This is a genomic window from Cupriavidus sp. 21MJTG02-4 (genome assembly GCF_057798975.1).
On record NZ_JBYOJP010000025.1, the window covers coordinates 1 to 57,671 of the forward strand.

Genomic DNA, 57,671 nt, shown 5'->3' on the forward strand with positions numbered 1-57,671 from the left:
CAAAAACTTGAGCAGGTTTAGTGAGGCGCGCTGCTCGCGATAGTTTCCGGACAAGAGGTGATGAACTTCATCGACCACCAGCATGCGCGCCGAAACTTTCCGCAGCAACTCGCGACTCAGATGCTCGAGTACGTTTAGCCTCGCTGATGCGTTGAACGGCGCTCCGAGCTCAAACAGCAGCGAAGTGTAGAAACGGATCTGGTCAGGCGTGGGTGGCATCTGCATAGACACCACCTTCCGGCGCTCCACGCCCGCCATTTCGTCGTATTCCAGAGGATGGCGCCGTTCAAATTTCGCGATGACCTGGGTCTTCCCAATGTTCGATTCGCCGTACAAGAGAACGCACGGCATACGCTGCCGTGGAGGAAGCTTCACCAACCGGTCCAAAAGCTCGAATGCCTGGGTTGCGCGGGGATAGTCGATCCATCGATCGCGAGCCAAGGCGAGAATGCGAACTTTGTCGTCGCTCTTGGCTAAAGAACGAACCTCCGGCAGAAGGTGTGTCAAGGAAGCACCCATTGCCTGTTCACAGTTGCTCTACGTGATAAATTGGCGCCGGCTTGCTGTAGTCGACGTCCGGCGTGGGCGATGACGCATCGGGGGATTTCGTCTGCTGACTGGACCGCCCGCTCGCCGGGAAAGGTGAAGTCTCCCCTGCCCTTCCGCGTCTGTCTGCAGATCTCCGCTTCGTTGTCGCCCCCTCTATGATGCTGCGTTGCGCGGCTATCGCGTTGAATATCGCAGATTCCGTGACGTGGGATTCCCCCTGCGACCGGAGATACTTCAGTGCTGCCTTTTGCTCCCACAGGGAGATGCGGCTACGCCGCAAGTCGGCAAAGTTTGCCTCAACGTATTCCTTGCCGTCGGCACTGACGAAGATTCTCGACAGGTCCTCTGGATGGTATCGCACCACGACGCGACGTTTAGCTGCCCGCCAGGCGGTGAAGATTGGATGCCAATAGTGCAGATAGAACAGCGTCAAGCCGTCAGCCTGGATGGTGCGACCGCTCATCGGCAGGAACTGAATGAGGAAGCGAAGTTCTTCGGCAGCCGAGTCAGGGAGAAGCCGGGGCTTGGATGCTTCAGACAACGCCAACCATGCGGAGTATGGTGTCGCGCCACCGAGGCCTCGATGGGCGCTGTGGTGGTAGGTCTGTCCGATTTCATACATCAACCATCGCTCGAACTCTGGGAGGGTTAATGCGGCCTCCGCTTCTGGCTTGCGAGCTTTTCGTCCTTTCGTCGACGATCCAGTCGAGCCTGGCAGACTGTGCACCTTCTCCATCATGGTACGGTTCAGTCTTTCTATATGTCCCCCGAAGTAGGGTCGGCCTGGTGGGCGATACATTAGCTCGATTCCGTACTGAACGCAGCCCGCTCGCAGTGCCTTACTTTTGAACTCGGCAGCGTTGTCCAGATGCAAGACCTTCGGCACGCCATGCATCGGCCAATCTACCGTGACGTCCCGGCTCGCCAGCCACGGCGCCTTGGGCAGGACCATCCGCGTGAGAAGCAGAGCCACAGTTGCCGCGTTGGGGCGGTCGAAGCCGACATAGATTGCCACGACCGACCGTGTGGCGACGTCGATTGCCAAAGTCAGCCATGGTCTGCCGATCGTGCGGCGAAAGACCTCATCGACCAGCATGACGTCGGCAAGTGTGTGGTCGATCTGCACAATATCCAAAGGGTGCCGTGCCACAAAGTGGCCCGGCGCTGGGCCCGAAAGCTTCATGCTTTCTTTGTCACGGTATTCCACCCACCGACGGGATATCGTTGCGCGCGATGGTGGCGTGGCCCTTGCCGCGTTGCACCGCATGCGGATCTCTCGGCAAATGGCATGGAGGGGATGCGCTAGATGCTTCTGCCGCGGAAGCCAATCGGATAGGACGTCCTGGACGATTGCCTCTAGTTGATCCGATAACAGGTGTCGACCTCGGGGTGGTCCGGGTCGGCACCGGACCAGTGACGCAGTCACCGGATCTTCCAGATAGCGTCGGCGCAGCCGGTAAACTGAAGAACGGTGTACGCCTAATAGCTGCGCTGCACGCAGTGCCTGCTTGCGCGTGAGCGGCGCCTCGCCAAGCGGGCGGAAGATTTTCGCCGCTTTCTGTTCGCGTGTGTCGGGCTCCTCTTTCATCGAAGGCCCCGGAGGATTTTTCCTCGTCTTACATTAGGCGATTTTGGCCGCTTCGACGTAGTCTTATAACCCTGAGACAGGACGTCGCTTTGAAGCAACTGTCGAAAAGTGCACTTGCGCGCGGAATAGCTATACGAATCAGAGGATAGCGCCCGTGTAGCCTGTCGCGCATACGTGAGCACTGGTCCCACTATCCTCGATCCTCAACACCGGCGGAGGTCACCAAAATGTCGATGCCGCCGAGTCCTGCCACCGGTTCATCCACCGCGCGTGCAGCCTCGGCGACCTTGGTCAGATCGGCTGGTACCGCGACCACGTCCTTGGCAAATTCGCCCTGTGGCCTTCGGCCTGCTTGGCGCAGGCCTTCGTCAAGGTTTCGGCGCTGCGCGAAACGATGGCCACGCGCGCGCCCTCGCTGATGCCGCAACTGCCGCCGGTGATGAATACCCGTTGATTGCGGAGTTCGATATCCGAACTGCTCTTGAAGGGTGCCTCCTTTCAAAGACAGGGCTGATCCGGCGCAAGACAATCCGCCCCGATCAGCAGAAACTCCCGCCCTCGTCTCAGCCACATTGAATTCGTTGTGACGGGAAGGATTGGTTATGCACGACATCCCTCGCCAGGAAACGCATCGCACGCTTATGATTTTGGGAATACATACGGATCCTTGGCTTACAATATGCCTGATTCATTGTGGAGACCATGGATGCCGACCCAACCTTCTCAAACGCGACGCAAGCCAGGCCCATCCCGCGTAGCAACTGAGCGACGACGCGATCTCATCGAAGCGGCAATCCGAGACATCGCACGTAATGGCTACGCAGCTGTGACAGTCGAGTCGATTTGCGCTGAGGCCGGTTTTTCGCGGGGTCTTATTGGCCACTATTTTTCGAGTAAGGAGGACCTCCTACTTGAAGCCGTAAAGGAAGTCGCTGTGGAGTTGGGGAGTGCGATCCGCAATGCAGCAAATGCCGCAAAGCCTGATCCCGCGCAAATGCTGCACGCGCTGATTCACGCTAGCTTCACACCACCCGGCCTCACAGATGAAAAGATTGCCGTTTGGGTAGCACTCGCAACGTCGGCGCGCTGGTCTGAGCGACTGGCGGCCATTTACCGCCAGATTTGGATCGACTATCGCAGCGGCGTAAGTCGATTATTCTCCCGCGCGGCCCAAGCGCGGGGAATTGCGATCAATGCACCGGATGTCGCCTTAGCCTTCTCTCAACTAGTAGAAGGCCTGTGGGTCGGCATAGCAGCAGATTGCACCAGCATTAACTCGCGCCAAGCAGAGTTATGCTGTCACAACTACGTCGATCTAATTTTGCACGAAAGCAAAAAGAGGAGCAGCGTCGCAGCTCAAGCTCATCCCAGAGCCACAGTGTAGGCCACTACAAAACATCCTTCTCATTTTCCTTTCCGAAGATGGCGTCAAGATAAGTCGCACAGGCTGCTTCTGCGCGCTGCCGGCTGATCTCCGCGGAATCGGCGGCCCATCCGACCCATAGTCCCTCCAGTAGATTTGTGAAAGTTATTGCCGCAAGTGTTGAATCGAGGTCGATGGCGCGCTCTTTCGCCGCTCGCTCAAAAAGTCGCGCTAGCGCTTGACGGTAGCCTCCCCATAACTCTCGATAGAGGGTAGAGAGTTCTGGCGACCACCGTGCGTTGCCAGCGAGTGCGACCCACACGCATGCGTTTCTTTCAGTCAGTGCCGGGGTACTAAAACTCGCGTGAACCGTTGCATACAAACGCTTCACAGCATCGTCGCCAGCAGCTGAAGATGCCGCGCGAGTGGCCGCAGCAATTTCAGCGGCGACGTACTTGACCGCCTCAAGCAATAGTGCGTCCTTACCCTTGAAGTAGTGCCGGATCATGCCACGTGACATACCAGCTACCTCGCAGATCGTGCCGACAGTTACTTCGTTATAGCCGATTTCAGAGATCGACTGAATGGCAGCGTTGATCAGTTCGCGCTTGCGCAATTCCGAATTTCTCTGCCGTATGTTTTCGCCGGATTTGACTGCCATGACTAAAGATCCGCGACCTCGCGGCCTATTCATCGAATAATCAATACTATCACATGGGTCGACGGCTTCACGACCACTCGAGTCAGCGCCGCTCGCATTTCCGCTCGTAACGCGCGGTTCGCTGCCCGCCGCCGAGAATCCCGACGGCACCCAGTCGCGCTACCCCAAAAAATGGACTCAACGAGGAATTCCGGGGCCGCCCGCCCGGATTTTGAGGAAGAAGTATTCCTCATCGCGTAGCCGTAAAGCATGGCGCTTGATGACCTTGATTGCCTTGTTGATTCCCTCGACCACGCTCGTATTCAACGGGTGCCGGCAGCGGGCAACGATGCCGTGCCAGTAGGCGTTCAGGCGCTGGGCGATCAGTTCGGCTGGAATGCGGCTTTGCCGTGCCTGTGTGCACCGCTGCTTCCAGGCTTTCTGCGCCCATCCCGGTCGGCGGTAGATCCACAACCGCTTGGGTTCGTCTCGCAGGATGTAGACGGTCATCAACGGCTGATTGGTGTGCAGCACCTCATCCTGTTGCACCGCCTGAGGCGTGCTCAAATTCAGCCGGTTCCGCAGCAGTAGCCAGCGCTTGGACTTGAGCACCCGGCTGGCTGTGAGGTCGTGCCACAGGCAGTTGGCTTGATCGACGCGAACCCGGTCGATGACCTCGCGCCCGCGCCTAGCCACGTCGTGGAACAGCTAGTAGACCACCTCGGCTTGCGGGCAATGTTCCCGAATCCCCAGCTCGTATGCGGTCGTCATGTCGATGGTGACTGCCTGGATGCGTTTGGCCGCGTCTGGTTTTGCCAGGCAACGGATTGCGGACCAGTCCGGCTCGAGCACCGTCTCGCCCTTGTCGATGGGGAGAAAACCCATCGACGTAAAATTCGAATGCGAATCTGTCCGATGAAACGGGGTAACCCCAATCTGACAAAACGCGGCGCGTTCATATAAGAACCAAAAAACGCCCTAGTACTACAGCCGTAGATTGCAAAGGGACTGGAGACACCCGCGCCTTCTATAGTGGCAGAGCTGAGCACGAAGCTGATGCCTACGCCGCCATGCTGACCAGTCCAAGATATGCTGAATCGAATGGACACCATGCCATAGCAGTCTTGACAGCAGACGGCGCAACTCGGGCACGCTCAGCGGGATCATGTCCTCAGGAGTTTTTTTTGACCTTGGTCCGAAGCACCACAAGAACCGCGTGAGCCAGCAGCGATAGGGTGATGTGTCTATACCATCCGTGCCATTTACGCACTTCATAGTGGTCCAGGCCGCATTCCCCCTTGGCGGCCTCGAATCCGATTTCTATTTCCCATCGTCGGCCCGCAACCTGAACCAAAGTCTGCCGCGTTGCCTTTCGGCGCGGGGCATACACGACGTAATAGGCGTGCTCAGGCGTTTCGTCAAGCGAACGCCGAACCAATAGGTAATGGCCCCAGCGCTTTTCCTCGGCGGTCATCTGCAAGCGCCACAAGGGTACAAGTGCCCAGTCATACAAGCGCTCACCTTTGGCCCCTTGACCTGCAGACAATCGCTTCCAGGCTCGGGGCGGCTGCGCCTGAGCAATGGCGTCGGCACGTACGTACGTGGGCCCTTGCCACCAAAGCGGTTCATCTTTTGCCACCGCAAGTACAAACGCCTGATCACGGGATTCCAGCCATACCCGCAGGCGACGATCTCCCCCGTAGACAGCGTCCCCGGTCACCCAACTACACGGCAGGCCAGCATCCAAGGCACGTTCGATCATGCGCCGTGCAATTTGCGGCTTGGTTGCAAACTCAACCGATGCCGGAATTCCTGCGGCCCGCCTGCGTGCTGAATCCTCTGCCCATTCCTGAGGAAGATACAACTCCCGGTCGATAAACGCCGAGCCTCCATGACCCGCGTAATTCAGGAATACCCCAATCTGACTGTTCTCAATTCGGCCGGCAGTGCCGCTGTACTGTCGCTTCACCCCGGCCGAATGCTGCCCCTTCTTGATAAAGCCGGTTTCATCAACGATCAACACGGCGTCTCGATCGCCAATATGCTCAATTACATATTCACGTAGAACCTCTCTGGCTTCATCGGCATCCCATTGAGCCCGCTCAAGCAGATGCTGCACGCCATCTGGCGTCGCTTCTCCAATGAACTCCGCCAACTGCCACCCATTCTTTCGTTCCACGCTGCTCAGCAACCCCTTCAGATACGCCAACGATCGCGCTCTTGGTTCTGGCCGCTTGAATAGGGTTTCGAGTCGACTGTGGGCACTCTCCAATTCTCGCTGCCACTGCCTTGCCTTCGAAGCCATCTCGTCTATGAATTATTTTTGGTGACGAAATTCTACCTTAAGGAACTACGGCTGTAGTACTAGGGCTTGTTTACATTTGAGCAGATGTGTTTACATCTTGCCTTTTGTGCGAGCGAGGCAAGATGGTCCGGACGCTGTTGAGCGACGATGTATGGAACAAGATCAAGGACATCCTGCCTGGCAAGGAAGGCGATCGCGGAAGAACGGCTGCCGACAATCGCTGGTTTTTCGAAGCGGTGCTATGGATCGGCCGCACGGGCAGTCCATGGCGCGATCTTCCCGCGGAGTTCGGCCGCTGGCACACCGTGTACATGCGCTTCGCGCGATGGCGGCGCAATGGCGTCTGGCAGCGAGTCGCACACGCGGTGGCCGGCGAGGGGGAGATCGAACACATCTTGATCGATTCGACCATCGTGAGAGCGCACCAACATTCGGCGGGCGCGTTAAAAAAAGTGGCCCGCAAGCGATCGGACGTTCGCGCGGCGGACTGAGTACCAAGCTGCATCTGGCGATCGACGCCATTGGCCGGCCGCTGCGGCTGATTCTCACCGAAGGTCAGGCTGCTGACATCACGTGTGCAACTGAGTTGATCGAGGGCCTGCGCGCACAAGTAGTCATCGCGGACAAGGGCTACGACGCCAACGCCTTCGTGCAGGCGATTCGAGCCGCAGGGGCCAAGGCAGTCATTCCGCCACGCTCGAACCGGATCAGCAAGCGACGCTACAGCCGGGCCCTGTATCGCACTCGCAATCTGGTCGAACGCTTTTTCAACCGCATCAAGCATTTTCGCCGTGTCTCCACTCGGTATGACAAGCGAGCTGACAGCTATCTCGTCTTCGCATCGCTTGCCTGTGCCTTCGGACCATTAGTTCAATTGTGAACAGACCCTAGGCAAAACCGCCGCACGACCCTTCAGTCGTGCGGCCAGCATCCGAAACCCTCCCAAAACTCAATGCTTGGTAGTAGCTCCTGCTGATCCAATGCCGGTCATCGACCGGATGAATTGCCCTGTGAAGAGTAGCTGCTCGCGCTTCGCCTGCGCTGAAGAATCCAGAACTGAGCACAACCAGGCGCTCGCGAAAGCTAGTGTCATGGAGAACAGAGCTGGATTCGAGTAGGGAAAGATAGGGCTTCCATGCTTAAGAATCCCCACCCAGACCGTAGGTCCGAGTACTAGAAGGACAACCGCCGACATTAAGCCGCAGAGGGATCCCGCAACGGCACCACGTGTCGTGAGCCCCTTCCAAAACATAGAAAGGAACAATACCGGGAAGTTAGCCGAGGCCGCGATTGCTAGGACGAGACCGGACAGGAACGCGATATTTTGGTTCTCGAAGATTAGGCCAAGCAGAATGGCTAGCACACCAATCACGAGAGTGGCGATACGCGACACGCGAATTTCCTGTGTTCCTGTTGCCTTACCTTGGCGCAGTACGACCGCATAGAGGTCATGTGAGACTGCCGACGCACCGGACAGAGCAAGTCCCGCCACGACAGCGAGGACGGTCGCAAACGCCACTGCCGAGATGAAGCCGAGGAACAGGTTTCCACCCACCGCGCCTGCCAAGTGGACCATCACCATGTTGCTGCCACCAATGATCTTGCTACCATCGTGGAAATCTGCATTGGTGCCCACGATGACAATTGCTCCGAAGCCCAGTATTAGGATCAGCAGGTAAAAGTAGCCAATAAAGCCCGTCGCGTAGACGACGGATTTCCGTGCCTCTTTCGCGTCAGCAACGGTGAAGAAGCGCATGAGAATGTGCGGCAGTCCGGCCGTTCCGAACATCATGCCGACACCAAGCGACACAGCATCGACGGGATTTGACACTAGCCCGCCGGGTGACATGATGGACTTACCTTTCGCATGCACGTTGACGGCGCTGGCGAATAGGACTTCCAGATCGAAGCCAAAATGCGCAAGCACCATGACCGCCATGAACGTTGCGCCAGCAAGGAGTAGGACGGCCTTGATGATTTGCACCCAAGTGGTGGCGAGCATTCCACCAAACGTCACATAGAGCACCATAAGGCACCCCACCACCATAACCGCAGAGAAATAGCTCGTGCCGAAAAGGAGTTGGATCAGTTTGCCAGCACCCACCATCTGTGCGACGAGATACATGATCGCGACCGTCAGTGTGCCGCATGCCGCAACAATACGGACCGGCCTTTGCGAGAGGCGGTAGGAGACGACATCTGCAAACGTGTACTTACCTAGGTTGCGCAAGCGTTCAGCGATCAGAAAAAGTATGACCGGCCAGCCCGCAACAATCCCGAGCGCGTACATCATTCCATCGTAGCCCAGGTCAAAAATGACAGCGGAAATACCGAGGAAGGAAGCTGCGGAAACCATGTCCCCCGCAATCGCGAGACCATTCTGGAATCCGGTCAAGCCTCCCCCTGCCGCGTAGAAGTCCGACGCCGAACGAGTTCGCTTTGCCGCCCAAGCCGTGATACACAGCGTGAGCAGCACGAACGCGACGAACATTGTGATCGCTACTACATTGAGCGGGCGGGCCGTCACCGGGCCTTGAAGAGTGCCAGCCGCGAACGCAGGATGCGTCGTTGTCGCAACAAACGCGCCTAGAAAGATTGGAGCTATTTTCATGCGTGACACACCTTCAGCTTTTCGATGATCGCCTCAATATCACCATTTGCCTTGCACACGTAGACAGCTGTCAGTACGAAGGAAAGCACGATGAAGCCAACTGCCACAGGAATGCCGACCGTGATCGTGCTTGCTCCGATGGGAAGCGCGAGAGTCCCGGGGGAAAAAGCAAGGAACAGGATGAAGGCGAAGTATGCTGTGAGCACTACCGCGGTCAGAGACCATGCGAGGCGGGTCTTCTTCTGGACCAACCTTCTAAAGTCCGGGTGGAGCCATACTGCCTCCAGTTTCTGCTCGTCCATGGATTGTCTCCTAGAGAGGACGGAAGTTACAATAAAGTAACAATTTTAGATCGAAGTGGTTCTGCGGATTACCGGTAATAATCGATCACTGCACGCTTCTGTATTTTTCCAGTAGATCCTTTTGGAATTTCGTTCCAGATCTCCACGGTTTTCGGAATCTTAAAATTCGCAATTTTTCCCGCGCAAAAATCTCGAATTTCTTCAGGCGTAAGATGGTGACCGGGACGCAGAGCAACGACCGCGTGAATCCTCTCTCCCCACTTCTCATCGGGCAAGCCGACAACGCAAACTTCGCTAATAGCATCGTGTTCGGCGATCACATTCTCGATCTCCGTAGGAAAGACGTTGTACCCGCCAGTCTTGATCCGAAACTTGGCGCGGTCGCTCAGATAGAGGAAGCCATCGTCGTCCTGACGAGCCATATCGCCGGTGCACAACCAACCGTCCTTGACTGCTTCGGCGTACTTGTCCGGAGCCTTCCAGTATCCGGGGGTTACGAATTCTGTGCGCAGTAGTAGCTCGCCAACATCGCCCAGCGCGACGTCCTGCATGTTTTCATCAACAACACGCACATCAACATATGGCAGAGCCCTCCCTGCCGACGACAGCCATTCAGGATGTTCGCTCATCCCGCGACGATGCTCGGACGGATAAAGCATCATCGACATGCCCATCAGCTCGGTGGTACCGTACATTTGTAGAAGATCTCCGCCAAGCACTTTGGCAGCTTCGCGTACCATTGCCGGTGGGAGTGGCGATGCGCCATAGCCCCACTGCCGCATCGAGGTAAGGTTATAGCGTGGCGCAAGCCCCGACGTGACTAGCGACGCCAGCATGGTCGGTACGAGCACCGTGATTGTCGTCTTTTCGCGTTCAATTAGCGACAAGGCTGCCTCCGGATCCCAATCGCCAAGTATGACCGTCTTGGAGCCATGCACAAGGTTACGTACCATATGCATAATCGGCACCCCGCTAGCGGGCATTGCGTGCAACCAAACGTCATCGTGATTTGCGCCCTCGGCAAGCGCTACAGCTTGGATCGAGCGCAGCATCGCCTCATGCCGGTAGATAGCGCCCTTTGGCAAGCCGGTCGATCCCGTTGTGTAGCAGATCATGAGATCATCGCTCGGCGTTTGAAGCAAGGGCTCAGTCCTATCGAATCTTGCAATCTGCTCAAAGTAGTCGAGCTCGAAGCCGTGACCGTCTTGCATTCCGATCACAGCCGGCCGACGCTCCGTTTCTCGGAAAGCGTCGTTGATCAATGCCGCATAACGCGAATGAACGAAGAGAATTGACGGTTCCGAGTCTTCAATGAGTTGAGCGATCTCCCGCGGCGCAAGCCTTCCATTTAATCCAACGCGCACAGCGCCGATCTTTGCGCATGCGATGAAAACCTCGGCAACTTCGACGCAATCGGGCGAGACGATGCCGACCCTATCGCCAGGCGATACCCCAAGTTCACGCATGCAAGAACCGAGTGCGTCAGTGCTGTAATCAAATTGGCGCCACGTGACGCTACGTCGGCTATCTGCGTAAGCTGGTGCGGTTCCTCGCGAGCGAGCATGGCGATTTACAACCTGTCCAAACGTATTCATGGACGTCTTCCTTCTGTAATTGTCTTACCCGATTTCTAGTATGCTGCGCCGTCTTCTGCTTCAGAACCTTGATGTTCAAGAACGGCGCAGGTAACGCTTTAGCGGTCGCCGACCTTGGAGATAACCGCATCAGCGAATGCCTGTAGCGCACCACGCTCCAGGTCGTCGCCGAAGTAGTTAATGTGATGCCAGACAAAGAACTCGTCTACTCCATACTTCTCGTGCAAGCCCATGACTTCGTCGAGCACCTTCTGCGGCGAACCAGCCCACAACCGGCCCATCGGCACATGATACGGCGGCGCATCGTACGCATAATTGAACAGTTCGTCGAAGCCCTCGCGCAGCATGCGCTCCTCTGCCTCATTGCGCCCCATTAGCAGGTGCCCGCCGATAGCCAGCACGTCGCTCGGCTTACTGTCCCGCCCTGCTTCGTGCGCTGCCTTCAGGCATGCGTCGAGCACAATCGGCATGAACTCTTCCTTGTCCGGATGCACGAAAGAGACCATCTTCGCGCCTTCCGCTCCCCAAAAGCGTGCGGTCTCAACGGAGTAGCTGAACGGGGCATATACCGGAGGATGTGGGGTCTGTAGCGGACGGGGGGTAATGCCGACCTTACGCAGAATGCCGTTTTCGTCGACCGCGTCACCGCCCCAATCCTTGGTCGGATTGAACTCCCAGGGTACCGGCTTCGGCACCTTCCAGAACTCTCCGTCAAACGAAGTAAGATCGTCCGTCCATAGCGACTTCACGAGTTTCCAGTTTTCATACAGCGCACGACGGTTGCGCTGGTCGGCTTCCGAGCGATCCGATTCGGCCGACAGGATATTCAGATGCTGGCCCATCGTCGCCGTCCAACGTGCGGTGTTGCCGCGGGAAAATCCGGCAAATGCGCGGCCCCCTGTCATTTGATCAAGCATTGCAATGTCTTCGGCGACCTTGATGGGATTCATAGCCGTGAGGTTCATCCCAAGCTGACCGACTCGCATCTTCTTTGTGTGCTGAGCCACGTACAGATTCCACATGAGGGGATTGGTTGTCGCCTCCACACCCTCAACCTGCATGTGATGTTCCGTCATGCAGAAGCCGTCGTATCCGAGCGACTCGGCAAATACCATTTGATCCCGAACCTTATCCATCATCTGCTGGAAGCGAGCCGGATCGCGGCCCGCCAGAGCAACAGTTTCGCCCCGCTGGCGCATGAAAGGAATGACGAGCAAAGTGAATTTCATTGTGATCTCCGTTTAAACATTTGTGTAGTGGATCGCCCCATTACCTTTTCAATCGATTGACTTCGATATTCTTTCTCATAGCGTCGCTTCTGAGCCGAGAATTGTCGTGCACTGATGCGACAATGTGCCACCATTGCCGTGCGCGACAGCCAGATTTGTATTACTAATCTGGCGCCCATCCGCGTCACCGCGGATTTGTCTCGCAGCCTCCACCAGACAGAAGAGCCCATACATGCCGGGGTGAACACAAGACAATCCTCCACCGTTCGTGTTGACCGGCAGTTCGCCGCCTGGCCCGATACGTCCGTTTGCGACAAACGCGCCCCCTTCGCCCTTTTTGCAGAAGCCAAGGTCTTCGAGGAATAGCAGCGTGTTGATCGTGAATGCGTCGTATAGCTCTACTACGTCAATGTCACTCGCTGTGACGCCAGCCATAGCGTAGGCTCGCGCACCGCTTTCTGCTGCGGCGGTCACAGTCAAGTCTGGCATCTGCGAAATCTCGCGATGCCAGTGAGCACCGGCAATCCCAAGCACGTATGCCGGTTTCTGCCGAAGACCACGAGCTCGCGCGGCCGACGTTAGAATCAGGGCGGCCCCGCCGTCAGACACCAGACAGCAATCATATCGGCTCAGAGGATCGCACAGTGTTGGAGCACTGACCACGGTTTCAATCGATAACTCGGCGCGCATCGTCGCTTCGGGATTGCGCTGTGCCCAGCGTCGTGCCGCCACGGCGACTTCTGCGAGCTGCTCACGCGTCGTCCCGTACTGATACATGTGCCTGGCGGCCGCCATCGCGTAACCGGCCATGGGTACCGGCAGGTCATACAGTGCTTCGAAACGCGGTGTCTCGATCAAGCCATTGAGATCGCCGCTCGACCGAGCGTTGCTGCCATACGCGATTAGCACAGTTTCGCAAAGCCCCGCTTCGATTGCTAATGCAGCTTGCAGAACGTGCGACATGAAGGACGAGCCTCCCACCGAATCTGCGCTAGACCACTTTGGCCGAATGCCCAAATACTCGGCAACGGAAAGTGACGGCAGGAAGTGATACAGTGTGCTCGCACATACGCCGTCGATATCGCTAAGGGTGAGTCCAGCATCTTTCAACGCAGCGGAAGTTGCCTCAGCCATCAATTCCATCGGGTTCCAGCCGGGAACTTTGCCGAGCCGCGAAGTACCAACGCCCGCGATCGCTGTTTTTCCTCGCAATGATTTAGTCATGCCACGTTCTCCTTCTCAGCGAGAACATGAAAAACCACGGCGGGCGTTCCCGCGTCCACTGAAGACCAGTTATTCGGCATGATGCTCGCTTTGACTCGCATACCGATCTTCGCGCATTGCGCGTCGTCATCCACGATGCGAGACAGCATGCGCGGCCCTTCAGCGAGATCGATCAGCGCCATCATGTAGTTGCCTCCACGCTCGGGCGGACGAAATACACGAGTGCAGGAATAGATCACGCCGTCTCCCGACGCCTCAATCCAATCGAAGTCATCGATGTGACCTTCGACGTGAAGCACACGCGGGTAGAACAAGCACTTTCCCGTCTGCCTATGGCGTTGCAGCATGAATCTGCCCTGCTGGAGGTACGCCACAAAGCGCCCCTCGGGTCCGAGATTAGTATCCATAGTCTCTTGTAATAACATTGCCTTTGAATCTACGACGCCTTTTCATCGTGCGATGGATTTTCCAATCTCCTTGCTCAACGGCGTTCCCTTTAAATGAAATTCGCGGAAGCCGTAGAGCAATGGATTCCCGTCGGACAGGAGCCGGAGATCGCTTACTTCTCCGATGAAGACGGTATGCGACGCCACGTCGATTTCCTGGATCACGCGGCACGATACGTTTGCCAGTGCGTCGGCTAGCCATGGCAGGTCATCACACTCGCGCCAATGGCCACCATCAAGAAATTTCTGTTCCGCTTCCTCCACACTTTTCGCCGAACGTGAGAACACTTTAGCGACATCAAGCTGTTCGTCGGAAAGCATATTTACCGAGAACGCCTTACTCGCCCTGATGAGTTCACATGCGCGTGCGTTACGGTTGATAGAGATCAGCATAGATGGTGGCGAGTCGCTAAGCGAACAAACTGCTGTAGCTGCGAGCCCAGCCCTGACGCCGTTGTGCTGCGATGTCACAATCGTGACAGTAGTCATGTGTCGCTGAAAGCATGCACGGAACTCGTCTTGCATGCTGCTTTTCCCTTGGTACTCGTTACTCATCTTAAGTCTCCTTCACACCTGCTGCTACTTCCTAAGGCCCCATCTCAGAGTGCCGGCCATGTCCTGGTACGCCCTGTAATTCGTTCGTGTAACCACGCGAGTTGCAAAACACCAAGATCGTCATATCGACGTCCAACAATTTGCATACCGACTGGCAAGCCATCCGCTGTTCTTCCGCACGGCACAGAAATCGCGGGCTGCTCCGTAAGATTGAACAAGAATGTGTTGCACCACGGATCAAAAATCCTTGTTTCGTCCGGTGCCGCAAGCTCGGCCGAAAATGGGCCGGTAGGAAACGTTGGAAGAATCACAAAATCAAAACCGTGAATTAGCTCCATCGCTTTCTCGCGCAACGTCAGCAGAGCTTGCATCGCGTCCATCACCGATTCCGCTGACTGGCTCTTTGTCGCCCGAGTCCAGCGGTACAGCAGTTGGGACTTTTGCTGGCGCTCCGAATCGGCCTTGTTCAACTCCGAAAAGCAGCGTGCCCGATAGAAGTCTTCGGCTGCGTCAAGCAGCTGCGATGGAAAGGTAACCCTACCCTCTTCGACCGAAACGCCTGCCTGTTCTAGTCGCTTTGCCGCCTGGGTAACGCACTCAATCACGTTCGCGTCTGGCGTCAAGCCGAATCCAAGTTCGCGAATTAATCTTACGCGTGGTCTTTTCGGAAGCTCGTGTAGTCTCGTCGAGTATGGACTCTTCGCCGGAGGCAACGCTGTGAAATCGCGAGTATCAGGGCGCGCCACACAATCGAGCATCAACGCGACATCCTCGGTGTTTCGCGCCATCGGCCCGACGGCGAGCGCCGGGCTGACTGGTGGATAGAATGGCACCCGCCCATACGACGGCTTCAAGCCAACCAGTCCACAAAACGAAGCTGGTATGCGGATCGAACCGACAATGTCGGTGCCAAGCGCTATGGGATGAAAGCCCGCCGCGACAGCTGCGCCTGCGCCTGAACTCGACGCGCCCGCCGACTTTGACAAATTCCACGGATTGCGCGTCACCCCAAAGCGGGAACTCACACTGCCAGCGATAATTCCGTAGTCGCACATCGCATTCTTGCCTAGCAGTACCACGCCGCTTTCTCGTAGGCGCGCTACCGCTGGCGCGTCGAAGCTTGCGACAACTCCTTCGTCCTGTGTCACCGCCGAGCCCCGATAGCTCGGCATACCTTCGGTAAGAAGTGCATCCTTGACTGTGGTAGGCACTCCGTCGAGCGCACTCAGAGGGGCACCGCGCATCCAGCGCGCCTCTGACGCCTGAGCGGCTTCAAGCGCAGGTTCCGGTTCAAGCCAGTACACCGCATTAACACGCGGATTCAAATCCTCGATTCGTCTGAGGAGGTGGCGCGTTACTTCGACCGGCGAGAGGGTCTTCGCGCCGTAGGCACGAACCAGCTCAGCGGCTGAGCAATAGGCGAGGTCGTCATTCATATCGAGGGCTTCGACTTATGCTGAAACGACGTTCTTCCGATAGGAGTCCTTGACACGAATTCGGCCTCCTTCAAATTGGAATAGATCGCAGCCATTTGCTTCAACTCGCGTTCCGTCCTTCTTGGTCCCAGTGAAGGTCCAAAACGACACTCCTCGGTCGCCATTGACGAAGTGCTTCGCGTTGTTCCATTGCGCATCGGGGAATGTTCGCCAGATAGCTTCATAGGCATGTCGAACGTCGTTGCGCCCTTGAAAGCGTTGTCCGAACGGATAGGGGCCCGCTGAGGCGTCGAATACGCAGTCATCGGTCATAAAGCGCATCAGTGTGTCTGCGTCGTGAGCATTCCATGCCGCCGCAAAGGCGGTCAGCATTTCCACCGTTACTGTTTGTTGCACAGCCATCAAAGTTCTCCGTTGTCGCACTTGCTGCCAAGGCACATCAGCCAAAAGAGGAAAGCAGCTTGCGCAAAAGTTTTGTTGAACGTATAACAAGCATAGGTGTACGATCTGTCCTTGTCAAACGAAACAGCGTTACGAGGCCAACGGAGCGCCCGGCTACCAATGGGCGCATAACCCACCACTTCTGATGAGACCCTTACTGCCTTCGTACAATCATGGACACGTTTTCAGCCCCAACTGACCCATCAACCGCCCTCCCTCGGCCCAGGCGTATCGCCTTCATTCAGGCCTGCTGGCACCGCGAGATAGTCGACAACTGCAAGCACGGGTTTCGCTCTAGCATGCAGGCCCTCGGATACAAAAGTGCACAACTCGACTTTTTTGAGGTGCCGGGCGTATTCGAAATTCCGCTCGCCGCTAAGCGGCTGATCGAAACGCACGGCTATGACGCAATCGTCGCAGCCGGGCTAGTTGTCGATGGTGGCATCTATCGTCATGACTTCGTTTCGAGCGCCGTCATTGACGGATTGATGCGCGTGCAGCTTGATACAGGGGTTCCGGTGTTTTCGGCCGTGCTGACGCCGCATCAGTTCCAGGCGACGAAAGAACACGAGTCGTTCTTCATAGCTCATCTCAAGGTCAAGGGCGACGAGGCCGCCCACGCCTGCCACCAGACTCTCACGACACAGTGGCAGCACGCGACCTCGCCGTCTTGACAAAAACCGCTCTCATGTCCGCCGATACTTGCGATGCGGCGAGTAGATGAAACGCTCTCAGTGCTCGAGAGAGTTAGACGCCATTTGGGAAGGCGACCGGGTTCATTCGTAGCCGCGGGAACTTTTTATACTTAAGCGGCTTTGCGGGATACAACAAGTAAGGAGCATCAAAATCCTCGCGCAAGGTGCCCTGCTTCCCAACAAAGCCATCTTCGACGGATTCAGCACTATCCGTTAGTCGATTTATAAGCAACAGAGTGATAACCATGAATTGTTTGGCAGCAATCTCCCGCAATCCAGCCAATGGAGTAGCGATCGCCGAGTATCCATATGAGTCGGACGCTCGGCTTCGGCAACATCTGACTGACGCCCAAGCGGCCTACCAGTCCTGGTCCGCTTCAACGGTGGAGGCGCGCGTCGCTATTCTCCTCCGGATGGCATCGGCTTTACGTTCGGAGGTAGGCAGCCTCTCTCTGCTTATTTGCCGGGAAATGGGTAAACCAATCTCGCAGGCTCGTGCCGAGATCGAAAAGTGTGCATTGCTTTGCGAATGGTATGCGGAACACGGTCTGCAGTTTTTGCACGACGACGAAACATCCATTGGCCAGCAAGCTTACATCTCATATCTGCCGATTGGACCGATCTTGGCGATAATGCCGTGGAACTTTCCGTTTTGGCAGGTCATGCGGGGAGCTGTGCCTATCCTTCTTGGTGGCAATACCTATGTCCTTAAACACGCACCGAACGTAATGGGCTGCGCCTATGCTCTGGAGCGCCTCTGGCGGCAGGCTGGGCTGCCATGTGGCGCATTTACAGTCATCAACATCACACCCGACCTGGTCGGTAGTGCGATCCAGGATTCAGCAATAGCGGCCGTGACACTTACGGGAAGCGTTCGAGCAGGGAGCGCAGTTGCCGGACTGGCGGGTGCAGCCTTAAAGAAGTCGGTGCTAGAGCTCGGCGGATCGGACCCATTCGTTGTCCTCGCCGACGCCGACATCGATGCTGCGGTGGCAGCCGCGGTTGCTAGCCGGTTTCAAAACGCAGGGCAAGTCTGCATCGCAGCGAAGCGGATTATTCTTGAAGAGCCAATTGCAAAGTCCTTTATCAGCCAGTTCAATGCCGCTGTGGCGGCAATAAAGATCGGCGACCCCGAGGCAGAAGACACCTATCTAGGTCCCATGGCTCGGGAAGACCTGCGGGAGGAACTTGACATGCAAGTCAGACAATCGCTCAGCGAGGGAGCGAAACTACACACAGGAGGGCATAAACTCGACGGGCCGGGACATTTTTTCGCACCGACAGTCCTTGAGGTACGCCCCGGCATGACTGCCTTCACTCAGGAGACATTTGGTCCGGTTGCTGCACTCACCGTAGCGAAAGACGCTGAACATGCCATTTCCCTGGCCAACGAAAGCGAGTTCGGATTGAGCGGCGCCATTTGGACCGCAGATCGGATGCGAGCCAAGGCGTTTGCGCGGCGCATGGAAACAGGCGGAGTGTTCGTAAACGGCTACTCGGCATCAGATCCAAGGGTACCTATCGGTGGCGTCAAGAAGAGTGGATACGGCCGAGAACTCTCGCACTTCGGCGTGCGTGAGTTCATGAATGCGCAAACGGTCTGGATCGATAGAAAGTGACCAGTTTTCGGTACACTTCATCGCCGTTATTCAGGCCCGATCGTCAACGTCGCATAGTCCAAGGACCTTGTGCCGTTGTTTAAGGATGGCTAGACCAAGAACTATCGATCGGCGATGTTTGCCGGTTGATGGGGCTTGGTGGGTCGGCCGCTCGGCGCGGGGTGACGGACTACGACGCGGAATGCGCCTGCGGGCTTTGCCCGGTAACCCGCCGGTGGCGGAACATCAGCATCTCTGGCAATTGGAATCGGCAGCCGCCCGAGGAAAATGCCTTCTTAAAAAGGAGCATTGGCCCTCTTTGCAGCTACCTTGTGGTAGCCCCCTTGCAACAGGAGGCTTATCGGTCTGTAGGAAACACATGTCAAGAGCAACGCTCGCCGCCAGCGACGTGGGCTGAGCCAGCCGGCGTGCAGGATAGCAGTGCTGGCACAAGGGTGCGTCTTGGTCGCCGGACTCGTACGCTGATGCGTGAAACGGGATGCGTGGGATCTGGAAGCGTATGTTCGTGCCGACGACCGAAAGCAAGCCCGCTCTGCCGGTTGTAGGAGAACGTGCTGGATCGGCGATTTGACGTGGGAGAGCCGAATCGGCCCCGTGTATCGGATATTAGTCGCCGCAGCAAGCCGACTAGAGCTAGGGCTATGCCCATCGCCATCGGCTTGGAGGAGCGGGTGGCAAAGCCACCATGAGCGGCTGGGGTCAAAAGTCGCGGTCGTGAGCGTCCTGGGACCGCGCCGTCTATGCCGTCTTCGCTCATCTTGACCCGCAGCGCGTGCCCATCGCTGCATCGGTCACGGAACTCACGAACTCCGGCAACTCCTCAATGCGATACCGCTCGGCGAGGAAGTCTGGATCTCCACCGTCATGTCCCGGGCATACTTTGTGATGATCTTGTCATCGAACCCGGTGAAGCGCCGCGCGTGCTTGGGAATCAGGTTCGGATCGAAGATGCCGTCGGTCACGCGGGACGTGTATCGGCAGTTGGAAGCTTTCGCTCGCACCGAGGCGTTTAATAGAGCGGTTCACGAGTCACTCGAAGGCGGGTCGAATGCGCGCATTGGCGGCGGCGTCTCGTCAAAGCGCTCTACGTTCACCGCAGTCAGTTGTCCGGTGCAGCCTTGTGCCAGTGACGACGTGCCCTTGTCGCGCGTCAGCACATTCGGATTGCCGTGGGCGCACAGTTCGCGGTTTTGGGCATCGGTGGCTGGGTCGAACCACGCCCCTGTCGGCAACTGAACGATGCCAGGCATCACGTCAGCGGACAATGTCGCGCTCGCCAGGCAGGCACCGCGCCCATTGTATAGCCGCACGAGGTCCCCTTCTGCAATGCCACGCGCGGCCGCATCGACCGGATTGAGGCAGCAGACCTCGCGGCCATTGCGCTTGCTGCTCACGCTGTGTGCTCCGAAATCGAGCTGGCTGTGCAACCGCGTGGCAGGCTGGCTCGAGATCAATGTAAGCGGGTGTGCCGCGCTCGGGCCGTCGGACGGGGCCAGCCACGTTGGATGCTGCGGGCAGTCGGCATACCCGAATCCGCCGATCGTGGACGAACTGATCTGGATCTTGCCGCTCGGCGTGGGCAGCGGATGGCCCTCAGGGTCATCGCGGAACGCTCGCAGAATGCCGCCGTCGTCCGCTTGCTGTGGCAAGGTCAATTCACCTCGCGCCCAGAAGCAGTCAAAGTCTGGCGCCTCTAGCGCTTTCTCGGCGAGGGCATTGCGCGTGCGCTCGTAAAGGTGGCGCAGCCACTCGACGCTGGTGCGGCCTTCGGTGAATGCCTCTCGTTTGCCGAGGCGCTCGGCGAGGTCGGTGAAAATATCGTAGTCGTCGCGGGCCAAGCCGTAGGGCTCGGCGATGCGGTGCATGGCAACCATCAACGGGTCGGTTAGCGCGGCGCCGATATCTTCCCGTTCCATCGTCATTGTGCAAGGCAGCACAATATCGGCATGTCGCGCGGTGGCAGTCCAGCCGATCTCGTGAACGATGAAGGTGTCGAGCCTCCGGAACGCCTGACGCAGTCGGTATAGGTCCTGATGGTGGTGGAACGGATTGCCGCCGGCCCAGTAGGCCAGCCGGATATGTGGATAGCTGCGACGCTGACCGTTATAGTCGAACGGCTCGCCCGGATGTAGCAGCATGTCGGCGATGCGCGCGACCGGAATGAGGTCTTTGACGCTATTGGTACCCTGTGACAATGCTGCCACCGGCACCGCGTTCATCCGCTTGCCGTAGTGCCCCCAGCGCGTAGTTGTAGCCACCGCCTGGTACGCCAATCTGGCCGAGTACCGCGGCCAGCACGGCACCCATCCAGACCGGCTGCTCGCCGTATTCGGCGCGCTGCAGCGAATGAGCCACCACGACCAGCACGCGCTTGCCGGCCAACGAAATCGCCAACTCGACGATGACCTGTTCGGACAGGCCACAGATGTCTGCCGCCCAAGCCGCCGTCTTTGGCGCGCCGTCGCAGTGTCCCATCAGGTAGGCCTCGAACGTTTCCCAGCCTTCGCAGAAGCGAGCAAGGAACGGCTGATCGTGCAGGTCTCGCCGCACCAGTTCATAGACCAGTCCGAGCATCAGTGCGGTATCGGTTCCGGGCCGGACCGGAAGCCACTCCGCCTGCGCCTCGGCGGGCATGTCGGTGCGCAGCGGACTGACGCATACAAAGCGGCAGCCTCGCCTCGCGGCCCGGCGCATCGAATCCCGCTCGATGTGCTGGCTGATCCCGCCGCTCGCCACTTGCGAGTTTTTCAGCGCCATACCGCCAAACGCCAGGACCACGTCGCTGTGTTCGACAATCTGCTCCCACGTCACGTTGCGCCGCGCTACGTCCTCCATACTGCAGAGGATGTGAGGCAGGATCACGGCCGATGCACCGGCGCTGTAGCTGTTGACGGAGCGCACGTAGCCGCCGATAGCCATATTGAGGAATCGGTGCACCTGGCTTTGGGCGTGATGGAATCGACCCGCACTCGACCAGCCGTAGGAGCCACCAAGTACCGCCTCCGACCCATGCGCCGCCGTCACGCGCTGCAGTTCGGATGCGATCCGGTCCAGCACTTCGTCCCATGCCATCGGTACGAAGGGATCGTTTCCGCGCCGATCGTCGGGGCCCGGACCGTCCTTTAGCCAACCACGCCGCACCATCGGCGTGGTCACGCGCACCTGATGGCGCAGCGCATTGGTAAAATTGCCGATCAAAAGATTGGGGTCCGGATCGCCTGGGTGCGGCTGCACCATCAGTTGGCCGTCCGCCCAGCGGGCAAAGAAGACGCCCCAGTGGGCGCTGTGCGGCTTGGATCCGGAGTCGCGAATGGAAGGTGCGGATTGGGCCATTAACTAAGTGCTGTAAATGAATCGATGAACGACCTACTGGAAGGCGGAATCTCGGGGAGCCTCAATTCACATCGTCCGCGTGATGAAATTGCGCGTTTTTCGGGTGCCAGCTTGTCCGCACTTTGCGCTCGATCATGATGGAAGGCACACTTTGCAACGCGCTGGCAGGTTGCTTGGCGCAGGGTCAATCAAGCACGATCTTGTTGTCGTCAATGACGCGGCGAAGTCGCGCGGCATCTTGGTCGACAAGGGTCTTGAAACGAACAGGCGAACCGCTTAATGGCTCAGCGCCGCGCTCCAGCACCTGTTTTTTGAACTCTGGCTTGTTTGTGGCTTTCTGCAGGGCTGTGGCAATGCGGCCGAGGATGCTCGGTTCGACGCCTTTCGGCAAGATGACCCCTGCCCAGGTATAGAGATCGAAACCTTTGACACCTGCCTCCTGTAGAGTGGGCAGATCCGGCAACATCGGGCTCCGCTCCTTCGTTGTCATAGCGTACGCCTTGATATAGCCTGCTTTGACCTGGGGCAGAGCTGTCGTTAAATCCATCAGCATGAGCGAAACCTCGCCCGACAGGAGACCCTGTAGCGCAGGCGCTGATCCCTTGTATGCGACGTGTGTCATTGAGACGCCGAGCTGCTTAGACAGTAACTCCATACCGAGGTGTGACATGGTCCCCACGCCAAAGCTGGCGTAGTTAAGTTCCTTCGCTGTGCGCAGACTGCTAAGTAGGGCCACAGCACCTTCCGGCCCGAAATTCTTGTTTGAGACAAGGATCATCGGATAACGCACGTAGAGTCCGGCGAACTCAAAGTCCTTGTTTACATCATATGGAAGGTTCTTATAGAGATAGGGATTAGCGGCGAGGGTGTCCATGTTGGCCGCCATCCACGTGTAGCCGTCCGGTGGCGAGGCCATGAGGGCCTTGGCTCCCACAATGGTCGATGCACCGGGCCTGTTGTCGACAACAATGGATTGTCCGAGTTCCGGTTCCAACTCCTTCGCGAGCAATCGCACAATTACGTCCATACCGCCTCCAGCGGCAAATGGCACGATCCAACGGATAGGTCTTGTCGGGTAAGGTCGAGTGCCGGGCTGCGCCAAGGCGGTGGCCGCGCTGCACACAGCTACAGCGCAGGCAATCTGGAGAAGGGAACGTCGTTTCATAGTGGGCTCCTTAAGGCTTATGCCATTTAATGGTTGGGGAAAGTATCGAGTAGCGCTCAAGCGCTATCACGCCAGACGCAGAACTCAAAGATCGTCTTATTGATGTGAGGTCGCCATTCATATCGAGGGCTTTGACTGCTGAAACGACGTTCTTGCGTTGGGAGTTCTTGAAACGAATGCCGCCCCCTTGAGGTCCACCCCATTTTTACGCCCCCTGTGACAATTTGTTGTACGTATGACAAGAGTATGTGTACGTTTCCACCTTGTCAAACAAAACAGCGTTACGCTGCTAACGGATGGCCGCGCCCCAATCGCGTGCATAACGCACCACTTCTGACTACTTTCTCCTCCGTGTCAGGATAATTGTCGCCTCGCCGCCTTTCGATGAAGGACATTGGAGGCTGAAGCGGTTGGAGGACGTGAACGAGAGCGTGCAAATGTTGGGGAGGCGAAATTCGTCAGGCACCCTGCCTTGCGGTGAGGGCGTCACGGTTAATTCTGTTCAGGGGGCGATGCCAGTTCGACGATGCTGGCCCAATGGATTGGCTGTGACGCGAGGCAGCAAGCTCGAGCGCCGAGATGCGGTTGGGTGAGAGTTCTCGGTTCAAAACCGCGACCCTGACCTGCACCAGGCAATGCGCTCCTTGGTCCGTCCAGCGCATCTGTCGCTTCTTAGCCATGCGATGGCTCACGACTTGGTTCACCGCAGACTCCGCGATGCTACTGCTGATTGGCAGGCCCCTCAGACCGACAAGGAGAGCGGTCAGGTCAGCCTGCGTGAGGTGACGGTCGACCATGACACCTGCAACCGTCCCGGCACCACGTACGAGTCGCTGGCCAAGCTGGCACCAGTGAAGGGAACGGGAAAATTCGTCACCGCCGGTAATGCTTCGCAGCTTTCCGATGGTGCCAGCGCTTGCGTGCTGATGGAGGCGAAGGAAGCCGAACGCCTGGGCCTGCAGGCGCTCGGTGCCTTCCGTGGGCTGGCCGTGGCCGGCTGTGAGCCCGACGAGATGGGCATCGGCCCGGTCTTCGCGGTACCAAAGCTGTTGGAACGTTTTTGCCTCAAGGTCGAGGACATTGACCTTTGGGAGCTTAACGAGGCCTTCGCCTCCCAAGCCGTCTACTGCCAGCGGAAGCTCGGCATTCCGACAGAGCGCCTGAACGTTAACGGTGGCGCCATTTCGCTCGGACACCCATTTGGCATGACGGGTGCCCGGCTGGCGGGGCACATCCTGCTGGAGGGCCGCCGGCGCAAGGCCAAATGGGGCGTCGTGACTATGTGCATCGCCGGTGGCATGGGTGCGGCAGGCCTCTTTGAAATCTTCTGAAGGCCCCCGAGAAGCATGACTTGAGCTCGGCCAAGCGTTGCCGCTCTTGTCAGAAGAGTTGCCGGGGGCCAGCTCTACGACCGTCGAGGCGATGCCAACCGTCACCGAGCGCGAGCGCCTCCATGCGGCGCGCTGCCGGTGGGTACTGACCGTGCTCTATCTGGGTGGCTTGCGTGCGTCCGAATTGACAGCCACTACCATGGGCGCTTTCTTCTGCCGGCGCGATGCCCAGGGCATCGAGCGCTGGTGGCTGGAGGTGACCGGCAAAGGCAACCAGACCCGGCTGGTACCGGCCACCGACGAGCTGATCGCCGAACTGGCGCGCTACCGCCGCGCCAACGGACTGCCGGCGACGCCGCAGCCCGGGGAGACACGCCCGCTGGTGCTGCCGGTCATCGGCCGCGAGACGGGCCGCGACAAGGCCCTGTCACGCGGGGCGCTGCACCTGATCCTGAAAGAGGTATTCGGCATGGCCGCGGAACGCCTGCGGGCGCGCGGGCCCGAGTGGGAAGCGCAGGCCGCGGTGCTGGCCAGCGCCTCGGCGCACTGGCTGCGGCACACCGCCGGCTCGCACATGACCGACCAGCAGGTCGACCTGCGCTTTGTGCGCGACAACTTCGGGCACAGCTCGCTGTCGACGACGAGCGGCTACCTGCACAGCGAAGAGGATGCGCGGCATGAAGCCACGCAGGAGCGGCATCGGATCGGCTTGGGGCACTAAAAATTAGCTGGTCGACGGGTTATTTCACCATCGTGAAACTGTGGTGGGCACCAACACGCGCGCTATGATGCCCCCTGTCACCGGCGTTGCAACCGGCCCACCACACATGGGGATTCGCCATTTATCGAACGACGCCCGCGCTCCCCACCAGCCAAGACACACCATCATGGATCTCGAACTCCGCAATCAACGGGTGCTCATCACCGGTGGCAGCCGCGGCATCGGCCTCGCTTGCGCGGCCGGCTTTCTGCGTGAGGGCGCGCGCGTGGCCATCGTTTCGCGCAGCGCCGAAAACTTGGCGAAGGCCTGCGCCAAGCTGGCCGAAGGCCACGGCGAATTTGCCAAGAACGTGGTCCCGGTATCCGCCGATCTGACCAGTATCGCCGAGGCCGCACGCGCGGTGGAAGAAACAATGGCAGGACTTGGTGGCATCGACATTTTGGTGTTGAAGAAAGTCTTTCGTGCGAGCCGCGCAAATCTTTCATGCGAGCGTGGCTTTTTCCGCCCATCATTGATGCGACTGTAGCTTTTCAGTGCCAACCAATATCCCGGTGGGGCGTTGCGTAGACTCGTCGAAGCAGCTGATTAAAGTTGTCGAGCTTAAGGTAGTGCCAGTACCAGGTCGTCGATTCGAGCTTGCCGGGATGTTGCACGCACGTTGAAAAGGTCGGATCGAGCCACTCGCGTTTCCAGAATGGCGAACAGACGTCGGCAGGATTCAGGATCAAACAAGGATAGCAATACTGTAAGTGACGTCGTTCATAGACCCAACCGATTGGAGTCTGCATGGCTGTCAGGCGATCCACTCTTACGTGGGTTAGCTGTGAGAGACGCTCCAAGCTCTCGAGCGGCACTGGCGGAAACAGAAGCCATTTCCACCGTGTTAAAGCTGGCATCGGACCGAGATCGGCGTGCATCCAAAGCTGCTCGACCGTCATGGAATACTTGCCAGCGAGTCGTCCAAGCCAGCTCCCAAACGCCTCCCCATCAAAGGGACGTGGGGCCACTGGCCACGGCCTCGTCTGGTTAAAGCACGCTGTTCCGGGCGTGTTCGATGTGAGAGACATCGATCATCTCCCTTCCATCGCGAATCGCCAGCTCGGTGGCAGCATTCAAAAGCCGCGAGACCTCACCGGTCAGACCTCCGCTCGCCGCCAAAATCGCCGCGACAACTTCTCGCCTCGACAGGTTCGACGGCCGTCGCAAAGGAAGAATGCGTTCGAATGCCCCCAGAAGTCCCCGGAAGGCTTCCGATTCCTGCCATCGAGGCATCTCGAAGCGCGCAAAGCGACTGCTCATTTGGGCATCGGTTTGCAGTGCGATCTCAGCATCGTGCGTCCCCACAAGGACAATCGTCATCTGGAGATCGTTGGCGAGGAACTTGAGCAGGTTCAGTGAGGCGCGCTGCTCGCGATAACTTCCCGACAAGAGGTGATGAACTTCATCTACCACCAGCATGCGAGGTGAAACTTTCCGTAGCACCTCGCGACTCAGATTCTCGAGCACGGTTAGCCTCGCTGATGCGTTGAACGGCGCTCCAAGCTCGAACAGGAGCGATGTGTAGAAGCGGTTCTGGTCGGGCGTGGGTGGCATCTGCATAGACACAACCTTTCGGCGCTCCACGCCTGCTACTTCGTCGTATTCCGGAGGATGGCGCCGTTCGAATTTCGCGATGACCTGGGTCTTTCCGATGTTCGATTCACCATACAGCAGAACGCACGGCATACGCTGCCGCGGAGGGATCTTCACCAACCGGTCCAGGAGCTCGAACGCCTGAGTTGCGCGGGGATAGTCGATCCATCGATCGCGGGCCAAGGCGAGAATGCGAACATTGTCGTCGCTCCTCGCTAAAGACCGGACATCCGGCAGAAGGTGTGTCAAGGAAGCACCCATTGCCAATTCACAGTTGCTCTACATGATAAATTGGCGCCGGCTTGCTGTAGTCGACATCCGGCGGTGGCGATGACGCATCGGGGGATTTCGTCTGCTGACTGGCTCTCCCCCTTGCCGGAAAAGGTGAATCCCCTGCCCTTCCGCGTCTGTCTGCAGACCGCCGCTTCGTTGTTGCCCCTTCTATGATGCGGCGTTGCGCAGCTATTGCGTTGAATATCGCAGACTCCGTGACGTGGGATTCCCCCTGCGACCGGAGATGCTTGAGTGCTGCCTTTTGTTCCCACAGGGAGATTCGGCCACGACGCAAGTCGGCAAAGCTCGCCTCGATGTATTCCTTGCCATCAGCACTGACGAAGATTCTCGATAGGTCCTCTGGATGGTATCGCACCACGACGCGACGATTGGCCGCCCGCCAGGCGGTGAAGATCGGATGCCAATAGTGCAAATAGAACAGCGACAAGCCGTCAGCCTGGATGGTGCGCCGGCTCATCGGCAGGAACTGAATGAGGAAGCGAAGTTCTTCGGCAGCCGAGTCGGGGAGTAGCCGGGGCTTCGATGCTTCAGACAACGTCAACCACGCGGAGTATGGTGTCGCGCCGCCAAGGCCTCGATGGGCACTGTGATGGTAGGTCTGTCCGATTTCATACATCAACCATTGCTCGAACTCTGGGAGGGTTAATGCGGCCTCCGCCTCTGGCTTGCGAGCTTTTCGTCCTTTCGTCGACGACCCGGTCGAGCCTGGCAGACTATGTACCTTTTCCATGATGGTACGGTTCAGTCTCTCTATATGGCCCCCGAAGTACGGTCGGCCAGGCGGGCGATACATCAGCTCGATTCCGTACTGATTGCATCCCGCTCGCAGTGCCTTACTTTTGAACTCGGCAGCGTTGTCGAGGTGCAATGCCTTCGGCACGCCATGCATCGGCCAGTCTACCGTGATGTCCCGGCTCGCCAACCAGGGCGCCTTAGGTAGGACCATCCGCGTAAGAAGCAGCGCGACAGTCGCCGCGTTGGGGCGGTCGAAACCGACGTAGATTGCCACGACCGACCGCGTGGCGACGTCGATTGCCAAAGTAAGCCATGGTCTGCCGATCGTGCGGCGAAACACCTCATCGACCAGCAGGATGTCGGCAAGTGTGTGGTCGATCTGCACAATGTCCAAAGGGTGCCGTGCCGCAAAGTGGCCCGGCGCTGCGCCCGAAAGCTTCATGCTTTCTTTGTCACGGTGGTCGGCCCACCGACGGGATATCGTAGGCCGGGAAGGCGGTGTTGCGCCTGCGGCGGCGCACCGCAGGCGAACCTCTCGGCAAATCTCATTATGGGGATGAGCCAGATGCTTCTGCCGCGGAAGCCAATCAGATAGGACGTCCTGAATGATTGCCTCGACTTCATCCGAGAGCATGTATTGCCCTCGACGTGGACCAGACGGGGACGGCAGCAATGACTCTGTCACCGGGTCTTCTAGAAAACGTCGGCGCAACCGGTACACTGAAGAAGGGTGCAAGCGTAATAGCTTTCCTGCAAGAACTGCCTGCTTGCGAGTGAGGGGCGCCTGGCCAAGCGGGCGGAAGATTTGCGCCGCTGCCAGTTCGCGATTTTCGGGCTCCTTTTTCATGGAAGGCCCCGGAGGATTTTTCCTCGTCCTACATTAGGGTCATTTCGGCGCATTCTCAAGGATGTTGAACATCCACGCGCTGACGTTGCTTTTTGGTAACTGCCGTGCAGCGTACTTTAGGACGAATTTCGCTTACGAATCAAAGGGCTTTGGCAACCTGCAGCGATGTGCTTGCTCTTACGCATGGTTTGCATGGCTCGGACGGACCTCGTTCCTCAACAGCTACGTTAAGCGAGCACGAAACAATCACAAGGGCGCCGGCAAGGACAATCGCGCAGAAGCATACAAAAGCTCTTCGTCGATAGCCGTCGTCGTTGCGGCATTAGGCCAGAGCGGCAAACAACCCCGGGTCTGGGCGTCCGCCATGCCGCGCATCAAACGACTGCACGAAGAAATGACCAATTTTTTGGAGGACAGCGGATACGACGATCCTCATGAAATCTGTGTCGTGACTGACGGCGCCCGCGATCTTGCCGGGGTTGCTGACAACCTTCCGTTCGATACCGAATGGGTACTCGACTGGGCTCATATTGGCCGAATGATGCGGCACGTCGATCAAGCTATCTCGCCTCTGGCCTATGGGCGCCTTACACCCGATGGATCAGAGTTCGAGCTTTGGGAGACTTTTGTCCGCTTCCGCAGTGACGTCTGGACCGGTCAGTCGGTACGTTGGCAGAAACGCGCTGAAACCTTGTTTCGTCTGCTTGAGTTGCGTAAGGAGATTGAACCGAAATGGAGCTGCAAAGCCGAGCAAGCCCGCAACAAGCTTCTTAATCTCGTTTGCTATCTCAACAGTAACCTTGATTCATTGATCGACTATCGAACCCGGCAGCGCGTTGGCCTACGAATCTCAACCGGCTTTGTCGAATCATCTATCAATCGAATCATTGGTTGCCGCATGTGCAAAGGGCAACATATGCGGTGGACGCCTGCGGGAGCGCATAGTGTCGCGCAAGTGCGGGTTGCCCTCTTGAATGAGGAGTTTCAGGATTTCGCTCAGCGGCACGTCCCGTGGATTGGGCGACGACGTGTGTCTTGGCCCTGGCAAACACCGTCCCGGGCTTTTTAACGGCTTCCCTCAACACTTGCTGCCGAAGACGGAACGCTGCGCTGCGTTGAACTGCATGGCGATGTGGAACCAATCGAGAATCCTGCCGCGAGCGAGTCGACTACCCTGTACGGTCTTCTCAAACTCACCGGCGTCGTCGCCAGACGGCTGGCCTAAACTTTAGACAGTACATTCCAGGAGCCTCGCCATGCCCTGCCGCCAAGCGCTTCGCACTTGCCACGCCTTGGCCGCCGCGTCGGTTGGTCCCACGATTCTTATCGGGTTGGTGCTAGCCCTCGGAGGCTGCGAGGGGGTCCCGCGAAATACCGCGGCGACACCGCCTCCGCCCCGCCAGCCAATCGCGACCGGCGATGACCAGTATCCGGCTCCGCGGTCCGAGCGCGACACGCGCCCCCCGTCGGCCCCGGCACGCTAGGCAATTGGTCAGCAGTGACTATGCCATACACAATTTTCCCGAGCGCTCCTACCTTGGGCATCTTCCAACTATTGCGTGCTATCAATCAGAGTAGCTCATGAAGCAAGCGCGACGCCCAGATGTATGAGCGCTCCTCACTCTGAGCCGCCAAAAATAATTTACATTACATTTGGGTGCCCATTTTTCACCGGCGTCAAACTGCGCCAAGATCTTTTTGTTGCAATTCAAGCACTTAGCGCAGATCCGTGGCGGCCCACGTTTCGATTTGCTGTTCGCCCCTTCTGGCATGGCGAGTACTAGCTTCTTATGCGCCGTCTGAAGCGGCTGGCGGCGCGAACCTCGCCTTGAGTTCTTCGACGAGCGCCTGACGCTGAGCAGCATCCGGCAAGGTAATCTCGAATGAAACCTTTCCGGAGTCCCAGTCCTTTAGAACACCGAGCGGCGAGCCATCGGAACCCACCAAGCGGTGCTGACGGGAAGTCTCCTTTTGCTTGCGAACAGTCTTGTTCTCGTATCGAGCCCTCGCCTCCTCCACATCCCGACATACGGCGACCTCGTCACGCACTTTGATTGCCATGACTCCCGCTACTGCCGCGCCAGCCGCGCGTTCGAGTAAGGTCAGCTGGTACAGCGTGGATAGTGCGAACGGCTCGGGCCGTTCCTTCACCGTGTCGAGAACGCTCTCCGAGAGCTTTAGGATGGCCAGCGTCTTGTTGACGTTTGGCAGGGACATGCCTGTGACCTCCGCGATAGCGGATTCATTCGGATAAATGCCCTCGTCAATGAGCGCGCGCCAGGCAAGTGCATTGTCCAGTGGTGACTGGGCTTCGCGCTCAGCATTTTCCTTGTAGGAGAGCTGATACAGCTGCTGGTCCGTCAGGCTCGGGTGGATCAGCAGCTTCATGCGGGAAATGCCCGCCACCTTTAGTGCCTTGAAGCGGTAGTGGCCTCCGGCAAGGACGCGGCGGCCATCGCGGATGGTCGCGATACCAGGAACAAGTTGGCCGTCCGCCCGCATGCTCCCGGCGAGCTCATGCACGCGCTCCGGACGATATAGACGTCGGGCGTTAAACGGATTCTCGTCGATCAGCCCAACGTCCGTCTCCTCGTAGAACGGCTCATTGGCAAGCTGGGCGGCTCCTGACGAAGCACCCTCGGCCCGGCTCGGCTTCAGGTGCATGCTTGGGGGGCCTTCGTGGGTGAAATCTCCGCGAAGAATTTCGGCAGTAGGCTGGCTAACATTTGCCGGTTCGGGCTGCTTTTCGGAAAAACCTGTTGGCTGACGTTCCATCAGCGCTTGCGCCCGGGCAAACCGGTCAGGGGGCGGCGCCGCATTGAGGGCCTTGTTTGCTTGCTCCCTCATTTGTTCCAGTCGACTCTTAGCCATTATGCCGCCTCCTTCTGCTTAACCGGCTTGGCCTTGGCCGGCTTCTTCGCCGTGTTGATGCCAAGTTTAGACAGCACGACCTTCGCGAGTTCTTCGACTTCCTTCGTCGCAGCGGAAGATCCGGACAGTCCATGAACACTAAGACCATACATCTGGGACTCGCCGTAGGCGTTTCGCTGTTGAAGGCCCGTGTCCAGCAACGGGATGTCCTTGTCTTCCGCAAGAATCTCCGTGCAGGCTTTGAAAACATTCCCACGGCGGGACATCGAGGGGATGCAATAGGTCTGGAGCTCCGGGTTCTCTTCGCGCGCACGACGCGCAAGTTCCTTCGCTTCCCGGCTCGCCCAGACGTTGTCCATCAAGGGAATAACTGGAATCAACGCCAGGTCCGAGATATTGAGCGCTGCCCACGGGATGGATGACTCGATTGCCGGCGGACAGTCGATAACGACAACGTCATAGTTCTCGGCATGCTTTGCAACCTCTCCAATTAGCTTGTCCCTGAGCGGGGCGAGGCTGATGACGGTAGCAGGAAAGGGCGTGTCAACGCTGCCCTGCCCTGCCCAAATTGTACTGGTGCCCTGCTTGTCCATATCGATCAGCAAGGTGCGGAGACCGCGCAACGCAAAGCTGGCCGCGAGCTGCATGGAGACCATCGTCTTCCCACAGCCGCCCTTTTGATTGAAGACCGTAACAACCTTCGCGGACATATATTTCCCCAAAAGATATTGAAAATTATGAAAATATGAACCCATCCATTACTGTAGTCGGCATCAGGTCGTATTAGGCGCTTTCAAGCATGAAAGCAAAGAAAACAACCTACTCGCGTTGCACCGTAACCACAGGCGCAGTTGTAATGTGAGCGATAGACACTTTCATGCTTGAAAGCCTCCATGCGATCGCAAATCGATCTCCAAGGAGAACTTGGGTTGCACGTGTAGATCTGGAACCCCGCCTCCCTTCAAACGCCAAGCGCTTCGTCTTGCGGTCCGTCAACTTTCAAGCGTGAAAGGCGCACGTTGGCCACGTGTTGTGTGCCTCTGGGTCTCACACCTAAGAACTGACCAAACAGGGAATCAAAGCGTCATTCTTCTTTGCCCCGCATCGGAGCGGGTCTTCAAGCTTTCAAGCTTGAAAGCCGCAGCCGCCCGATAAGGAGGCACCAGGGTTCCCACGCTCGTTTTCACCCATGAAATCACTCGCCGCTAGAGACAACTTTCCAGCTTGAATGTGCTGATCTTCGACTGCAGCTCGTCTGTGGCCGAAGATCATGCGAACGACTTTCACGCTTGAAAGTGACACCATTGCACGGCATCTCCAGCAACCAACTTTCACGCGTGAAAATTCAACCGGCTGGCCGTCGCACCTCGTTAGGTAGGTCGACTTTCAAGCGTGAAAGTTGGGACAACTCGCCCTGACATGATCCACATCTGCAAACTCCACTTTCGCGCTTGAAAGCAGCCGCCTGCTAGCGATCATCAGCGGCGAGTCTCAGCCAGCGCATCTGGTACAACATTGCGAGGACAACTTTCACGTGTGAAAGTCAGGTTGCCCCGAGAGATTCGGCATCAACCGACTTTCATACGTGAAAGTGCAGGCCTGTGTGCGGTCGGAAACCTTACGGCGTTTGGGCTTTCATGCATGAAAGCTGGATTCTGGAAGGGGACCCCTGTGAAGCCTTTCAGGCATGAAGGTTTACTGCCGGGCGGCGGGAACACCGAGAGTGCGAGCTTTCACACTTGAAAGCGGCGCTCGCTTCCGTTGAATGCCGATGCCAGAGCCCGCTTCGTTGTGCGCTGGCAGACGGTCAGAAGGACTTTCAAGCTTGAAAGTGGCTGCTGCGAGGTCGCGACAGATCAATTGGGGAGGAGCCGTGATCGTCTCGGCGATCTGCGCCAAAACATTTTTAATATTAATAATTTTATTTGCGAAGAATGATGATTGGCGAAGACACAAACTGAAGTGGTACTTGAAGGCTATTCGAAAACGGCGATGCTCTGATTCGACGTGGCGAGCGAAAGCAAGTGCCCGCGGTTCTGCTAACTTGAATCGACCAAACTTAGGAAGCTTATCGAAGCGAGGAGTCATCCGGGTATCGACGTCTGCACCAGCGTAAGCATGGAATTCTATTTTGGGCGGAGTACTGGAGCCATGGGTCGCGTCATTGGCCGACCTCTTTAATGAAACTGACTTTCTCGAGCGGTAGCACAGTCCCCGTGAGGACGACTTCCGACCGAAGTAGGGCTTGAGCCGTCGGAGCTTGGCTGATATCACCTGGCTCGTCGAACCTTCTCAATTTAGTTAGTGCACGAAAGATCGGATCCTAGATTCCAAGGAAAGCCACCAGACAAGGAAGCGGTCCAACCGGCTGGAGCGATTCTCATCGATCCGGGTGCTGGACGTTGCTCGCTGAAGAGGCTGTCGTAGCGGGAAAGGTTCCTCGGGAAGTCGACGCTTCAAGCTAGTTTCAGTCGCCCGCCTTTTGACCGGTACTTCGGATCCTTTTCTACATGCACCAGGTCTTCAGCAATTCGGAAGCTCTTGAGGAAACCCACGTCGATAAGTTTCTGCAGTGCTGCCTTGAGACGGCGGCGGAAGTCGTCCAGGTTCTTGGATTTGCTGCCGCTCAGTTCGTGATACTTGCCAACCGAAATGGGTATCGGCTCGTCATGCGAGCCGAGGAAGAAGTGCAGCCACTGTGCGAGAGGCGAGCGACCGCCGATTTTCTTACGTACCGACCATGACTGGAGGGTGTAGGTCTCGGGGCCGAACATGGCCGCGATCGTAGGCGCCAGAACGACGTACCACTCGTCTAACTTGTTGCCGGAATCGTCTTTCCAGTGAAACTCTGCAATCAGGGAACCGGCGTAGCCGCCTGCGCCCTTGTTCGTGGTGATCTTCAAGGAGGTGAATTGCAGCCGTTCACAGCATTCTCGCAGGTGCGCGTATTCGTCGGAGTTGATCGACCAGCCGAGCTCTTTGAGCATGCTGTAGGCGGTGAAGCGTACGGGATGGCCGAGTTTCGTCTGGCGCGCAAGGTGGAGCAGTGTGGAAAAGACCGTCAGGTCGTCCTGGCGTAACTCAGCACCTTGGTAGGTGACAACGTAGTTGCTCAGCGAAGCGAGAACCTTGGGTTGCTTGTAGAACTCTCGTGGGTGAGGGCCAGTTACTGCAGCGAAGATGGCTGAGCGCGCCATACTGTTCGGAAAGGCCCGATCATCCTCCGGCCACATTGGAAGCTGTTCCTGGTGGACTAGATGCACCCGGTCGAAGTCGAGCGTGCCGGCATCACTGCGCATCGCTGCGAGCGGATCCTTCTTTGTGGTTGGTGTGCCGGCCATGTTTGTGTCGGGATGTTTACGCTGCTGGCAATTATGGTTGGCGTGGTGAGTCCGTCAAGGCACCTGCGCCTTGATCTATTAGTGATCGACCCCGAATGCCTAGTGATTGACCCCGATTTTTGCATACGAGCGGTTTTTTGCGTCGGTTTACGACAACGACGCGGGGTCAGCCTACCGAAGGTAGGCCATGGGAAACATGGGTAGGAGGCACGTGGATCCGTTGGTTCGGGTTCGTATTGACTAAAGGAAAGACTAAGAAAAGACTAAGGACAGAAAAAACGTATTAAAATCAACTTGTTACAAGATTTTTTCTGACGCTGAGACTAATAGTGACAGGCCCCGTCGACTAATAGTGTTCGGGCCCGATACCTAATGGGACCGGGGCCGATCGCTAAGGGGACGCGGGGTCGAACACTAGGCTCCCGGGTTCACGAGCGGCGCCGGGCCGAAAACTAAGCCCGGCATAGCTTTCCGGGCGATTGAGGTGCCGGTTACACCGGCCCATATTCATAAAGTGTGGATAACTCGGGCCATGACTTAGTGATCGACCCGGCTGTTGGGTCGGAACCGATGACGGTGGTGGATCGCATCCAATCCGGCCATATCCAAAACTTCCATTTAAAAATCATAACGTTACGATGACAACCTCAAGTCGATTGGCGGTGAGCGAGGGCTAGTGATTGACCCTGCCGCTGGCTGTGGATGGCCGTTCGACAAGGCCCTGAGTCCGGTTGCAGAGCGGCTCCGGGCCGATTGTCATCTTGGCAGACCTAGTGATTGACCCCGCTCCAGCGGTAAGTTTCAACCACCTGGGCGACGGGTCCACTGGTTTAGCTTATTGACCCCGCTCGTCTATCGCCTTTGACTTCGCAAAGGGCATAGTGATCGCCCCTGATTCAGGGTCATTCACTATGAGTGGTGTGAGTACTCGCATACCCAGGCTTCCAGGGATAATGGAAGTGCCACTGCGACAGTGCTTAAAAGACCACTAGAAGTCTGTAAGGGTTAGTGATTGACCCTGAATAGGGGGAATCGGTACTAGTTTTCGACCCTGATGGGCGCTTTGCCGCCGTGCTTTAAGCTGGCTCCGGCCTGTGGATACCCTTAGTGATTGACCCCGCATCTAGCGTTGGTGTCAGCAGCCCAGACCGAGGCTCTAAGCCATAGTGCTGCAATATGCACATGTGCAGACGGTTTGCTCTCGCGATTACAGGTTCTGCTGATGGGCGATAGTCGCTGTCATACTGATCCACCCTGCCAATGAGTTCGCCATTAAGCAATACGGGGCGGGCGACTACTAGTGATTGACCCTGATGGGCTGCCTCAAGGGTTAATGACTGACCCTGATGGGGGCATCTCCCGCCATAGTGATCGAGCCCGATTGGCTCGCCTCCCGCCATAGTGATCGAGCCCGATTGGCTCGCCTCCCGCCATAGTGATCGAGCCCGATTGGCTCGCCTCCCGCCTTAGTGATCGACCCGGTAGGGCGCCTATCGGCCATAGTGATCGAACCCGACAGGCGCGCCTCCCACCTTAGTGATTGACCCCGATAGAGATGCCTCAACCTTAGTGATCGACCTCTAACGTAGGCGAACCGCTAATAGTGATTGGCCCTGGCGATGCTATTAGTGTTCGACCCCGGAAAGGGCTGGTTGCCAGCAAATACTTTCTGCGCGGCAGGTGGAAAGCGAACATAAGGATTCCCCGTCCTCTGCGATATGCGACTGATAGTCGGGCCGCGCGTGCACGGGACAGAAGCGCTCTCGGGGGGGCCGAGCAGGGCCCCCCCAACCCAGGCCAGACTCGCACTTGCCACCATTGCATTCAAGCGCGCCGGGGCGCATCCAGGTGCGTTGGAGCGCGTAACTGGGTACCGGCGATCACGCGCTCCAAACGAATTGAGGCACTGGTCTGCGGAGTACCAGCTGGCGGAGATGTTCGATAGCCGCGCGCGCCTTCGCCGAGGATGGCCGGGGAGCCTCGGGCATCGGCTGGGCACGGACAGGGGAGAGCTTGGCTGCAACCCTGTCCATCTCAATGAGCCATGCGTGCGCCCGAGCGTGCCCCAAAGAACTTCGAAGTCCGTTGGTCTCGGTGATCACAATGGATGCCGAGTCGACCTCGTAAATCCGCCCGCCCGGCGCTGACACCCGCTTGCCGCGGTACCTCTCCACGAGTTGAGCGACCTGCTGCTGCTCCAGAGCCGCTCTAGCCGTGGCCGCTCGCTCCTCTTCCTCTCGAGCCTTCTGCACTCGGGCGACATGACCAAAGTCGATGGGCCTTTCGAGCAGCGACTTAAGGTATGCGAACAGCTCTCGCCCACGGAGTGGCCTCAGAGCATGGCCGGCCACCGACACGATGTCAGAGAGCCGGTGGCCACCGTTCCGAGCAAGCCGCATGAGTAGAAACAGTCCAGATGCTTTGAGCTCTTGATCTTGCACGAGCGGCGCCAGATCGAATGGCACTGCCTGATTGTTGATTCGCACAAAGGATCCCGTCCCGGGATGTTTCTTCGTAGAAGACTGCTTGGGGTTGTTTACGCCGCTCACTCGTGCGAGAGATGCAGAGGAGAGCCCCGACTCCACTGGGGCAATCTCGTGGTGCATCGCGGCGCTAAATTGCTGACTCGCCATCCCGATGTGTTGGAGCAACCTTCCGGTGAACGCTATTCGCCCAACCACACGGAGGTTTGCTCTTGTGCGTTGTTGACGTTCACGCTCAATCAAGCCGGCCCGCTCAAGCGCGCCAAGCGCCCGATAGACGGTGGCCTCGCTGATCGCAAGGTGCCCTGCAATCGTCGCCTTCTTCAAGAAGGCGAGTGCCGTGGGGTCCGACTTGTTCAGTGCAAAGCGTATTAGCGTGGCCAGTACCTGCCGGGTCGTGATGTGCAATGCCCGAAACTCTTCGGACTCATAAGCCAATGCAATCGCTCTAAGGATACGTTCGGGTAGCCGGTCGGCGTCACACCTCGCAGCTTTGGGTCGCCTAGTATTTGTGTCGCACGCGGCCAGAGAATGCGGCGCACTGCCGCATGACGACTGTTTTCGGGCGAACGAGTGCCCTTCGAAGCCTGAATACATCTTCGCTCAAATCAAACATGTGGGAACGAGCGTTGACAGCGACGAGAGAGCTCCATACACTCGAGCCGTCGCTGGTCGAGAGGGTTGTTGAAGCTAAGTCTTCGCTTACACGCCTTCTTTTCAAGCAAGAGCCTGGAGCGCCAACTCCAGGCTTTTGTTTTTTCAGAGCTACTTATGGGATCAAGACTTGCCTCCAAAGATTGCTAGGACGTCGGCATAAGCGCAGTGGATTGATGACCGCGAATACGAGCGGCGTTCTGGGGCGATGCTCACGGGCAACCCGATTCGAGGGGCACGAGCGAAAATCTGAAGTGAGATCCTGGGGCACATGTTCACGCCGTTAGCAGTCAGCCCCGACCAAGTCGTTGTGTGCCGTCGATAGAACAGCGTGCGGCGTGAAATGACGGAAGTCCACCATGCAGGAAGTCACAGCGTTTGCGCGATCGTCTGAAAGGTCATCAGGTCGCTAGTGAAACGCCGATTCGAGTGCTGCGTGACTGAAGGCCTGCGCCACATTCGCGGCGTTACCACAATCTGGAGACCATCGCTGGTCAGATAGTTTGAGCATCATTCCAGCCGCGCCTCAAGGACGAAGCGTGAAGTCGGATTCTTCTTTGCCGTGCTGATCCGCAACTGTGCGCGAGCGCGTGTCACCGCTACATAGAACAGCCGCCGCTCTTCAGACTCGGTGCTTTTTTCATCCGGCACCACCGTTTCTTCGGCCCGGATGATCCATACCCGATCCCATTCAAGTCCCTTGGAACTGTGCATGGTGGTGAGAATGAGCGCGTCCGGTGCGGGTTCGTTGTTGTCGCGGTGTAAGAAATCCAGCCGCTCCGAGAATGGTCCGTTGAGCCGCGTGAGAACGTCGTAGGTCGTGGTAATGGCGCGCTTGGCCTGATCCACATCGGTGTGTTTCAGCATCCACTCTCGCACCCCTTCGAGCACCAGCGAGTAGAACTGCCGGTCACAGAGAGATCGCCATTCCGCGAGCCGCTTCATCAGCTCGCGGTACCGGTCAGCGGAATTCTCTGACAGGCCCATCTCGAGCAACTCCTTCTTCTGCCTTTGGTCCGTACTTGCGCGGCCCTTCCGGTGGATGAGCTTGAGCTCTTGCGTGCCGATCCCGGCAAAGGAGAGTAGGGCGTCGACCCCGGCCGTCTTGGTCTTCTGCACCAGTTCCAGGAGGTTGCACATCAGCGCTGCCTCGGGCCGGCTCAGAATCGACTTGCCGGACGCACGGTAGTACTTGATGCCGTGGGATCGGCAGACGGCTTCTACGGGATCGAGAATCCGGTTCGTCCGGGCGAGTATCGCGGTGGACTGACCTTCGCGCAGCGCCGGCCCGAGGTATTCCATGGCCGCCACGGCTTCGGCATATTCATCCGGGTACCGCTGGAACAACACCTCGCCTCCTGGCCCCTTGTGCGCGACCAACTCCTTGGGAATCCGGTCGCGGTTGTTTCGGATGATCCTGTCGGCCGCGCCAAGGATTTCCGCGTGGCAGCGGTAATTGTTTCCCAACACCACCGGCTGAGCTTCGAACTGTCGAATGAACGATTCCATGCCGCGGAAGCCCAGCGCCGAGCGAAAGCCGTAGATGCTCTGGTCGTCGTCCCCGACCACGGTCACGATCGACCCGGCCTGGGCGTGCAACGCAATCCACTGATACTGCAGAGGATCCGTGTCCTGAAACTCGTCGACCAGCAGATAGGTCAGCGGATAGGGCGCGATGGTCCCGCGCTGCATGCCGTCGACCGCAAGACGCAGCATGTCCTGGAAGTCGATCTTCCCATTTCGTTCCAGCGCATCCTGGTAGCTTTGGTACAACAGCGCCTCAGGGGTATCAGCCTGTACCTGGCCGAAATTGGTCTTGATTGCCTCGATGGCGGCAATGGCGTCCTCCACCTTCCAATCCAGTCCCGCGTCGGAGAGGACCTGGATGAGCAAGCCTGTGCGGTCGCCATCGGTCGCAATGTCTGGTGCGCTCTCGCTCCCTCCACCCAACTGCTTGTACGCAAGCGAGTGGAAGGTACCCGCAAGCAGCCGCTTCTTGGCGCCTGGGCCGGACAGCGCCAGGATACGTTCGCGCAGCTCCAACGCCGCATCCTTGCTGAACGTCACCGCACCAACCGTTGCGCCGGGCTCGCCGAGGAGCATTGCCGCTTTGGTGGCGATGGTCTTGGTCTTCCCCGCGCCCGGGCAGGCCACCGCGACGCAATGCCGCCGCAGTTCCACCACTTCGCGCTGCGCCGGATTCAGTTCATCCAGCATGAGCCACCTGTTCGTTGGGAGAGAGGATCACCACGATATGATCCTCGGCACCGCGCCAGTGGATTCCCTCGTCGTCGCGAATTACGAGCGTGCCGGCCTCTTCATCGTGGGCAATGACCACGCCCTCCCCGAAGGAGGCGAGATCGGTCTGGAATTCCACGGTAGCGTTCACAAGGCTCATGTTGGAACAATAGGTATTGAAGAAGTGTGCCGCCCATCGCGAAGAAGGGCGGCCAGGCATCACTCAGACGCCGCGAACCGTCGTCATCAGCTTCAGGTGAGTCATGTAGCTGCGCAGGCCAAGCGGATGGAAGGTGCGCAGGAAACGCGCGACTTCGTCGTTGATATCGGACTGGTCGCGAATGCCGTTCCACACCATGAAGTCGAACTGGTCCATGGCGCGGTCGAACTTTGCAAGGAGGCCCAGCACCCGCATGGAGAAGCGCGAGTATGCTTCCACGGTCAGGTTCAACGAGGGCAGGGTGACGGTCGGCTCAAACACGATATCGTTTTTCGCGCGCATCTCCGCCTCCCGTTGTGTGCGCAGTGCCTCGGCGACGCGCAACTGCTCGTCGACATAGTCCTCCAGCCTGGACAGCGTGCGCTCGAAGTAGTCTTCCAGGGTTGCCAGCTCACCCTTCGCAAACGTGCTGCTGCCGAAGCGTTGCAGGTTGATGCTCATGCGGTTCATGAACGGCCACCACTGTTCGAACAGCGGGCGCAGACGCGTGTGATTGAGCTTGATGGCGACGGGCACGACGGCCGCGCCGGCCAGTTGCCGCGTCAAGATCTGGCTGCCGATCTCGCGGCGACGACGAATGATCGCAGCGCGGTCTTCCGGTTTCAGATCGCGAAAGCGCTTGCGCGTATTGGCGACCTCGGCCTTCTTTTCCTCGGCTTCCGCCGAAGTGATCAGGCCTTCCTTACGCAGCGTGTCGGCCGCGGCGTCCATCTCCAGCAGCTCGCGCTCGAGCGAGCCATCGTCAGCGCCATCAGTAGTGGAGGCAGCCGCGCCTATTGCGGCATTGGCCTGAGCCAGGGTGTCGGCCGCGGCGGTGTGCAGGGCTTCGTCCTGCGGAGTGACAACGGCGGTGTCGGTGATGGTGGTCATGCGGTTTCTCCTGAAAGGACCCCCAAAATGGGCGATCCGCGTTGAATGTATGAAAGTGCGGTAGAGCAGGTGAGTACGGCTATCGGTTCACGTGAAACGAGGCGGCGAGGCGCCAGGACAGGCTCCCTACGCCCGCGACGGCAAGGGTCCATACCGATGCAGGCAGCGAGATCGGCAGGAGCATTGCCACGGCACTGAGGCCCATTGCAGCCAGGAGGCCGTGTGCGGCCAGGTGGAAGCCAACAGGGCTTGCAACGCCGGCGGCAGCCGCCCGGATGCGTCGCTGGACCGCGCCGTCGTTGAGCATGACGGCGGCAAAGATCAGCGCGCCCCATCCCCAGTTGCCGGCAATCGTGGCCCGATACACGGCGCGGTACAGCTCCATCCAGAAGCGTTGCATCCACCCCGCGGCAAAGCCGGCCGAGCCACCGTCGCCGACCACAGACTGGTTGGTGGAACCCGCAAAGGAGCGTCGGATCAAGCCCGAGTCGACAAACCATTCGCGAAAGCGCTGGTTCGCGCGATCGGCAAGCGCAGCGGCCCGATCCTCCCCAAAGACCGATTCGACAGACGCCTGTTCGGCCGCGTCAACTTCGAACCTTGCGCTGTCGGGCAGGAGGGGCACGAGTGTCGCCATCAATACTGGCGTGACGACCAGCCACAGCCGCATGTGGGAAACGAAACGACTATTGGACATATCAGCGCAGCAGGGAATGAAGCACGAGACACGGAATCGCGAGCAAGGCGAACAGGCCGCCCCAGAACAGCACAGGGCGCGACTGCTCGACTTTCAGCAGTGCCAAGGCGAACGCATGGCGACCGTTGGCGAACATCTCCGGAACCACGGCATTCGGGTCGCTTGAGCGAACCCAGGCGCGCATGTCGTCCACCTCGACGCGCGTCACGCGGGCGAGCCTAGCGATGAGCGAGTTGGCCACAGGCATCGTATTCCTCGAAATAGCGGCGGAAGGTCGGTCCCTTGAGTACGCGCGCGGCCAGCTGGAAGGCGGCGCTGCGCGGTGTGATTGGCTCAGGGCAGGGCTCATCGACCATACGGCAGACATAGCCTGGCGCCTGGCGCGCCTCGAACAGCGGGATCGGCTCCAGGAACGGCGCCCAGACCACGTATTTCTCGCCTTTGAAGGCGGCGTAGCGCTTGGCATACAAGTCGTGCGAACGGCCGAATAGGCCGCGCATGAAGGCGATATTGCCGGAGCCCTCCTTGCGCTCGGCCTTGTAGCCGGCCAGCGCATCTACCAGCATTTCCTTCACCAGCGGCTCGTCGCGCACGATGAAGTTCAGGCCGATGAAGTCGACGAGACGGGTGCAGACGTCGTCCAGCTCCGGGAAGCAAATGAACACGGGCGACAGCTTGGCCGAGAGCTTGTGCTCTTTGACGATCTGGCGAAACAGGCTGGTCATGCGAACTTATCCTTCGATGATGGGAATGCGACCCTGGTAGACGGCGCCACCGGAGACCCGCAGGAAGTACTGGAGATTGGGCAACTGCGTAATCAGGCGCACGGGAATCAGCGGAACCTTCTCAAGCTGCCGGGAACGCGACACCGACCCACTGAACTCGCCCACGTGGGCCTCACTGCCGGTGCTCGTCGTGCTCGACTGGACGATATTGGTGATGGCGGTTTCGCCGACCTTGTCCGAGAACCACTGCGCCGTGTCGGTGTCTTCCAATCGTAAGATGATCTGGTTGTTGAGGTTCGCCAAAACCTGCAGCATTTTTGCTGCGTTTCCGAGTTTGGCCTCCAGATCGGACCGGCTCTGGAAGGCGACGAAGGCCTTGAAGCCCGCGCCGCGCCCCTTGTTGAGAATCTGGATCACCTGCTCGTTGATCGCCTCGGCCACCTCGTCGATGATGAGCACCACGCCCGGCGGCTTGTCGTAGAAGTTGTAGATGGTGCCGGCGACCGATGCGATGTCGGACAGGATCATCGACGCGATAGCCTTGGCAACGATGCTGTTGGACATGGAGTCGAGTCCCACACACAACACCGCCTTCTGCTTGATGATCTTGTCGATGTCCCAGATTTCCCGGTCGTCCTCGAAGTCATCGGCCTTGGGCGCGAGCATCAGTCCGGTCTCGCCGGTCGCCAGCATCTGCAGCAGCGGCAGCGCCGATGCGATGATGCGCATGTAGTGCTCGCGGTCGTGTGTGAAGGTCGAGACTAGGCCATCGATCGACTCGTGTCCTTGCCCGACATTGGCGAACCGCTGGAGGTAGAGCTGCACCATGCCGTCGAGCACCGTTGCGCCGCTCTTCTGGCCGAGCTTCTGCATGAAGCCGTTGACCTCTTCCTCCCAGTCGGCCAGTCCGTGTTCGGGGAAGAAACGCTTGAGGCAGCGTTCCAGCAAGTTGTTGATGCCGGACTGCGCGTAATTGAGGATGGAGCGCAGGTTGGGCTTGTCGCCGACGTACAGCTCACCCTTGACGGCCCGGTCGATGAAGAGAAACGCGAAATCCCGGAACGGGCCTTCCTCCATCAGCTGCGCGATCCGACTGGGGATCTCCGAAGGCTGCGACCAGTTCTCCAGTGGATTCAGGCGAATTGACTCAGAAGGCGCGGCCTGCTTCCAGTACAGGAACTTGCGTCCGGTCCGCTCGCATTCGCGCTTTACGCGGTCCTTCAGGTCCCGGTCGTTCTTTGGATCAATGATAATAATCACGTCCTCGGCGTTGTGGATCACCTGCGTTGCAATGAGCTCGTAGGTACGAGTTTTGCCCGCGCCGGTGGTCCCGCCGACCGCAGTATGTCCGCCCAGTGCCTTGTAGTGCAAGGGCACCGGAGCCTTGTTCGGCTCCATACCGTGGATCCAGGACTGCCCTTGTGGCGTATGGTCACGGATGCTCTGGGCAGGGCCGAAACGGGCCTCGATCGCACTGCTGACTTTTGGTGGCAACCACCGCGGCAGGCCGGGGATTTCGGAGGATGGCATACGCAGGATGTCGTGCGCGATCTGGCAATGCTTCTGCGTCCACTCGAAGCCCGTTCCGAGATACATGGCATCGTCGCTCTTGCGTAGCTTGGCGCTTTTAGAGAGCAGTTGGTCGATGTTCACCTTGGCGAGCCATTTGGTCGAGATGGCCATGCGAAATGACAGTGCTCGCCAAACCTGGGTGCTTCGCCAAAGCAGCATCGCTCCGCATGCGGCGGCGAAGTACCCTGCGTGGGGCATGCCGGACGCAGCAATCAGAGGAACACTGCCGGCCCATCCGGCAGCGGCGCGCGCCTCGAACATCGGGCGAAAGTGGTTGATGTACTTGGTCATGGACTCAGGCAGGTGTGTTGGGGCGCGGCAGGATCAGCGTGCCGATGCGTTCGTGCAGAATCAGATCCGTCCCCTGCAGGGCGTACAGCAAGGACAGCTTGCGCAAGTTCTCGATCAGCGTGTCGCTGGCGATTCCGTAATTGCCGACCATCTTCTTGGGCAGAACGAGTCCCTTCTCGGCCCACAGGACTTTTACCTTTCCGGCGGTGACGTCCTGGGCAAGGGCGCGGAAGAATTCGCTCATCATGCGCGAGCCGCCAAGGAGCGCGGCGAACGGGTCCGGTGCATCGCGGCGCGTACGCCCCAGAGACGCCGCATCGATGGCGGGCGCCGCGGGTGCGCTTGGTGCCGGGAGTGGTTCGGATGCCGGGGCGGCTGGCGCCACCGGAGCGTTGGTCGCGCCGGGGAGCGGAGCAGGATCGGCGGCTGGCGGCTGGAACAATGCAGCTGCGGCCGCTGCCGCGCTAGGTGCAGGAGGAACCGGCTCATGGACGCTGGCCGGCGCGAGGGCCGTGGCACTGGCTACAGGCGAAGCGGGCGTGACGGCAGACGCCATTTGGTCGGCCGAGGGCGGCACGGTGGTATCGGGAGCGAACACCGCGCGCCGTGCCTTCTGTTCATAGTCCCGAACGGCGGCGACGGCCTGACGTACGATCTTGTGCAACTGGGCTTCGAGGCCATTCGGCATCGGCGCGGGATTGATGGCACCGAACAGTTCGGACAGCACGGGACCCTCAAGCCATGACAGGGCATCGGCGCCCAAGATCGAGCGCGCGAGTAAAGCGCTGCGCATACGTTCCACCGGCAGCGCCCCTTCGAGGCGGATGACACGGTATGGGTTCCCGTCGAGCCATGGGTGAAACGCACCGTGCGCGGCGGGCATCCACTGCTCGCCGGTATCCTCGCGTACAAAATGAAAGTGTCGGCAGGGCTCATCCAGCCACGTGCAGCACGCTGCCAGAAAGAGCGCGTACAGGTACTGCGGCTCCAGCCGGCGACGACGCTCCGATGGTTGGTCGGCGGCGAACTTCTGCCCGCCCGACAGACGCATGGCAAAGTAGGCCGTCTCCACCGTGGCGCGGAAGGCGCCGCCCGGTTCCGCGTGCTGCGCGGGCTGCAATGGCATGGTGGAGAACCAGTTGGCGCAGGCGTGCAGGACCGATAGCCACCTGGCATCGAAATCGGCCGGGTTGGCCTCGTTGGCATACTGCCGGATCAGGGCAATGCGCTTGTCGTGCGAGGCAAGCAGGGCGGCGGCGTCCTGGGGAAGGTGCTGGTTCATCATCCGCCTGCCATTTTCTTGCCAATGTTCCACCCGCCGCGCGCGATGCCGCTCATGGCCGAGCCACCGGTTGCGCCAGATCCGCTACCGAACACTGCTCCCGCAAACTTCGGAATCTCAAGCGAGACGAGTAGCAGCATGATGGCCATCCCCAACGCGTAGGCCGCTGCCGCGACGGTATCGGTCCCGATTTGATTGACCTTGCCCAGGTCCGGTTCCATGGTGCCTCCGATCAGATTGGAGAGAACCGCCGCGATCACGGTGTACATGCATCCGCCAATCATGAAATCTAGCCACGACATGAAATAGCGACGCGTGTAGTCGGAGAGGGCGAGTGCGACAGCAAGGGGGCCGAGCACGATGCCAACAGCCACTTGAATTTCACCGAGAATCATAAAAAAGGCGTAGACGAAGGAAGTCAGCGCCACAACGATGAATGCGAAGAACAACAACAGGGCACTGACAATCCCTTGCAGAAGGTCACCGGACTTGATGACGCGCCAGACGGAATCCCAGAGCTTGCCGGCGGTCACGGCCAGCGTTGTCGCGGCGCTCAGCTTGTCGCTGCCGCTGAGGCCTGCGGCCAGGGTTTTGAACCACTCATACAGGCCCTGGGAGAAGCCGTCATAGGCTAGATAGATGGCGGCGAAGATGCCCACCACCGTGATCGTCTCAATGAGGCCGACCCATGCGCCGACGGGGTGCATGGCGCCCATGAAGCGGAAGCTCGCGAGTGTGAGGGTGATAACTGCCAGGGCGAAGGCCAGCTTGTCGGCCTCGGGAGATACCTTGTGGCTCAAACCGAGGGCCGACGCGATCAGGCCACTGGTAATGTTAGTCGCCTGTCCGACGGCCTGCTTCAGGCCCTTTTCAGCACTGTTGGTTGCAGGAGCAGCGGGGTTACCGGCTTGGGCGAACGCGCCGTGCGTGATCAGCCAGCAGGCGAACAGGCACGCCAACAGTGCTCGAAGAATCTGTTTCATGGTCACGCCGTCGGCCTTACTTCCGGAACACACGCGACTCCAGCTCGCGCAACTGGGCATCTCGGTCGCGCTGCAACTGGTCGGCGTTGTTCGTGCGCTCGGTTTGCTCGGCATTCGTCTTCTGGTCCTTGACGGCGTCCGCCTGCGTTTTGGCGCCGATCAGTTGCAGCAGGTCGGCATTCTGGCCAGCCATCACGTCCAGCATCTGGTTGGTCAACTGAGCCGTGGCCTGGGCGGTCGTGTTCAGGTTCAGGTCAGACTGCAGGTCTCGCCGGCGCTCGGCGAGCTTCTTGTTGTTGGTTGTCACATCCTGACCAAGATCGAACAGGCGCTTGGCGGTCTTGTCGCCGGTGGCAAGCAAGGTGCGCTGGTCTCGGAACCATTGGTCGGGGGTCTTGCCTGAGGCCGCGACCAGACCCTGCACGTTGGAGAGGAAATCCGCGGTCTGGGTGACGCTGCCATAGAGGTCCTTGACGGCGCTGCCATAAGCCTGGTAACGCGTGATGTCCTCTTGGATGCCCTTGGCCTGGGTGGCCATCGCGATGGGATCGAGGCCGACCGCCTGTTGCAACTGGTTGAGCATCATCTTGCTCTGATAGACGATGTTCGTGTTCTCGTAGATCTCGGTCTTGAGCGCTTGGGCGGCGGTCATCGTGTTCTTGATGAAGTTGGCCGCATCGAATACTGGCCAGCCGCTGGCGTGGGCGAGCGGCGACATCATGAGCGTTGCCGTGACCAGCGCGGCGGAGAGAGCCTTTTTCATGGGTGGGTTCCTGATTGAGGAGGGGAGTTCACTAGCCGCGGGCCAGCACTTCGCGCACATACCGCTCCTGCCAGTCGGGCAGGCCGCTTGCGTAGTGGCGATCGAGCACTTCCTGCGCGTAGCCGTCGGAGCGCAGCATGGCCACCATCTCCTTGCTGAACGCGGTCTGAAGCATTCGACTCTGGCTTCTGGTGGTCCAGTAGTAGTCCCTGTTCGGCACGGCCTCGGCAATCAGCTTGGTCTGATCCAGCGTGAGCCCAAACACATCGCAGTAGAGATCCTTGCTCGTCACAGCCTGACTGTTGGGCAGGTAGATAATGTTGGCGATGTTGTCCTTGAGAATCTCAAAGTCGGCCACGCGGGCAATCTGCTGCAGCGACTGCGTCGCCATCCAGATTGCGCCGTTGAGCTTGCGGATCGTGACGATCCAGGTTTCCAGCCGCGCGTAGAAGCGGGGGTTGGTGAAGAAGAACCCGGCTTCCTCCACTTCGATGATGGTGTAGCGCGTGCCCATCGACTGGCTGATGCGGTAGAACGCATAGTCCATAAACAGGGCCGCGGCGCGCGGGAAGTTCGAGAACAGGTCGCCCATCTCGATCGAGAGATCGTCGCTGACCTCGAAGGCGTCCTCGACGTGATCGAAGAAGTGACCGTACTGCCCACCCTTCACCCAGATCTGCAGGCGCTCACGCAGCGTGGCGTGTAGCTGCGTGCACAGATTCGAGAGCGTCCAACGCTCACGGGGGAAACGCGAAAGAATCTGGACAGCCTGGTAGAGATCGGTGCGCTGTTGCGGCGTGCAGCGGAAGTCCTCGTCCTCGATGGCAAGCGCCAGCCAGTCGGCGAGGTAGGCGTGATTGGCGGCGTCACCGAGCAGGGACAGCGGATTGGTTTGGGTAGCGGCCTGGAAGCGGCCGGTAACGTCAACGAATTTACCGCCGGCCAGCAGGGTCGGGATGCGGGTCGAACGGTCCTTGTCGAAGCGGATACGGCGGGCGCCCTGGCGGCCGGCCTGCGTGACAAGGAAATTGAGGAAGACGGACTTGCCAGCGCCGATGGGGCCAAGCACAAGTAGGTGACCGTTTCCGCCCGGTTGGTGCATGTCCACCCGTTGGGACGTCCGGTGGCGCGTGGGCAAACAGGTCAGCGGGGGCGTCTCCCGCCCCGACAGGTTGGAAAGCCAGTTGTTCCGGGTTGGGCCGGGCCGCACGGAGCGGAGGGGCGCAATGTCGGAGACCGCCGGAGTCTCTACGAACTGGAGCCGGCGCTGCTTGTCCCAACGACCGGGCAGGGTGCTGTTCCAGGCTGGCAGCAGATTGGCCTTCTCACGAATCGGGGCGAACCCGGCATTGGTGATAGTGCCCACCACCTCGCTCACGGCATCCTCGCATTCCGCCTCGGTGTCGCCGTAGACGATCACGGAGATATTGACGAAGCCATGCTGCTGGCCTTCGGCGGTCAGGCGGCGCAGCGCGTCGCCTGCCTCCGCGGCCAGCTGCTTGCGTCCCTCGTCGTTCTCCGCCTCTTCCTTGGCGGCCATCTGCTTGATGATTGACCAGAGATTGAAGCTGGCCATCTTGTAGAAGCGGCGAATCTTCTCAATGTGGCCGGTCGCCTTATGGGTATCGAGGAAGCGATAGAGAATGCAGACGTCAAGTTCGACATCGAGCTGCGTGAGCGCATCGAGCGCTGCCTCCTGAAAGCCCATCCATTCTTTGATGGCGACGATGGCGGCGTAGCGCTTGCCGTGGGCCGAATCGAAGTAGAGCTTGTCCGCGCCACAGGTGACTTCGGATTCCGTCAGGTGGGTATCCAGCAGCGTGACGGGGAAGCGCACCGGGCGAGGGGGCACGGTGGGGTTGGCCGTCTGGTGCAATGCGGCCAGGCCTTCCTGCATCGACAGGCGAGAGAGTCCGAGCTTGGTTGCGCCTCCGGTGAAGGCGTCGAGCATGGACTCGAAGCGTTTGGCGTCGGCCTCGGTCCGCTCCAGGTCGAAGGCAAAGGCGTTTCGCGCCAGCAGCACGTCTTTGGCCGTCTCGAAGGCGGCGACCGCCACGTTCTTCCCCCCCTCGGTCATGTGGTACGCCATGCGCTCGAAGATCTTGTCGATCCCGTTCTCGGGCGTGTAGGCCAGTGCCAGCGAGTGCGAGTTGTGGAAATACCGGCCGCTCGCCATGTTCTCGCGGTTCAGCGCGTCGAGCCGAGCGTCGGAGGCGGCAGGAAAGGTGCCGCCAATGTACTCGCGAGTGCGGCGGTGGCGTAGACGCCACCATGCGGTGATGCGACTGTCGAAGCTGCGGCAAGCCTGGTCCAGCTGGTCGCGCGCGCCCGACCCGTCGTTGCTGTTGGGGCTGTCCGCATCGATGCCGTGAAACTCATAGGTCGCAAGCAGCGAGCCATCCTTGTTGAGCACCAGATCTGGGGTGACGAGTGTCATCCACGGTGCGATCTCTTGCATGGGGCGATGCTTCAGCATGGCAGGTCGCTATCGAAGCCGTACGGGCGGCGAAATCGGGGGCTGAACTTGCCATGCCACGGCACCGGCATATACACGTCGCCGTAGTGGTTGTAGGCGTTCAGCACGAGGTTCCACCATGGGTCGCGGGTGGTAAGCCAGCGCAAGAAAAGGTGCACGCACAGCCCGAGCAGGAAGAACCCGCCCATGGTGACCACGCCGCCCGAGTAGGTGGCGTAGCACAGCAAGGCTGTAATGGTGCCGTTGGCGATGGCGAGGCCCCGAACCGCGCCGCCCATCATGCGGGGCAGGGAGAGGGAGCGGCTGACGGTATGCTGGCGCATGATCAGCAGTACGCGGTGAGGCCCATGTTCTTGGCGATCGGGATCGCGGCCGCGGCAATGCCTACGCCGACAATTGCCGTCATGACAATCTTGACGATGGTCGATTCGGAATTGGCGATGCCGATTGCGCCAAGAATGATGACGACGACGCCGATCACGAAGAGTACCGGGCCGCTCACCAAAGCCATGATTGCGCAGATCATGTTTGTGAGGCCGCTGAACATCCCAAGGTCGGCTGCAAAGGCGCTTTGCGCGCTCAAAAGCAGCGCGGCCCCTAGCAAAAGGGCTGCTTGTTGCGAACGGATGCGGTTGGCTCTGGCTTGTAGGCCGGGCAGCGATTTGGGTCGGAACATGGGTTGTTGCACTCCTAGTTAGAAAACACGTTTGACGACATAGTCGTTTTGGTCGAAGCCTTGGATCTCCAGGATTTCCGATACGTGCCGCATCTCGCCCGTGCGGCGCATGTGCAGGACGTATTGAAAGCACTCGGCGATGAGCTTGCGCATATCATTGAGCTCCCAGCGGGAGCCGGCTGGGATGCCTAGCATCGCCATACCTTCGAGGCGCGACAAGGCAGAGCGGGCGTTGTTCGCGTGCAGCGATGCCATGCCGCCGTCGTGGCCGGTGTTGAGCGCTTGCAGCAGGTCGTAGGCTTCGCCGCTACGGACTTCGCCCACGAGGATGCGATCGGGGCGAAAGCGCAGGGATAGGGCCACCAGTTGCTGGGTGGTCACGCGAGTGTCTGTGTTTGAGAGCAGGCGCACCTTGTTGGGCACGGACATCTTGAGTTCCATCGTGTCTTCGATGGAGAGCACGCGCTCGCTGTGGGGAATCTCGGCCACCAACGCGTTGAGCAGCGTCGTTTTGCCCGACGAGGTCCCGCCCGCGACCAGAATGTTCTTGCGCTGCCTGACCAATTCGGTGAGGGCGTCCTTGAGCGCATCGTCTTCCAGCGCCCCGTTGAAGATGGGCTTGTCGTTGGCAGTGCTGCGCGCCACTCGCGAGGAGAAGGCGCCCATCTCGACGTAGTCGGCGAGCGACAGGTTCTTCTCGCGATGGCGACGGATGCTGAGGGCGTTGCCGTCGATGGCGGTCGGCTGCATGACAGCGGCAATCCGCATGCCCTGATAGCCGGCGTTGATGATGCCCTGGTCGGTGCCGCGTACGGCGGACTTCTGCACTGAGGCGGCGAGTGCGCGGATCGCGCCTTCGATCATCGCTGGATCGAGCCGGATATCCAGTTGCTGGAGTTCACCGTGCCGCTCGATCCAGACGCTGTCGGCATGATTGATCATGACCTCCGCAATGTCGGGCGCTTCGACATAGCTCTTAATGGGACCAAGCGCCTCGAAGAACATCGCGACCGCGCTCGCTTCGAGCTGGTCGAACTGGAGGGGGGAATGTGCGGTCGTTTCGGACATGCCGCTATTGTTCTTGTTCGGCGTGCGCGTGTGCGGCCAAAAGCTATGCGATTTTGGTGAGCTTTCTGCGGATAGGGATGGCCGGCGCGCGAGCGAGTTCTGTGGATCCTACTCATTCGAGGGTAAGCCGACTTCGTCATTGGCTTGGTGGTCAGCGCAGGCAGGGCTTATCAGTCCAACAGGTTGGACTGAGTTTCTGGGAAAGGCGACAGAAAAATGTGAGCTTTCGGGGAATCAGGCTGCTGCATTGCGTTGCGCAGCGAGTGATGCGCATGAGTTGGTCTTGTGTCCCAAGTGAGAGAAATGCTGCCTTTGTGGCAGGTCTAAATCCCCATCGGCAGAAAGCTGTCAAAAATCGCATAGCTTTTGGGGCGCGTTAGGTCGCGATTCACTGGTCCAATTAGCGGCATCCAAACGGGGTGCCGCATGCCACTGTTCTCACGTAGCAATCAAGCCAAGAAGGATCTCTCGCCCGCTCCCGGCATGTACGCCGGTGACGATGTCACGCAGTTCCTGTTCGATCGGACTGCGCGTGTCGTGGTGGAGCGCAATCACTGGAAGCTGGCGGCGCTGGTTGCAGCGTTGGTCGCCATAGCAGCGGTGATGACGCGCCAGCCGCCGGAGCCGGTGGTGCGGGTGGTCGGCGTGTCGGGCGATGCCAATGGCAAGCCGGTCGCACGTGAGTTGGACGCCTACCAGCCGAAGGCGCTGGAGATTCAGGTCGCGTTTCGTGATCTGGTCACGCGCATGTTCACCATCGAACCCGTGCTCACGGCGCAGATCGAAGACTCCCGCATCTTCCAGAACATCAATAGCGCGAAGAAGCAGATGGTGGGCGCGGCGCGCGAGCAGTTCGAAAAATGGTTGTCCGAGGACGCGCCATTCCGAGCCATCGCCCAAAGCCCGACTCTGGTGCGTGAGGTTCAGGTCACCAATATTGCCTTGCTGCCCGACAACACGGTGGCCGTGGAATTCGTCACTTCCACCCGCGAGGAGGGATCGAAGCCGCACAAGCAACGCTACGCGATGACCTTCCGTTACCAGATCGACCCTCCGAAGAGCGACGCGGCCCTCACTGCCAATCCGTTCGGCATCTACCCCGTCTTCTTCAGCATCCAGAAGTCCGCTGCCTGACCATGTCCAAGTCCCTGCGCTCTACGCTCACCGTTGCCGGCCTCACCTTAGCCATCTGCTTGACGCTTTCGGCCGGGCCGGGATTCTCTGCCCAGAAGCCCTCGCGCAAGGCGCCGCCGCCGCTGCCCACCCTTGGCATCGGCGACATGGCCGACGCGATGAATCCGATGAACCCGTTCAACGGTGGGGCAGAACCGGTGGCCTTACCCGGCGATTCTCGGCTGGTCGTATTTCCGTACAGCGCCGATCAGATCTTTCGTGTACTGACCGCGCCGCTGAAGGTGACGACGATCGAGTTTGCTGCCGACGAACAGATCCTTGGCGACCCGGCCTGGGGCGAGAACATTCGCTGGAGCTTCGATACCGACGGGGCGAATCACCTCTACGTGAAGCCGCACGCCGCGGGGCTGGTGAATACGCTGTCCGTCAACACGAACAAGCGCAGCTACGAGTTCACGCTGGTCTCCTCGCCGCTGGGCGGGATCTTCTACCAGAAGGTGAGGTTTCGTGTGCAGATGCCGTTCGGCGCCAAGACCAAGGCGCGCAACGACGTGGAGGGCCAGGAGAGCGAACGTGGAAGCGGCGGTGCGGCTCCCGATGCTGTCGCCGTGTCGCCGGACAAGCTGAACTTCGACTATGGCGTGTCGGGCGACGCGAGCTTCAAGCCGGAGACCGTCTTTGACGACGGCAAATCGATCTGGATGCGCATGCCGAAGGCGACCGAATGGCCGGTTGCGCTGGTGAAGGATGGTAGCGACTACGTCGTGGCCAACTTCATCCGGCGTGGCGACTTCCTCGTGCTGCAACGCCTGGCCAATGAGGTTGCCCTGCGCTCAGGCGACACGGAAGTGATCGTGCAGCGCGGCAAGCGTCGCTTCCTGGGTCTCTTCTGAGCGAGGCGCACCGTGAAGCCGCAATCCGTGACGGACGTCTCCGACGCGCAAGAACGCCTGACCAAAGGGAAGGTGCCGCGCAACATCGTGATCTCGCTTGGCGTGGTGGCTGCCGTGCTGGTGGGCTCGCTTGGCTACTACTACCAGAGCGGCATGGAGTCGGAGCTGGCCAAGCAAGCCGAAGAAAAGAAGGCCAAGAAGCTGCAGGAACGCACCAGCAGCCCGGACAACGGCGGCCTGGACCAACTGATCCGCCAGCAGCAGGAAGAGGCCCGCAAGCAAGCCGAGAAGCAAGCTGCCGAGGCGGGCAAGCCCGAGGCGCCGGGCAAGGCACCGGTCATGACTGCCAAAGATTTCGTCCAGTCGTCGACCGGCGCGTCTGCCCCAGTTGGCGACTTGGCGAAAGCCAACGACCTGGATGCGGTCATGACCTCGCCCATTTTTAAGGCGGATGGCAAAGCGTTGCGGCGGGATGCCGGCAAACGTCAGCCGGACCTGACTGGCGTGGTCGATCCGGCCATGATGCGCGTGCAGCAGCAGGCTGCGGTGGCGAACATGGATGGCGTGGGCGGCGCCGGTTACCCGGGCGGCATGGGCGGCATTGGGGCGGCAGCCCAAGGCGCAGCACCGGCCGGCCCGACCTCGAGCGACAAGGAGTTCTTGCGCGGCGCGGCGGCCACGGGCTTTACCCGCACCGGGTTCGCCGGAACGTTGGCGCCTTGCACGGTGAGCCAGGGCTTCATCATTCCCGCCACCTTCGTTGGCGGTTTGAATTCCGACAAGCCGGGGGAGTTCCGTGCGGTCGTATCGCAGGACGTGTACGACACGGTCCGTGGCAACTGCAAGGCGATCCCGGCGGGCTCCACGCTGGTCGGCACATACAGCAGTGACATTGCCATCGGGCAGGAGCGCATCCTGGCCGCTTTTGTCCGCATGCAGCTGCCGAATGGGAAATGGGCGCCGCTGCTCGGCATGGGCGGCGCCGACCCGAATGGCCACGCGGGCATCAGTGGCGACGTCAACAATCACTTCTTCAAGATCTTCGCCGGTGCGTTGATCATCGGCGTACTGGAACAGCACTTTAACGATTCCAACACGGCAACAACCGTCGGCCCCAATGGACTGACCACCTACGGGAACACGGCCGGGCAGGTGGCCGCTCAGACGGCGCAGACGATCCTGAACCGGAACCAGAACATCCGCCCCACGATTACCACCAAGCCGGGCCAGAAGCTGCTTGTGCAGGTCAGGCACGACATCGTCCTGGAGCCGTACCGTGACTAAGTTTGGTGTCACTGCCCTCCTGGCTCTGGCCGCGTCAGGCGCCGCTGCTCAGACCATCGAGGCCATGGTGAGTCCGACTGCACTGGTGCTGCGTGAGGGCACCACCGCCAGCGTCGTCACGCTTCCAGGCAAGCCGGTCCTCTACTGCGGGCTGAATCCGTTCCTCGGCTGGTCGGCGCGGCTGATCGGCGCGAGCCTGCGCACGGCGCCGGGGGGCGAACCCATTGTCGAGGCTAATGGCCTGTCACTGCCGATAATGGCGCTGCTGGCCCGCGACGGCTGGCTGCGTCCGGAGCAGCTGGACGACGGCGCACAGGTTGCGCTGGTCGAGCGTCGCGGCGGATGGGCATGCGCGCCTAAGACCGAGCCCTTCGCGCAGATGAGCGCCAAGGTTGACCCGCGGATTCTGGCCGGTATCGCCATGAATGAGTCGGCCTATCGCGGTCGCCCGTGGCCGTGGACGCTCAACGTGGCCGGGCGCGGCATGTACTTCGCTACCCGCCAGGACGCCCATGCGGCTATCGAGCAGTTGCTCGCGGCCAAGCGCTGTGACTTTGACGTCGGAATCATGCAGATCAACTGGTGCTACCACGGCAAGCGGTTCGCCTCGGCGTGGGACGCCCTGAGCCCCGCCACCAATATTCGTGTCGCCGAGACGCTTCTTGTCGACAACCTGCAGCGCAGCGGCTCCGCGATGAAGGCGGTGGCCTGGTACCACAGCGCCGACCCGGCACGTGGCGGACCGTACTTCAGCCGATTCATGAATCACTTCCAGCAATTGCAACGATGATGAAGCCGCTACTGATCTCCGTGCTGGCCTTGGCGGCGAGCGGCGCTGCCGTCGCAGCGGATACCGATCCGCTCGATTTCGACTACCAAGTGGTGGCGCGGGCGAGCGATCGTCCGGCGCTCATCTTCAATGACGGGGTCTCAACGTATGTGCAGCCACGGGCCGGGCAGGCGGTATCGGCAGACGGCGCGCAGCAGAATGGACCGTACTGGGTGATCGACGGAGTGCCAGACGTGGTTCGTTACAGCGTGAACGGCCAGCCGGTCGTGGCCCGCCTGAAGCGCGCGAATGGGTTCACGTCTGAGCAGTCCAATTCGTTCGCCGATTTGTCTGGCAGCCGTGCTGCCATCTCGGGGCGAATTGCGTTGATTGGCAGCTATACGACGTTGCCTCTGGTTCGTGCAGGACGCTGGTCCATGCCTCTCGCGCAAACGGTCAAAACTATCGCACCGGCCGGCTGGTCTGGCACGGCGCAGAAGGATATTCCGCTGACCGATGAAGTCTCGCTTGAACTGCATGGTGGCGAGAACTGGCTCCAGGCCCTATCGCGGCTGCTGGAGCGGCGCAATCTCTACGCGGAGGTGGACTTCGGTCGCCGAAATATTGGCCTGCGTGCCTCGCCGCCCAAGGGGTTCGCGGTAGCCGGCGAGGCGCCCAGTGACGCGGCGCCGGGCCGGGCGCTACAAGCTGCCGCTGGCAGCCTCGCTGCAGGGGCCCCAGCGGCCGCAACGGCCGAAGCATCTGTGGCGGCTCCAGCATCCTCCGGCACCACGCTTGCGTCGGTACCTGTCGCTGCGAACCCGTTGCCAGAAGGACCGACTCTGGCCTCCGCGTTTGGCGCGGTAGCGATTCGCGACAACAAGCAGGGCAGCATCGAGATCCGGTTCGACCGCGAGCCCAAGGACCTGGTCCTGCGCGATGGGTCTGATAGCAAGATTTGGACGAAGTGGGATGAAACCCAGCGCGTTTTGTCGTTCTCCACGGTGGACCGGTTCACGGCGACCGCGGAGGGAAATTCCGTGGAGGTTACACGCTCGCCCGAGATCGACTACGAGTTCCCGCGCGAAAACAGCGCTGGCCTGGACATGATCTTTGAAAAGGACGGGGCCACCTATCTAAGTTTCGCGAAGTCTCTGGTCAGCGTCTCCGTCTTCGGCGATGACCACCAGCGCAACGGCGAACAGAAGGACCGCTACTACAAATTCAACGGCATCGCCGCGCGCCTGACCATCATCGCAGACGGCAGCGTGGTCTACGTGGACCGGGTGCCGCAGGTGCGCTTCAAGGAGCGGCCCGGGAAGGTGGCGTCGTGAAGCTCGGCACGATCGCGTCCCTCATAGCTTTAGTCCTGCTGGCCGATGCTGCTCACGCTGACTGCCTGGATGATGCCGCGGTGTTTCACGGCATCAGCCCGCCCTTGCTGCGCAGCATCGCCATGCAGGAATCTGGCATGCGGTCATGGGTCACCAACCGGAACACAAACGGCTCCGAGGATATTGGCCTCATGCAGATTAACTCGATCCACCTCCCGCGGCTGGCCCAATATGGCCTCACGCGTGACCACCTCTTCAATGGGTGCGTCAATGCCTACGTCGGTGCGTGGATTCTGCGCGAGAACATCCAACGCTTCGGCCCGACGTGGAAGGCAGTCGGTGCCTACAACGCGTCCTCGCCCGACAAGCAACTGCGATACGCCAACCAGAT

General features: G+C 59.3%; 47 protein-coding genes and 8 pseudogenes (1 of these 55 running past the window's edge). 14 read left to right on the forward strand and 41 right to left on the reverse strand.

All coding sequences use genetic code 11. From position 1 onward, the window contains the following. From AC3FKH_RS31480 to AC3FKH_RS31495, 4 genes and pseudogenes are all read right to left on the reverse strand, one after another. Positions 1–519: TniB family NTP-binding protein (locus AC3FKH_RS31480; RefSeq protein ID WP_488677745.1), on the reverse strand; the 519-nt coding region annotated here is incomplete at its 3' end. Between the two features lie 7 nt (positions 520–526). After that, positions 527–1,756: a transposase gene (locus tag AC3FKH_RS31485; RefSeq protein ID WP_488677934.1), complete on the reverse strand. Its 1,230-nt coding sequence runs from the start codon at positions 1,754–1,756 to the stop codon at positions 527–529. A 156-nt stretch (positions 1,757–1,912) separates the two neighbouring features. Further along, positions 1,913–2,137, reverse strand: a pseudogene (locus tag AC3FKH_RS31490) (helix-turn-helix domain-containing protein); the annotation flags it as partial. A gap of 190 nt (positions 2,138–2,327) precedes the next feature. After that, entirely contained in the window at positions 2,328–2,639 is a 312-nt protein-coding gene (locus AC3FKH_RS31495) for a hypothetical protein (RefSeq protein ID WP_488677746.1), read from the reverse strand. A 204-nt stretch (positions 2,640–2,843) separates the two neighbouring features. Between AC3FKH_RS31495 and AC3FKH_RS31500 the strand changes: the two genes are divergently transcribed. Beyond that, positions 2,844–3,521 (forward strand): TetR family transcriptional regulator, encoded by a 678-nt coding sequence (locus tag AC3FKH_RS31500; protein ID WP_488677747.1) that lies wholly within the window; start codon positions 2,844–2,846, stop codon positions 3,519–3,521. 4 nt (positions 3,522–3,525) lie between these two features. Here the strand turns inward: AC3FKH_RS31500 and AC3FKH_RS31505 are convergent, their stop codons facing one another. From AC3FKH_RS31505 to AC3FKH_RS31515, 3 genes and pseudogenes are all read right to left on the reverse strand, one after another. Next, on the reverse strand, positions 3,526–4,161 hold the full coding sequence (locus AC3FKH_RS31505; RefSeq protein ID WP_488677748.1) for a TetR family transcriptional regulator C-terminal domain-containing protein: 636 nt from the start codon (positions 4,159–4,161) through the stop codon (positions 3,526–3,528). A gap of 177 nt (positions 4,162–4,338) precedes the next feature. Then, positions 4,339–4,941: pseudogene (locus tag AC3FKH_RS31510) on the reverse strand (ISL3 family transposase); the annotation flags it as partial. Positions 4,942–5,311: 370 nt separating this feature from the next. Then, entirely contained in the window at positions 5,312–6,445 is a 1,134-nt protein-coding gene (locus AC3FKH_RS31515; RefSeq protein WP_488677749.1) for an IS701 family transposase, read from the reverse strand. Positions 6,446–6,567: 122 nt separating this feature from the next. Between AC3FKH_RS31515 and AC3FKH_RS31520 the strand changes: the two are divergent. Beyond that, positions 6,568–7,325 (forward strand): annotated as a pseudogene (locus AC3FKH_RS31520) (IS5 family transposase). Between the two features lie 69 nt (positions 7,326–7,394). On the opposite strand, the gene AC3FKH_RS31525 reads toward AC3FKH_RS31520, so the two are convergent. From AC3FKH_RS31525 to AC3FKH_RS31565, 9 genes are all read right to left on the reverse strand, one after another. Then, positions 7,395–9,056, reverse strand: coding sequence for a cation acetate symporter (locus AC3FKH_RS31525; RefSeq protein ID WP_488677750.1), 1,662 nt, complete (start codon positions 9,054–9,056; stop codon positions 7,395–7,397). Next, positions 9,053–9,358, reverse strand: coding sequence for a DUF485 domain-containing protein (locus tag AC3FKH_RS31530; protein ID WP_488677751.1), 306 nt, complete (start codon positions 9,356–9,358; stop codon positions 9,053–9,055). Before AC3FKH_RS31530 ends, AC3FKH_RS31525 begins: the two co-directional genes overlap by 4 nt. A 68-nt stretch (positions 9,359–9,426) precedes the next feature. Beyond that, positions 9,427–10,953 (reverse strand): class I adenylate-forming enzyme family protein, encoded by a 1,527-nt coding sequence (locus tag AC3FKH_RS31535; protein ID WP_488677752.1) that lies wholly within the window; start codon positions 10,951–10,953, stop codon positions 9,427–9,429. A gap of 98 nt (positions 10,954–11,051) precedes the next feature. Then, positions 11,052–12,182: an LLM class flavin-dependent oxidoreductase gene (locus AC3FKH_RS31540; protein ID WP_488677753.1), complete on the reverse strand. Its 1,131-nt coding sequence runs from the start codon at positions 12,180–12,182 to the stop codon at positions 11,052–11,054. A 75-nt stretch (positions 12,183–12,257) separates the two neighbouring features. Beyond that, positions 12,258–13,406, reverse strand: coding sequence for an acetyl-CoA acetyltransferase (locus AC3FKH_RS31545; RefSeq protein ID WP_488677754.1), 1,149 nt, complete (start codon positions 13,404–13,406; stop codon positions 12,258–12,260). Next, a complete protein-coding gene (locus AC3FKH_RS31550) occupies positions 13,403–13,813 on the reverse strand; it encodes a Zn-ribbon domain-containing OB-fold protein (protein ID WP_488677756.1) in 411 nt (136 codons plus the stop codon). The genes AC3FKH_RS31545 and AC3FKH_RS31550 overlap by 4 nt, the downstream gene beginning before the upstream one ends. A gap of 42 nt (positions 13,814–13,855) precedes the next feature. Further along, on the reverse strand, positions 13,856–14,407 hold the full coding sequence (locus tag AC3FKH_RS31555) for a flavin reductase family protein (protein ID WP_488677757.1): 552 nt from the start codon (positions 14,405–14,407) through the stop codon (positions 13,856–13,858). A gap of 44 nt (positions 14,408–14,451) precedes the next feature. Then, entirely contained in the window at positions 14,452–15,843 is a 1,392-nt protein-coding gene (locus AC3FKH_RS31560) for an amidase (RefSeq protein ID WP_488677758.1), read from the reverse strand. A gap of 15 nt (positions 15,844–15,858) precedes the next feature. Then, positions 15,859–16,245, reverse strand: a complete 387-nt coding sequence (locus AC3FKH_RS31565; RefSeq protein WP_488677760.1) for a nuclear transport factor 2 family protein — start codon at positions 16,243–16,245, stop codon at positions 15,859–15,861. Between the two features lie 212 nt (positions 16,246–16,457). Here AC3FKH_RS31565 and AC3FKH_RS31570 point away from each other — a divergent pair, with 212 nt between their 5' ends. Together AC3FKH_RS31570 and AC3FKH_RS31575 are read left to right on the forward strand one after the other, a co-directional pair. Continuing rightward, the gene (locus tag AC3FKH_RS31570) at positions 16,458–16,958 is read left to right on the forward strand and encodes a 6,7-dimethyl-8-ribityllumazine synthase (protein WP_488677762.1); all 501 of its coding nucleotides are present in this window, start codon (positions 16,458–16,460) and stop codon (positions 16,956–16,958) included. A gap of 266 nt (positions 16,959–17,224) precedes the next feature. Continuing rightward, positions 17,225–18,598, forward strand: coding sequence for an NAD-dependent succinate-semialdehyde dehydrogenase (locus AC3FKH_RS31575; RefSeq protein WP_488677935.1), 1,374 nt, complete (start codon positions 17,225–17,227; stop codon positions 18,596–18,598). Between the two features lie 777 nt (positions 18,599–19,375). Here the strand turns inward: AC3FKH_RS31575 and AC3FKH_RS31580 are convergent. The 3 genes and pseudogenes from AC3FKH_RS31580 to AC3FKH_RS31590 form a co-directional block, all read right to left on the reverse strand. Then, a pseudogene (locus AC3FKH_RS31580) lies at positions 19,376–19,573 on the reverse strand (transposase); the annotation flags it as partial. 47 nt (positions 19,574–19,620) lie between these two features. Continuing rightward, a pseudogene (locus tag AC3FKH_RS31585) lies at positions 19,621–21,931 on the reverse strand (molybdopterin guanine dinucleotide-containing S/N-oxide reductase). A 184-nt stretch (positions 21,932–22,115) separates the two neighbouring features. Further along, on the reverse strand, positions 22,116–23,096 hold the full coding sequence (locus AC3FKH_RS31590; RefSeq protein WP_488677763.1) for a Bug family tripartite tricarboxylate transporter substrate binding protein: 981 nt from the start codon (positions 23,094–23,096) through the stop codon (positions 22,116–22,118). 746 nt (positions 23,097–23,842) lie between these two features. On the opposite strand from AC3FKH_RS31590, the pseudogene AC3FKH_RS31595 reads away from it, so the two are divergent. The 3 genes and pseudogenes from AC3FKH_RS31595 to AC3FKH_RS31605 form a co-directional block, all read left to right on the forward strand. Further along, positions 23,843–24,427: pseudogene (locus AC3FKH_RS31595) on the forward strand (thiolase family protein); the annotation flags it as partial. A 79-nt stretch (positions 24,428–24,506) separates the two neighbouring features. Then, a pseudogene (locus AC3FKH_RS31600) lies at positions 24,507–25,148 on the forward strand (tyrosine-type recombinase/integrase); the annotation flags it as partial. Positions 25,149–25,314: 166 nt separating this feature from the next. Beyond that, complete coding sequence (locus AC3FKH_RS31605) at positions 25,315–25,674, forward strand: SDR family NAD(P)-dependent oxidoreductase (protein WP_488677765.1); 360 nt, start codon at positions 25,315–25,317, stop codon at positions 25,672–25,674. Between the two features lie 4 nt (positions 25,675–25,678). On the opposite strand, the gene AC3FKH_RS31610 is transcribed toward AC3FKH_RS31605, so the two are convergent. From AC3FKH_RS31610 to AC3FKH_RS31620, 3 genes are read right to left on the reverse strand one after another with little or no spacing between them, the layout of a single operon-like run. Beyond that, positions 25,679–26,215 (reverse strand): TniQ family protein, encoded by a 537-nt coding sequence (locus AC3FKH_RS31610; RefSeq protein ID WP_488677767.1) that lies wholly within the window; start codon positions 26,213–26,215, stop codon positions 25,679–25,681. Continuing rightward, the gene (locus AC3FKH_RS31615; RefSeq protein WP_488677769.1) at positions 26,175–27,041 is read right to left on the reverse strand and encodes a TniB family NTP-binding protein; all 867 of its coding nucleotides are present in this window, start codon (positions 27,039–27,041) and stop codon (positions 26,175–26,177) included. Before AC3FKH_RS31615 ends, AC3FKH_RS31610 begins: the two co-directional genes overlap by 41 nt. Before the next feature lie 7 nt (positions 27,042–27,048). Continuing rightward, a complete protein-coding gene (locus AC3FKH_RS31620) occupies positions 27,049–28,656 on the reverse strand; it encodes a transposase (RefSeq protein ID WP_488677770.1) in 1,608 nt (535 codons plus the stop codon). Positions 28,657–28,879: 223 nt separating this feature from the next. Here AC3FKH_RS31620 and AC3FKH_RS31625 point away from each other — a divergent pair. Then, a pseudogene (locus AC3FKH_RS31625) lies at positions 28,880–29,725 on the forward strand (ISKra4-like element ISBusp5 family transposase); the annotation flags it as partial. A gap of 719 nt (positions 29,726–30,444) precedes the next feature. Here AC3FKH_RS31625 and AC3FKH_RS31630 read toward each other — a convergent pair. The 19 genes from AC3FKH_RS31630 to AC3FKH_RS31720 form a co-directional block, all read right to left on the reverse strand. Further along, positions 30,445–31,527, reverse strand: a complete 1,083-nt coding sequence (locus AC3FKH_RS31630) for a ParB/RepB/Spo0J family partition protein (RefSeq protein WP_488677771.1) — start codon at positions 31,525–31,527, stop codon at positions 30,445–30,447. Continuing rightward, positions 31,527–32,237 (reverse strand): AAA family ATPase, encoded by a 711-nt coding sequence (locus AC3FKH_RS31635; RefSeq protein WP_224000019.1) that lies wholly within the window; start codon positions 32,235–32,237, stop codon positions 31,527–31,529. Before AC3FKH_RS31635 ends, AC3FKH_RS31630 begins: the two co-directional genes overlap by 1 nt. A 985-nt stretch (positions 32,238–33,222) precedes the next feature. Continuing rightward, positions 33,223–33,615 (reverse strand): hypothetical protein, encoded by a 393-nt coding sequence (locus tag AC3FKH_RS31640; protein ID WP_488677772.1) that lies wholly within the window; start codon positions 33,613–33,615, stop codon positions 33,223–33,225. A gap of 368 nt (positions 33,616–33,983) precedes the next feature. Next, positions 33,984–34,868: a plasmid replication initiator TrfA gene (gene trfA, locus AC3FKH_RS31645; RefSeq protein ID WP_224000017.1), complete on the reverse strand. Its 885-nt coding sequence runs from the start codon at positions 34,866–34,868 to the stop codon at positions 33,984–33,986. Positions 34,869–36,748: 1,880 nt separating this feature from the next. Further along, entirely contained in the window at positions 36,749–37,759 is a 1,011-nt protein-coding gene (locus tag AC3FKH_RS31650; RefSeq protein WP_224000015.1) for a helix-turn-helix domain-containing protein, read from the reverse strand. 756 nt (positions 37,760–38,515) lie between these two features. Continuing rightward, on the reverse strand, positions 38,516–40,222 hold the full coding sequence (locus tag AC3FKH_RS31655) for an ATP-dependent helicase (protein ID WP_224000013.1): 1,707 nt from the start codon (positions 40,220–40,222) through the stop codon (positions 38,516–38,518). Further along, entirely contained in the window at positions 40,212–40,382 is a 171-nt protein-coding gene (locus AC3FKH_RS31660; protein ID WP_488677774.1) for a hypothetical protein, read from the reverse strand. The genes AC3FKH_RS31655 and AC3FKH_RS31660 overlap by 11 nt, the downstream gene beginning before the upstream one ends. Positions 40,383–40,466: 84 nt before the next feature. Next, positions 40,467–41,333, reverse strand: coding sequence for an ATPase (locus AC3FKH_RS31665; protein ID WP_488677775.1), 867 nt, complete (start codon positions 41,331–41,333; stop codon positions 40,467–40,469). A gap of 79 nt (positions 41,334–41,412) precedes the next feature. Beyond that, positions 41,413–42,003, reverse strand: a complete 591-nt coding sequence (locus tag AC3FKH_RS31670) for an IncC plasmid conjugative DNA transfer DtrJ family protein (protein WP_488677776.1) — start codon at positions 42,001–42,003, stop codon at positions 41,413–41,415. 28 nt (positions 42,004–42,031) lie between these two features. Next, a complete protein-coding gene (locus tag AC3FKH_RS31675) occupies positions 42,032–42,271 on the reverse strand; it encodes a hypothetical protein (protein ID WP_488677777.1) in 240 nt (79 codons plus the stop codon). After that, the gene (locus AC3FKH_RS31680) at positions 42,249–42,755 is read right to left on the reverse strand and encodes a hypothetical protein (RefSeq protein WP_488677779.1); all 507 of its coding nucleotides are present in this window, start codon (positions 42,753–42,755) and stop codon (positions 42,249–42,251) included. Before AC3FKH_RS31680 ends, AC3FKH_RS31675 begins: the two co-directional genes overlap by 23 nt. Positions 42,756–42,761: 6 nt before the next feature. Then, the gene (gene traD / locus AC3FKH_RS31685) at positions 42,762–44,618 is read right to left on the reverse strand and encodes a conjugative transfer system coupling protein TraD (RefSeq protein ID WP_488677781.1); all 1,857 of its coding nucleotides are present in this window, start codon (positions 44,616–44,618) and stop codon (positions 42,762–42,764) included. 4 nt (positions 44,619–44,622) lie between these two features. Beyond that, positions 44,623–45,900: a TraI domain-containing protein gene (locus AC3FKH_RS31690; RefSeq protein ID WP_488677936.1), complete on the reverse strand. Its 1,278-nt coding sequence runs from the start codon at positions 45,898–45,900 to the stop codon at positions 44,623–44,625. Further along, complete coding sequence (locus AC3FKH_RS31695; protein WP_488677782.1) at positions 45,900–46,883, reverse strand: type IV secretion system protein; 984 nt, start codon at positions 46,881–46,883, stop codon at positions 45,900–45,902. The genes AC3FKH_RS31690 and AC3FKH_RS31695 overlap by 1 nt, the downstream gene beginning before the upstream one ends. A gap of 16 nt (positions 46,884–46,899) precedes the next feature. Continuing rightward, positions 46,900–47,646, reverse strand: coding sequence for a conjugal transfer protein TrbJ (locus tag AC3FKH_RS31700; protein WP_488677784.1), 747 nt, complete (start codon positions 47,644–47,646; stop codon positions 46,900–46,902). A 31-nt stretch (positions 47,647–47,677) separates the two neighbouring features. Continuing rightward, positions 47,678–50,122 (reverse strand): VirB4 family type IV secretion system protein, encoded by a 2,445-nt coding sequence (locus AC3FKH_RS31705; RefSeq protein ID WP_488677786.1) that lies wholly within the window; start codon positions 50,120–50,122, stop codon positions 47,678–47,680. Next, positions 50,116–50,445, reverse strand: a complete 330-nt coding sequence (locus AC3FKH_RS31710) for a conjugal transfer protein (protein ID WP_488677787.1) — start codon at positions 50,443–50,445, stop codon at positions 50,116–50,118. The genes AC3FKH_RS31705 and AC3FKH_RS31710 overlap by 7 nt, the downstream gene beginning before the upstream one ends. Positions 50,446–50,447: 2 nt before the next feature. Next, entirely contained in the window at positions 50,448–50,798 is a 351-nt protein-coding gene (locus tag AC3FKH_RS31715) for a TrbC/VirB2 family protein (protein WP_223999989.1), read from the reverse strand. Positions 50,799–50,816: 18 nt separating this feature from the next. Next, on the reverse strand, positions 50,817–51,866 hold the full coding sequence (locus AC3FKH_RS31720) for a TadA family conjugal transfer-associated ATPase (protein ID WP_488677788.1): 1,050 nt from the start codon (positions 51,864–51,866) through the stop codon (positions 50,817–50,819). 426 nt (positions 51,867–52,292) lie between these two features. Here AC3FKH_RS31720 and AC3FKH_RS31725 point away from each other — a divergent pair, with 426 nt between their 5' ends. The 6 genes in view from AC3FKH_RS31725 to AC3FKH_RS31750 are tightly spaced (at most 12 nt apart) and all read left to right on the forward strand, a layout consistent with a single transcriptional unit that may run on beyond the window. Next, the gene (locus tag AC3FKH_RS31725; RefSeq protein WP_488677790.1) at positions 52,293–53,000 is read left to right on the forward strand and encodes a VirB8 family type IV secretion system protein; all 708 of its coding nucleotides are present in this window, start codon (positions 52,293–52,295) and stop codon (positions 52,998–53,000) included. 2 nt (positions 53,001–53,002) lie between these two features. Further along, positions 53,003–53,893, forward strand: a complete 891-nt coding sequence (locus AC3FKH_RS31730; RefSeq protein ID WP_488677791.1) for a TrbG/VirB9 family P-type conjugative transfer protein — start codon at positions 53,003–53,005, stop codon at positions 53,891–53,893. A 12-nt stretch (positions 53,894–53,905) separates the two neighbouring features. Further along, on the forward strand, positions 53,906–55,177 hold the full coding sequence (locus AC3FKH_RS31735; protein WP_488677793.1) for a TraB/TrbI/VirB10 family type IV secretion system protein: 1,272 nt from the start codon (positions 53,906–53,908) through the stop codon (positions 55,175–55,177). Beyond that, positions 55,170–55,967, forward strand: a complete 798-nt coding sequence (locus AC3FKH_RS31740; protein ID WP_488677794.1) for a lysozyme family protein — start codon at positions 55,170–55,172, stop codon at positions 55,965–55,967. The genes AC3FKH_RS31735 and AC3FKH_RS31740 overlap by 8 nt, the downstream gene beginning before the upstream one ends. Further along, complete coding sequence (locus AC3FKH_RS31745; RefSeq protein ID WP_488677795.1) at positions 55,964–57,280, forward strand: TrbG/VirB9 family P-type conjugative transfer protein; 1,317 nt, start codon at positions 55,964–55,966, stop codon at positions 57,278–57,280. Before AC3FKH_RS31740 ends, AC3FKH_RS31745 begins: the two co-directional genes overlap by 4 nt. Continuing rightward, positions 57,277–57,671: the 5' portion of a lytic transglycosylase domain-containing protein gene (locus tag AC3FKH_RS31750; RefSeq protein WP_488677796.1), read on the forward strand. Its footprint extends 43 nt past the window's final position; only the first 395 of its 438 coding nucleotides appear in the window; the start codon lies at positions 57,277–57,279; the stop codon falls past the right edge of the window. Before AC3FKH_RS31745 ends, AC3FKH_RS31750 begins: the two co-directional genes overlap by 4 nt.

What these genes read in the sequence shown, in the direction of transcription:
- AC3FKH_RS31500 (WP_488677747.1), top strand. Translation starts at nt 2,844, where the DNA reads ATGCCGACCCAACCTTCTCAAACGCGACGCAAGCCAGGCCCATCCCGC.
- AC3FKH_RS31505 (WP_488677748.1), bottom strand. Translation starts at nt 4,161, where the DNA reads ATGGCAGTCAAATCCGGCGAAAACATACGGCAGAGAAATTCGGAATTG.
- AC3FKH_RS31515 (WP_488677749.1), bottom strand. Translation starts at nt 6,445, where the DNA reads ATGGCTTCGAAGGCAAGGCAGTGGCAGCGAGAATTGGAGAGTGCCCAC.
- AC3FKH_RS31525 (WP_488677750.1), bottom strand. Translation starts at nt 9,056, where the DNA reads ATGAAAATAGCTCCAATCTTTCTAGGCGCGTTTGTTGCGACAACGACG.
- AC3FKH_RS31530 (WP_488677751.1), bottom strand. Translation starts at nt 9,358, where the DNA reads ATGGACGAGCAGAAACTGGAGGCAGTATGGCTCCACCCGGACTTTAGA.
- AC3FKH_RS31535 (WP_488677752.1), bottom strand. Translation starts at nt 10,953, where the DNA reads ATGAATACGTTTGGACAGGTTGTAAATCGCCATGCTCGCTCGCGAGGA.
- AC3FKH_RS31540 (WP_488677753.1), bottom strand. Translation starts at nt 12,182, where the DNA reads ATGAAATTCACTTTGCTCGTCATTCCTTTCATGCGCCAGCGGGGCGAA.
- AC3FKH_RS31545 (WP_488677754.1), bottom strand. Translation starts at nt 13,406, where the DNA reads ATGACTAAATCATTGCGAGGAAAAACAGCGATCGCGGGCGTTGGTACT.
- AC3FKH_RS31550 (WP_488677756.1), bottom strand. Translation starts at nt 13,813, where the DNA reads ATGGATACTAATCTCGGACCCGAGGGGCGCTTTGTGGCGTACCTCCAG.
- AC3FKH_RS31555 (WP_488677757.1), bottom strand. Translation starts at nt 14,407, where the DNA reads ATGAGTAACGAGTACCAAGGGAAAAGCAGCATGCAAGACGAGTTCCGT.
- AC3FKH_RS31560 (WP_488677758.1), bottom strand. Translation starts at nt 15,843, where the DNA reads ATGAATGACGACCTCGCCTATTGCTCAGCCGCTGAGCTGGTTCGTGCC.
- AC3FKH_RS31565 (WP_488677760.1), bottom strand. Translation starts at nt 16,245, where the DNA reads ATGGCTGTGCAACAAACAGTAACGGTGGAAATGCTGACCGCCTTTGCG.
- AC3FKH_RS31570 (WP_488677762.1), top strand. Translation starts at nt 16,458, where the DNA reads ATGGACACGTTTTCAGCCCCAACTGACCCATCAACCGCCCTCCCTCGG.
- AC3FKH_RS31575 (WP_488677935.1), top strand. Translation starts at nt 17,225, where the DNA reads ATGAATTGTTTGGCAGCAATCTCCCGCAATCCAGCCAATGGAGTAGCG.
- AC3FKH_RS31590 (WP_488677763.1), bottom strand. Translation starts at nt 23,096, where the DNA reads ATGAAACGACGTTCCCTTCTCCAGATTGCCTGCGCTGTAGCTGTGTGC.
- AC3FKH_RS31605 (WP_488677765.1), top strand. Translation starts at nt 25,315, where the DNA reads ATGGATCTCGAACTCCGCAATCAACGGGTGCTCATCACCGGTGGCAGC.
- AC3FKH_RS31610 (WP_488677767.1), bottom strand. Translation starts at nt 26,215, where the DNA reads ATGTCTCTCACATCGAACACGCCCGGAACAGCGTGCTTTAACCAGACG.
- AC3FKH_RS31615 (WP_488677769.1), bottom strand. Translation starts at nt 27,041, where the DNA reads ATGGGTGCTTCCTTGACACACCTTCTGCCGGATGTCCGGTCTTTAGCG.
- AC3FKH_RS31620 (WP_488677770.1), bottom strand. Translation starts at nt 28,656, where the DNA reads ATGAAAAAGGAGCCCGAAAATCGCGAACTGGCAGCGGCGCAAATCTTC.
- AC3FKH_RS31630 (WP_488677771.1), bottom strand. Translation starts at nt 31,527, where the DNA reads ATGGCTAAGAGTCGACTGGAACAAATGAGGGAGCAAGCAAACAAGGCC.
- AC3FKH_RS31635 (WP_224000019.1), bottom strand. Translation starts at nt 32,237, where the DNA reads ATGTCCGCGAAGGTTGTTACGGTCTTCAATCAAAAGGGCGGCTGTGGG.
- AC3FKH_RS31640 (WP_488677772.1), bottom strand. Translation starts at nt 33,615, where the DNA reads ATGACTCCTCGCTTCGATAAGCTTCCTAAGTTTGGTCGATTCAAGTTA.
- trfA (WP_224000017.1), bottom strand. Translation starts at nt 34,868, where the DNA reads ATGGCCGGCACACCAACCACAAAGAAGGATCCGCTCGCAGCGATGCGC.
- AC3FKH_RS31655 (WP_224000013.1), bottom strand. Translation starts at nt 40,222, where the DNA reads ATGCTGGATGAACTGAATCCGGCGCAGCGCGAAGTGGTGGAACTGCGG.
- AC3FKH_RS31665 (WP_488677775.1), bottom strand. Translation starts at nt 41,333, where the DNA reads ATGACCACCATCACCGACACCGCCGTTGTCACTCCGCAGGACGAAGCC.
- AC3FKH_RS31670 (WP_488677776.1), bottom strand. Translation starts at nt 42,003, where the DNA reads ATGCGGCTGTGGCTGGTCGTCACGCCAGTATTGATGGCGACACTCGTG.
- AC3FKH_RS31680 (WP_488677779.1), bottom strand. Translation starts at nt 42,755, where the DNA reads ATGACCAGCCTGTTTCGCCAGATCGTCAAAGAGCACAAGCTCTCGGCC.
- traD (WP_488677781.1), bottom strand. Translation starts at nt 44,618, where the DNA reads ATGACCAAGTACATCAACCACTTTCGCCCGATGTTCGAGGCGCGCGCC.
- AC3FKH_RS31690 (WP_488677936.1), bottom strand. Translation starts at nt 45,900, where the DNA reads ATGAACCAGCACCTTCCCCAGGACGCCGCCGCCCTGCTTGCCTCGCAC.
- AC3FKH_RS31695 (WP_488677782.1), bottom strand. Translation starts at nt 46,883, where the DNA reads ATGAAACAGATTCTTCGAGCACTGTTGGCGTGCCTGTTCGCCTGCTGG.
- AC3FKH_RS31700 (WP_488677784.1), bottom strand. Translation starts at nt 47,646, where the DNA reads ATGAAAAAGGCTCTCTCCGCCGCGCTGGTCACGGCAACGCTCATGATG.
- AC3FKH_RS31705 (WP_488677786.1), bottom strand. Translation starts at nt 50,122, where the DNA reads ATGCTGAAGCATCGCCCCATGCAAGAGATCGCACCGTGGATGACACTC.
- AC3FKH_RS31710 (WP_488677787.1), bottom strand. Translation starts at nt 50,445, where the DNA reads ATGCGCCAGCATACCGTCAGCCGCTCCCTCTCCCTGCCCCGCATGATG.
- AC3FKH_RS31715 (WP_223999989.1), bottom strand. Translation starts at nt 50,798, where the DNA reads ATGTTCCGACCCAAATCGCTGCCCGGCCTACAAGCCAGAGCCAACCGC.
- AC3FKH_RS31720 (WP_488677788.1), bottom strand. Translation starts at nt 51,866, where the DNA reads ATGTCCGAAACGACCGCACATTCCCCCCTCCAGTTCGACCAGCTCGAA.
- AC3FKH_RS31725 (WP_488677790.1), top strand. Translation starts at nt 52,293, where the DNA reads ATGCCACTGTTCTCACGTAGCAATCAAGCCAAGAAGGATCTCTCGCCC.
- AC3FKH_RS31730 (WP_488677791.1), top strand. Translation starts at nt 53,003, where the DNA reads ATGTCCAAGTCCCTGCGCTCTACGCTCACCGTTGCCGGCCTCACCTTA.
- AC3FKH_RS31745 (WP_488677795.1), top strand. Translation starts at nt 55,964, where the DNA reads ATGATGAAGCCGCTACTGATCTCCGTGCTGGCCTTGGCGGCGAGCGGC.